Below are 57,671 nucleotides of genomic sequence, written 5' to 3' on the forward strand. Positions count from 1 at the left end.
CCTTCAAAGGCCATAAGCTCTGTGCCTTCAGGGCGGGGAACACTAGCTCCTGAATATGAAATAGAGCTGGGGGCCTTGAGGAAGTAGGAGGGCTGTTGGGGGCGGCGTCCGCGTTGCGCTGCCCGCGATTCAAAGGCGGTATGCACCGCAATAATTTTCCTCGGCTGAGGAAGCTCGGAAAGGGGGGTCATAAAACTCCTTCCGCTGGAGGTCTTGACGTTTGACACAAATCGTATATGATCTGTGTCAAGACCGCAAGTGTCGAAGATCACTTCTAGCAGATCAAAGGCTGTAGGCCACATTATGGTGTGGCCTCTCGTGCACGGTAGCGGAAGAGAGATCTTCTCTGCTTGAGCAATTCACCAGAAAGGACTCAATGTGAGTGTTCCCACCGGGAAATCCATCGCCCCGCCGTCACGGGAAAGCAATATAAGAGAGGATCTGCGAGTTTCTGCGGCCACCACGGTCGGTACGGCGATTGAGTGGTACGACTACTTCCTCTACGCTGCGGCAGCGGGTCTAGTTTTCAAAGAACTTCACTTTGCTCCACTTGGTCAAGCTGCAGCAACGTTAGTGGCTTTTCTTTCTGTTGGATTAAGCTTTATTTTCCGTCCTCTAGGGGCAGTTTTAGCCGGACATTTCGGTGACAAATGGGGACGACGAAAAATATTAATGATTACCCTCATAATGATGGGTTCCGCCACTACTCTTATTGGTTTACTTCCCACCTATAATTCCATTGGAATAGCAGCCCCCATTCTCTTAATCTTTCTCCGCATAGTTCAAGGATTCTCAGCCGGAGGAGAATGGGGTGGGGCGGTACTCATGGCGGTGGAACACGCTCCAGATCATCGACGCGGGGTCATGGGGGCAGCTCCCCAGGTGGGGGTCCCAGCGGGACTTTTGATGTCTTCCGGGGTATTAGCAATCATGAGTTATATCGCTCCGGGAGAGGCCTTCATGCAATGGGGATGGCGAGTTCCGTTTCTCCTCAGCTTTGTCCTGATCATCGTCGGAATTTTCATCCGTCATGGAGTGGATGAATCCCCAGTTTTTGAAGAAATCGCAGCCCGTAAGAGCAACGTCAACATGCCAGTAGTAAAACTCTTCAAACGTCACGGAGTGCTGGTCATTTTGCTAGCCCTCGTCTTTGCCGGTAATGGGGCGGCAGGCTACATGACCACGGGTGGTTTTATCCAAAATTACGCTACCGATCCAACCGGACCAATAGGTTTGCAAAGATCCGACGTTTTGAATGCTGTCACCTTATCTGCCGCGAGTTGGCTAGTCTTTACTCTGCTCGCTGGAATAGTTTCTGATTATATTGGAAGACGAGCCACCTATATTATCGGTTTCATCATTCAAATTCTCGGTATTTTAGCACTTTTCCCCTTAGTAAATACTGCTTCAATTGGATATTTAACTCTCGGATTAGTGCTCTTAAGTATTGGCCTTGGACTCACCTATGGACAGCAATCTGCACTTTATGCTGAGCTATTCCCCGCCTCAGTCCGTTTTTCCGGAGTTTCGGTGACCTATGCAATCGGCGCCATCTTAGGTGGAGCTTTTGCGCCGACCATCGCCACGGCATTATTGCAAAACACCGGCACCACGTCCTCGATCACTGTGTACCTCGTAGCGATGTCCGCCTTAGGACTTTTGGCAATCCTCTTACTCCGCGATCGTAAAGGTATTCCGCTGGGGCCAGAGCACGAAAAACTACAACGGCTCAGCCCGGTGCGGGGCATCGGTACGACGGACTACGCCAAAGTAAAGATGGACTAAAAAATATACGATTTTGCCCCGCTATTTAGGAAATCTCAATCATAAACGCCTGAAAGGATATTCCATGCATATGCACTTCCATCACCACGGTTATGTTTCTGAGGATCCGCGGACCCAACCGCTAGCCGTCGGTATGCCCCGTGACCCTGAGCTGCCCGACACAATGGATGTGTTGATTGTGGGGGCAGGTCCGGCTGGGATGATTACTGCTGCCCAGTTGTCCATGTTCCCGGAGGTCCACACCCGTATTATTGACCGTCGGCCACACCGATTGGAGATTGGACAGGCGGATGGTATTCAAGCGAGAAGCGTGGAAACTTTCCAGGCTTTCGGGTTTGCGAATGAGATCATCGATGAGGCCTTTTGGCTCACCGAAATGTGCTTTTGGAATCCCGATCCACAGAATCCCGAGAATATTGTCCGTACTTCCCGTGCTATTGATGATGAAATCGGGATCAGTGAGTTTCCGCATTTGATTGTCAACCAGGCTCGGGTTCTTGATTATTTTCAACGGTATATGGCTCAGTCACCAACGCGGATGACACCGAATTTCGGCTGGGAGTTTCTTGATTTAGAAGTTACCGAGGAACCTGACTATCCGGTTATTGTGCAGTTGAAGAATGTCGAAACTGGGGAAGAGCGTCAGGTACGGGCGGGGTATGTATTGGGGGCAGACGGGGCGCGCTCAGGTGTCCGACGTGCAATCGGGTGTTCTCTGCACGGAGATCAAGCCAATCAAGCCTGGGGGGTCATGGACGTCCTCGCGAACACTGATTTCCCGGACATTCGTACCAAGTGCGCTATTCATTCCACGAAGGGATCAATTCTTCACATCCCCCGCGAAGGCGGCCACCTCTTCCGAATGTATGTGGATCTAGGTGTGGTGGGCCCGGATGATCAACGCAAAATTCGGAGCACACCGATTGACAAGATTATCGCCAAAGCCAATGAGATCATTCATCCCTATCACATTGACGTAAAGAATGTTGCCTGGTCTTCGGTGTACGAAGTGGGGCACCGGGTTACGAACCGCTTTGACAACCTTCATGACGACACCGCCCAAGACCATACTCCGCGCGTATTTATCGCCGGTGATGCGTGCCATACTCACAGTGCGAAGGCCGGTCAAGGGATGAATGTATCGATGCAAGATGGTTTTAATTTGGGGTGGAAGCTGGGACACGTTATTAGCGGCAAAGCCCCTGCAGAACTTCTCCACACCTACTCGGCTGAGCGTCAAGAGATTGCCCAAAACCTCATTGACTTTGATAAAGAATGGTCGTCGTTGATGGCTTCTAAGCCAGGGGAACATGAGGATCCTGGATTTGTTGCTGAGTGGTACACCCGAACTGCTGAATTTCCAGCAGGCTTTATGACCCAATACCGTCCGTCGATGATCACGGCGAATGAGGACTATCAAAGCCTTGCCAGTGGCTTCCCGATTGGAAAACGCTTCAAGTCCGAAAAGGTGGCGCGCAAGTGTGACACAAACTTCATCCACCTCGGGCATCACGCTACCGCTGACGGTCGTTGGCGAATCTATGTTTTCGCTGACCAACTCCACCCGGCCTCGCCGGAATCTAAGGTTCAGGCCTGGTCAGCGTGGATGAAAGAGAACGAGAATTCTCCGCTGAAGCTTTATACCCCGTCCGAAGGGGACGAGGATGCAACCTTCGACCTCAAAGTTATTTATCAGCAAAAGCACCCGGAGTTCGAGCTTTTCGATGCTCCTGACATCTTCTTCCCTAAGGTTGGACCGTTCGGACTTCAGCACTGGGAAAAGGTTTTCGGCACTACCCCTGATGAGGACATCTTTGATAGTCGCGGGATTTCCCGTGATGGTGCAGTTGTCATTGTTCGCCCTGACCAGTACGTCGCCGCTGTTTTCCCCTTAGATCAACCAGAACTCGTCGCTGAGTTCTTCCAGGGCGTTTTACTCCCGGATGAGTAGTTTCGTCACTGTTGACTCCCGGTTCGAACCTTATCGACCCGGGAGCTAATGCTGTCTACCACGTCGCGGCTAAAGCCATGCCCCACCCGTGTGACTCTTCCTAGCCGCAGCGAGGGAAGACTTCTAGTACAGGCAGCGAAGCAGTGATGTGAGTAGGTTGTGACTCGGGGACAGAAAAACGACTGGAGATAGCTCAGTGAAGCTATGTCCAGTCGTTGTTGTTCTGACTAGTCTTCGATTTCTAGCAACACGGCACCTTTAGTGACGGTGCCGCCGGCCTCGACAGACAAAGACTTAATAGTTCCTGACTTGTGGGCTTTCACCGGGTTTTCCATCTTCATGGCTTCCAAAACCACAACGGTATCCCCCTCGGAAACTGTGTCTCCTTCAGCAACATTCACCTTAATCACGGTGCCTTGCATGGGGGCGGTGACTGCATCGCCAGAAACTGCGGATTTCGCCGCAGAAGCTCGACGTCGCCGTGGCTTCTTCTTCACCCCAGCGCCGGATCCAAATCCGGCCGGCAAAGCAACCTCAACTCGGCGTCCATCAATTTCGACAACCACGCGTTCACTGAGTACTAGAGCATCATCGTCATCCAGGGCATCGTCACTGTGGTAAGGCTGGATGGGGTTATCCCATGCTTCTTCAATCCACTTGGTGTAGACCTGGAAATCATTATCCTCAGCGACAAAAGCTGGATGCTCCACAATATGGCGGTGGAAGGGAATAACCGTGGGGATTCCCTCAACAACAAATTCATCCAGGGCTCGACGCGCTCGTTGCAAAGCCTCTTCGCGGGTTTCTCCCACCACAATCAGTTTGGCAAGCATAGAGTCAAACTGGCCACCGATTACGGAACCTTGCTCCACCCCAGAATCGACGCGTACACCAGGTCCAGCCGGGGTACGGAACGTTGTGACAGTTCCCGGAGCTGGCATAAAACTGGAACCGGCGTCTTCACCGTTGATCCGGAACTCAATAGCATGGCCGCGGGGTGCGGGATCCTCAGTCAGCCGAAGTGTTTTCCCTTCAGCGATGCGGAATTGTTCTCGCACCAGATCAAGCCCGGTGGTGGCCTCAGTCACGGGGTGCTCTACCTGCAACCGCGTGTTCACCTCAAGGAAAGAAATGAGTCCGTCTGAACCCACCAGATATTCCACGGTGCCGGCGCCATAGTATCCGGCTTCGCGACAGATCGCCTTGGCCGATTCATGTAGCCGAGTGCGTTGTTCCTCGCTCAAAAATGGTGCGGGAGCTTCTTCAACGAGTTTTTGGAATCGACGCTGGAGGGAACAGTCACGGGTTCCGGCTACGACCACATTTCCGTGTTGATCAGCTAAGACCTGGCATTCCACGTGGCGAGCCTTGTCAAGATAACGTTCGACGAAGCATTCACCACGACCAAAAGCAGCCTTGGCTTCGCGAGTGGCGGATTCAAATAGATCCTCCACCTCTTCCATGGTGTAGGCCACCTTCATGCCGCGACCGCCGCCACCAAAAGCGGCTTTGATGGCGATAGGAAGTCCGTGTTCTTCCGCGAAAGCTCGCACCTCAGCAGCGTCTTTGACGGGTTCCTTCGTTCCCGGAGCCATGGGGGCATCCGCCTGCATGGCAATGTGACGGGCGGTGACTTTATCCCCTAATTCACGGATGGACTGGGGGGAAGGGCCAATCCAGGTAATCCCAGCGTCAATGACTGCTTGAGCAAAATCTGCATTTTCGGAAAGGAATCCGTAGCCTGGATGGATGGCATCTGCCCCGGATTTCTTCGCTGCATCGATGACCTTGTCAATCACTAAATAGGATTCAGCAGAGGTATGCCCACCTAAGGCAAAAGCCTCATCCGCCATGGTGACAAAGGGCGCTTGGGCATCGGGTTCGGCATAAACTGCAACGCTACTTATTCCAGCGTCTTTAGCAGCCCGAATGACCCGGACCGCAATTTCGCCTCGATTAGCAATGAGTACCTTATGAATTTCCCGGGATTCTGCTGGCACAGGCGCGTCCTCCTTGATGAACCGTTTATTACTCTGCACGATCATAGTGGCAATTGTTTAATGGGCAAAATTACACTAGCTATGCGAATATCAAGAATAGTGCTGTTTAGCGTAATTCTTGCGGAACTTCGCCGGGTTCTTTGCCTCGGGCAATAGGCATTCGAACCATATTTCCCCATTCCGCCCAGGATCCGTCGTAATTACGAACATTCTCAAAGCCCAACAAATATTTCAGAACAAACCAGGTATGTGCGGAACGATCCCCTAAATGGCAATAGACAATCGTCGGGTTTTCTGGATTAAGGTCGCGATAAATCTCTTCCAAAACTGCACGGGAGCGGAACCGGCCGGTGGCGTCGACAGTTTTCCCCCAAGGGTAATTCACCGCGCTGGGGATATGTCCTTGACGCTGGGCACTAAGAGCATGGTCGGAGGTATTATGTTCGGATTCTCCTTGGTACTCCTCAGGATTCCGGACATCAACGAGTGGCACTGAGCCAATAGCTTCGTGGACCTCGGAGACAAAGGCGCGGAGTTGTTCATCATTGCGTTCCACCACGGGGTAATCACTGCGTGGATAATGCGGAACGGCAAATGAGGTATCGCGTTCCTCAGCCATCCAGGCGTCTCGTCCTCCATCAAGAAGACGCACATCCTGGTGGCCAAAAAGTTCCAGAATCCATACCGTGAAAGCTGCCCACCAGTTGGAGTGATCTCCGTACACCACCACGGTGTCATCCCGAGAAATTCCTTTCTCGCTCATGACCCGGGCGAAGGTTTCTGGGTCTACGATGTCGCGGAATAATGCGTTATTTAATTCCCGACGCCAATCTAGGCGAACGGCACCGGGTATGTGTCCGATGTCGTAGAGCAAAGAATCCTGATCAGACTCCACGACTTTTAGCCCTGGGCCACCCAGGCGTGCGGAAAGCCAGGAGGCGGAGACGAGCCGTTCGGGGTGCGCGAATTCACGGAATTGCGGGGCCGGATCAAAGGGGACTGTCATAGTCTGAAGGCCTTTCCTCAGGATTCTTAAGCTGCCACTCTCAGACTAGTGGTTTAGTACAAAATGGTCATGCCCTCAAGCGGGTGTGGTATTGATTACTCCCTTGAAAAACCAGCCCACAGCGTCGGTAACCTATCTTAGAATCGCAGGTAGCGTCCCCAAAATTGGCGGTCGTTGGCTCTCCTTAAACCACCTAGGAAAGGCTAGATTCGTGCACCAGAGCATTGTCGTCTTCGAAGTTGAGGGCGGATCCGATAAATACTTTGATGGCCACCGCAAAGACACCATGCCTATTGTTCGCGCTATTCGCGACGCGGGTTGGAAATCTGAGGTGGTGTACTACCGTCCAGAATGGGCCGAAGATCTCTTTACCTATGTGTCGGAGAACTTCGATGCCTATATTTCCAGGGTCAACCCGGGAAATATCCCCGGTGGTGAAAAGGGATATTTTGATCTGTTGACCAGGCTTTCTGAGGCCGGCCTCGTGGGAATGTCCACCCCGGAAGAAATGATGGCTTACGGTGCCAAGGACGCCCTCGTCAAGTTGAACCAAACAGATCTCGTTCCCACCGACACCGCAGCGTATTATGACGTAGAGTCCTTCCACCAGACTTTCCCCACCTCTCTGTCCTATGGGGAGCGAGTCCTTAAGCAGAACCGTGGATCTACTGGATCAGGAATTTGGCGAGTCCAGTTGGAAGACAAGGACCTTGCAGCTTCTGTTCAACCTGGGACCGCACTGCCGCTAGACACCAAACTCAAGTGCACTGAAGCAGTGGATAACCACACCGAAATCCGCGAGCTCGGTGAGTTCATGGACTTCTGTGATCAGTACATTATTGGTGACAACGGCATGTTGGTGGATATGCGTTTCATGCCGCGGATCGTGGAGGGAGAAATCCGTATTCTGCTGGTTGGTCCGCACCCTGTGTTCGTTGTTCATAAGAAGCCAGCCGCCGGCGGGGATAACTTCTCAGCTACTTTGTTCTCTGGTGCGCAGTACACCTATGACAAGCCGGAATCCTGGCAAGATTTGGTGGATATGTTTGCTGAAGCTAGGCCAGTGATTGCAGAAAAGCTCGGTGGCGATAATATCCCGCTGATCTGGACGGCTGATTTCATGCTCGACACTGCTGAAGATGGTTCTGATACCTATGTCCTCGGCGAAATCAACTGCTCTTGTGTTGGTTTCACCTCTGAGCTTGATATGGGCATCCAGGAATTGGTGGCTAAGGAAGCTATCGGGCGAGTATTAGCCAAGTAAAGCAGCAACAGAATCTGGGTCGGCGTCGGACAACATCTGCCGACACCGATCATATTCCGCGTCTTCACCAATAGCTCGAGCAGCAAGAGCAAGGGCAGCAATAGCGCGTAGTACGCCTTGATTGGGTCGGTGCGAAAATGGCACCGGCCCCCAGCCTTTCCATCCATTCCCGCGTAACCGATCTAAGCCACGGTGATAGCCGGTCCTAGCAAAAGCGTAGGCCTGTAGCTTTTCTTCATCGCTGTGTGCGCTGAGCAACGCATCTTCAGCACGAACCGCCCACACCAGGGGGCTTTCCGGATGGTGTAGGGCGGTGCTGACTTCACGCGGGTCTAGTTCCTGGGCGGGATCTTCCGGCAACTTAATCGGGGGAGGGGCTAGCATGTCTTTGAATTCCATGGAAACCACTGTAGGCGATATCCGACACAGGTAGCCCTAACCGGGACCTGGAGACTGTCTGCATGATAGGAATAATGGGAATTATCAGCCGATGTACTAAGTAGAGGTTTTATATAGGTGGAGGCGCAGGTTCAGGAGAAATACCGCTATGACCTCGACGGACTCCGGGGTATTGCAATAGCCTTCGTGGTAATCTTCCACGTTTTTGTGGGGCGTGTCTCCGGCGGTGTAGATGTCTTCCTTCTCCTATCGGGTTATTTTTTCCTCGGATCACAACTACGCTACGCGGCGCGCCGGGACGCTACCCTCAATCCTTGGTGGCCCGTGTGGCGAATGATACGACGCCTATTCCCGGTGCTCGTCACCGTCGTCATGGTATGCGCCGTACTTGTGGTGTTCTTCTTCTCAGACTTACGTCGGGTGGATTTAGCCCGCCAACTCATCGCGAGCGTGCTTTATTATCAAAACTGGGAACTCGCTATCCAAGAGACCGGCTACCAAGCGGCATCCTGGGGTATCAGCCCCCTTCAACACCTCTGGTCAATGTCTGTCCAAGGGCAGTTCTATCTCCTAGGCATTCTTTTTGCGCTCGGCTGCGGTTGGAGTCTTCGGCTGCAACGCCGCAGGTTACAAAAGAAGCGTGGCAAAGAAGGCGGCCCGGAACGGGCTACATCCTCTATCCGGGCAGTCGCCATCCCGGTGTTAAGCATCGTCACAATCGTGTCTTTCGGCTACGCTGCGTGGCTTCACCCCCACGATCAACAGCTCAATTACTACTCCACCTGGTCAAGGATGTGGGAGCTGAGCCTCGGGGCATTATTGGCGCTGATTGGCCCGAAAATTTCCATCAATCACGTAGTCCGCTCAATCTTTACCATCATCGGCCTCGCCATGGTCATTACCACCGGCTTCTTATTCGATGGCGCGGCCGTCTTCCCCGGTCCAGCTACTCTTTACCCCCTGGGCGGGGCAGTTCTCGTCATCTTGGGTTCTGGTCCTGCATCGATATTCCTCGCTAGCCGAAGTATGCGGTGGCTTGGTGATATTGCCTATACGCTGTATCTATGGCATTGGCCTTTGCTGATCCTCTCGCTGGCACTCTTCCGGGTCGATCTCGCACCCTTGTGGTTAGGGATCAGCGTTATTGCTGTCTCGGTACTATTGGCGGACCTTAGCCATCGTTTCATTGAAAAGCCGCTGCGCCAAAAAGCACCTCGGCCGCGGCGCGGTGAGGGCAGAGTTCGCCAAGCATGGTGGGAGACCCGCACCTTATTACCGGCTCGACGTAGAGCTGCCGGAGGTGTTCTGGTGGGATTAATGATGTCGGCGTGCATAATCGCCCCGCCGCTGTGGATTAACCAGATTAGAAATATCAACGCTAATTATTTGGATCCGCAGGAATACCCTGGCGCACGAGTGTTACGCGGTGCCGAAGCCCCTGATATTCCCCCGGAACCGGATCCCTATCTCTTGCCGGATTCGCTGTCTATGTTCTGGAATGAAAACTGTATGTCTGGCCTTGCTCAGGATCCTACCGAACTTCCGGCTGACGATGATGGGGGTATTCCCAGCGGCCATTGTGTATTTGGTGATCCAGAAGCAAGCCTTACGGTGTATCTGACCGGAGGCTCCCACGCAGATCAATGGGGAGCAGCATTAGACATATTGGGCAAGCAAAATAATTTCCGAGTTATTCCCTTTGTCCGACAATCTTGCCCCTCTTTTGTTCATGACAACGAAGGCGCTTTTTCCGAAGAATGTGCGGAATTTAATAAGACCGTCCGTGACCGCATTATCCAGGACCAACCGGATGTAGTCATCTCAAATTCCACCCGGCCCATGTATGAATTGGGAGAAAAGCGCGACAGCGTTCCCGAGGGCTATGTAGAGTTCTGGGATTTCCTGAAAAGTCAGGACATTCCCTTTGTGGGACTGAGAGATAATCCGTGGTTCTTCTGGCCAGATGGGAAAGATAAATTCCCTTCGATTTGCGCAGTGGAAGAAAAAGACACCTCGGTGTGCGGGATGGCGAGTGCAGATTTCTATGACAAGACTGATCCTGCCCGGTCGAAGCTCCTTGCTCGGGACATGGTGCCGGTGGATACCCGCCCTTGGTTCTGTCCGGATGGTTGGTGCGGTCCAGAGATCGGCAATATTTGGGTTTACCGGGATTCAAACCACATTTCTGATGATTATTCCCGCTCCATGGCACCGTTATTGTGGGAGAAACTTAAACCAGTTATTGATCAGGCCCGGAAAGTTCAGCATAAACGCCACCACGGTTAGGCGTCGGCCGGTTTTCGGTTCCAAAAATGGTGGACGCTCAAACCCATGCTGTAGAGAGCGTGGCGCACGGTAGGCAAAGACAGGCCAATGACGCTGGAGGGGTCACCGGAAATGCCATCAATGAACCACCCGCCTAGGGCTTCAAGAGTAAATGCCCCGGCACATTCGAGTGGCTCTCCGGTTTGCGCGTAGGCGATGATGTCTTCCTCTTTAGCGTCAGCGAAATGGACGTCCGTGCGCGCTACCTCTTCATAGCGCTGATTATTTGGCCCGAGGACACAGTGTCCAGTGAGAAGTTCTCCTGTTTTTCCCGCTTGCGCACGCCACCGAGCAACGGTTGTTGCCGGATCATGAGGCTTACCTAGCAGTTGCCCATCGAGCAAAAGCATGGAGTCACACCCCACCACCACATCCGCGGGGAAATTCTGAGCCACGCTGGTAGCTTTTGCTCTGGCGAGTGTGGCCACCACATCCTCAGGTGCTGCGTGAGCGCCGAGTTCAGATTGGATGCGTTCCTCATCGACATTAGCGGGGGACACAACTGGTTCCACTCCGGCGGATTCTAAAATTGCGCGCCGAGAGGGGGAGGACGAGGCCAAGATAAGTCGTGTCATCACTGAAAAAGGTCGTTATGTGAAGGTTACCGTGCTAAAGGCAGCGGGATTGTAGATGGTGTGCGGGTGCAGCCGGTCAGCGAACCGACCCCACAGGTTGGGGTCCGAGTCACTTCGTTGCCGCTTTTGATTTTCAGCGGCGCGGATTTTTTGTTGAATAACGGCGGTTAGCGCGGCTACCTCAGGTGCGCTGGGATTGCCTTTGATAACTCGAAAAAGTGGAGCTTCATTCATAATCTCGTGTTGTTCCTGACGTCGTAATGTTCTAGAGGGGGATATTGCCATGTTTCTTTAGCGGCGGATACACCACTTTTCGATCGAGTAATTCCAGACCGTCGATCAATTGTTTCCGAGTGTCCGACGGCGGGATCACCGCATCCACAAGTCCGCGTTCCGCCGCAACATAGGGGTTGAGATACCGCTCGCTGTATTCCGCCTCGTACTGTTGCATCATCTCGGCGGTGTCTTTGCCCTGAGTAGAAGCTTTTTCTAGCTTCTGTTGATACAGTTCGCGCACCGCCCCTGAAGCCTCTTGGGCGGCAATTTCAGCAGTAGGCCAGGCAAATACCAGATCCGCGCCCAGGTCCTTTGACCCCATGAGGACATAACCCGGCCCCATAGCGCGTCGGACAATCACCGTAATTTTTCCAACCTGGGCTTCGGCATAGGCGTACGCCAGGGCGGCCCCGTGACGCAAAACAGCACCATGTTCTTCCTCAACGGCCGGTTGGAATCCGGGAATATCAACGAATTCCACGATGCTGATATTGAAAGCATCGCAGGTGCGGATGAATCTGGCGGCTTTGGCAGCAGCGGCCTCATGCAAGCACCCGGCTACCTCGGTGGGCTGATTAGCGATCACACCAACACTTCGACCATCAATTCTGGCTAAAGCAGTAATGATATTCGGAGCGAAGTCTTCCTGCAGCTCAAGGAGATCTCCGTCATCTACTACGTGGCGGAGAACTTCCCGCATGTCATAGGGGGCAGTGCTGGAATCCGGAATGATCGCGTCCAATTCGGGGTTCGCAGATTCGGGTACTTCACCGGATAGCCGGGGTGCGAGCGCACGATTATTGACCGGAAGCCGGGAAATAATATCGTGAATCACGGCGGTAGCGTCGTGATCAGTATCGGCATAGAGATGGGCGGTTCCAGACTCCCTCAGGTGGACCTGGGTGCCACCGAGCCCGACGGGGTCAGTGTCAACTCCGCTGACCGTGCGAACGACGTCGGGATCGGTGAGGTGCATGGCTGAACGATCACCCACCATCACAATCACATCGGCCAAAGCCGGCATGAATGCCTGGGGGCCACAGCATTGCCCATCCACCACGGCAAGATGAGGAACTAATCCTGAAGCTCGCGATAACGCGCTGAGGATTTTTGCTTGCATGGCTAAGGGCACAATTCCTTCGACTAGTCGAGCCCCTGCACCTTCATAGAAGCCGATGAGCGGTACACCAGTTTTGGTGGCGAGTTCAATGACCTTCATGATCTTTTCCCCGTGTACCTCTCCCAGCTGCCCACGAAATATCGTGTCATCCTGGGAAAATACACACACTTTCCGGCCTTGAATCATGCCATAGCCGGTGACAACTCCATCACTGGGAGGCCGGTTTCGGTCTGCATCAAAGTCCGTGGCCCGATGCCGAGCAAGGGCGTCGATCTCTACGAAGGAGCCTTCATCTACTAATGCTTCTACCCGTTCCCGGGCGGTCAATCGACCAGCAGAATGGGTCTGTTCCACCGTCTCTTTGCCAACCGGTGCTTGGGTTTCAGCCAAGCGGGTTGACAGATCAGCGATTTTCCCGGCGGTAGTTTTCAGATCATTCTCAGCGGCAGTCATGGTTCATTAGTCTAAGTGCTAACCTTCTGCAATGAGAACCCGGGCTTATAGTGGGATGTTTCCGTGCTTGCGAGCGGGGCGGGAAACATTCTTGTCGCGATAAAGCCGCAGGTTCCGCACAATCGCCCCACGCGTCTCGCACGGCAAAATCACCGCGTCAATCAAGCCGCGTTCGGCTGCCTTATAGGGATTGAGCATGTAGTCCTCAAACTCACGCTCAAAACTGGCAGCTAGCGCCTCTACATCTAAGCCTTTTTCGGCGGCGTTTTTCAGTTCCTTCCGGTGGATAAAGCCCACGGCACCTTTCGCGCCCATGACCGCAATTTGAGCAGTTGGCCAGGCCAAATTGACATCTGCGCCTAAACCTTTAGACCCCATCACGCAGTAGGCTCCGCCATAGGCCTTACGCATAGTCACCGTAATCTTCGGCACGGTTGCTTCACCATAGGCATAGAGCAGTTTAGCTCCCCGACGGAGAATTCCACCATGCTCTTGGTTAGAGCCGGGGAGGAACCCCGGAACGTCAACCAGCATGACAATCGGGATATTGAAGGCATCACACGTACGGACAAATCGAGCGGCCTTTTCTGAAGAGTCAATATCCAAGCATCCGGCAAAATGTGTTGGTTGATTGGCAACAAACCCAACAGTCTCACCTTCAATCCGACCAAAAGCGATGACCACATTCGGTGCTCGATCAGCCTGGATCTCTAGATATTCTCCCTCATCGACGAGGCATTCAATAACCTCGTGGACGTCATAGGGAATCGTGGGGGAGTCCGGGATGATCCCATCGAGTTTGAGATCATCCGGGGTGAGGTTGTCATCAATCGAACCGTGATCCTGTTCGGCGATAACCGCTGGTGGTCGTTGCCGGTTATTGGACGGAAGGTAGCTCACAAGATCAGCCACCCAGTCCAGAGCTTCGGCGTCGCTTTGGGCAGTGTAATGAGAGTTGCCGGCGTGAAGCATATGAACTGAAGCTCCACCCAGCTCTTCCTGGGTGATTTCTTCTCCGGTGACAGTGGTAATAACGTCCGGACCGGTGACGAACATCTTCGACGTTTTATCAACCATAACTACGAAGTCCGTCAGGGCCGGGGAGTAGGCATTACCGCCAGCGCAGGCGCCCATAATAACGGAAATCTGCGGAACTACGCCGGAATTATTGATGTTGTGCCAGAACGTGCGGGCAATCATGTCCAAGGAGACCGCGCCATCCTGGATGCGGGCGCCGGCACCTTCATATAGACCAATAAGAGGGCGACCAGTAGTGGTAGCCAGCTCCATGATCTTGAGCATTTTTTCGCCATAGACCTCACCGAGAGCTCCACCAAAGACCGTTCCGTCCTGGGAGAAAATGCAGACTTCTCGGCCGTCGATAGTGCCCCACCCGGTAACGATTCCATCAGTGACCGGGCGTCGAGCATTCATACCGAAGTCATGAGTGCGGTGGCGGGCGAGCTGATCAGTTTCCACGAAGGATCCCTCATCAAGCAGGTAGTCGAGCCTTTCACGGGCAGTAAGCCGCCCTGCATCCCGAACCTTGTCATGAGCAGCAGTGCCCATGGGGGCTTGGGCTTCTTCTCGGCGAGCGCGCAGATCAGCAAGTTTTTCTGCAGTGGTGCTCAAGGTAGGGAGCTCTTCGACTTCTACAAAACGTGAGGAAATGGTCATGTTTTGGGAGCCTAGACCACAAGTATATTTGTTTTCCAGACGAAACGACGTGATTTTTTTCACAAAATTTAATTTATGCAGGTTAGGGGCAGGAAACTAAATCAAAATGAGTGCAAGCCTTAGACTATAAATTTATGGATGTCTTTGATACCACCCTGTTAAGGAAAGAACTTCCGGGGTATCGCCGCATTACCGCGGTTCAGGAAAGCACCTCAACTAATGCAGAGCTCTTAGCCGATCAACTTGCCCCACCGTTGTCAGTATTGCTCACTACTTCCCAAACCCAGGGTCGGGGCCGGATGGGCAGACAGTGGATTGCTGTGCCAGGGGCTCTTTTAGCTTGCTCCGTTTTACTCCACCCGAGTGCACGGCAGTGTGAGGCTATCGGCACCTTACCTTTAGCGACGGGCTTAGCGATAGTCGAAGGACTCCGGGATATTGTGCGGCCACAGCTAGGAGAAAACGTGGCCGATCACCTGATGTTGAAGTGGCCCAATGATGTGTTGTGGTCTGGAAAGAAGATTTGCGGAATTTTAGCCGAAGGAATCGGGTTTCCTCAGGCACCTAGGGTAGTGACTGGATTTGGCATTAATATCTCACTTACTGAGGAACAATTACCAGTACCGCACGCTACGTCCTTAGGGTTGCAGGGAATAGAAACTACCGCCCAGGATGTTGCTATAGCTACGTTGCGGCGGCTAGAACATCGACTTCAACAGTGGGGTTCTCCAGACCCTCAAGCACATCAACTACTCATCGAAGACTATCGGAAAGTCTGTGCCACCCTATCAGCTGAAGTCCAGGTTGAAGCACCGCTCGGCAATATCCACGGTGTCGTCACAGATATCGCTGAAGACGGTCGGTTGAGAGTGAAGGAAGCCAGCGGACAGATTCACGAGGTATCCGCCGGCGATGTAACGCACCTTCGCAGTGCTGGACAAACCTATAGCTAAGTCAACAAGCTAAACTAAGCCGACATGGGAGATTTTCGCTTGGGCCCAGGAGAACAGGTGCAGGCAGACCTGACTGCTCCGCTGCGTACCATGGTGTTTCCTGTCCTTGAATTAGTGGCAATGACCGGAATCTTCTGGATCGGTATTGGCTGGTTAGACCGGGGGATCGTTGCTGTGGATATGCAGCAACGCAACCTGGTGGTATTGCTGTGGATGGCATTGGTGGTGTGGCGATTTATTGTGCCGCTTTTGCGGTCCCGGCGCCAAAGATTCATCCTGACTAACCATCGCATCCTTGTCCGTGCTCCTAAACTACGCGCTCCGCTTGATAGTATTGCCCTCCGCGATGTGCGAGGCGCTGCCCGACGTCGTGGCGGAATTTCCCTAGCTGTTGCCGGTTACCGTCGACCAATGTTTTTCCCTCAGATTCCTCGAGCCAAGAAGGTTGCGGCCATGATTGAAACTCATGCCCCCTACTGCCAGCAGATAGCAACGTGGTAGGTCGTTATAGTAAGGGCCGTGACACATTCCAGTTCTGCTGATCAACATCCTGCTCATGCCCCCGGAGTTCCCATCACCACCGTGATAGGTGACGGTCAACTCGCCCGAATGATGCACAGCGCCGCCATTGAGCTTGGTCAATCCATTCGTTTACTGGCCGGAGCCCCACACGCATCTGCTGCCCAAGTAGTGTCAGATTGCCTTATTGGTGATTACACTAACCTTGCTGATTTACGACAAGCTGCTGCGGGGGCCACTGCACTGACCTTTGACCATGAGCATGTTCCCACCGAATGCTTGCACAAGTTGATAGCTGAAGGGGTCAATGTCCAGCCTGGTCCCGAGGCGTTGATTTACGCCCAAGACAAATTGCTGATGCGCCAGAAACTGCGTGAAATTGGTGCCCCGGTCCCACCCTTTGCGGCGATTAATTGTGAGCAAGATATTCGGGATTTTGCTGAAGCAGTGTCAGGGGAGGTGTGTCTCAAGGCGTGCCGAGGTGGTTATGACGGCCACGGTGTGTGGTTCCCCTCCACCCCAGATGAGGCCGCCGCCTTAGTTACGAAGCTGCGAGCTCAAGAAACTCCCTTGATGGCTGAGAAGAAGGTTCCGCTGACCCGAGAACTTTCTACAATGGTGGCACGACGTCCATCTGGCGAGGTGCGGGCCTGGCCTGTGGTGGAATCAGTCCAAAGCGAAGGAATCTGTGCCGAAGCCGTAGCGCCAGCTCCGGGACTCAGCCCCGAACTTAGCCGTCGGGCCCAAGATCTGGCAGTGCGCATAGCCGAAGAACTGGGGGTTACTGGAGTGTTAGCCGTCGAGCTTTTCGAGTACCTCGATGAGGCTAACCAGCCCAGCATTGCTGTGAATGAGCTAGCCATGCGTCCTCACAACACTGGGCACTGGACTCAAGATGGGTGTGTGACAAGCCAGTTTGAGCAGCATTTACGAGCCGTCAATGATCAGCCCTTAGGTGCGACGTCTATGCTTGCCCCAGTCACCGTCATGGCCAACGTACTTGGTGGAGCGAACGACCCCGCGATGCCGATGTCCCAGCGAATGATGGAGGTGTGGCGCAGATTCCCCGAGGCGAAGATTCACCTCTATGGGAAAACTCACCGTCCAGGACGAAAGATTGGGCATGTGAACGTATCTGGTGATGATGTTGCTACTACCCGAGAAAACGCTCGCTTAGCTGCTGATTTTCTGGTCCATGCTGAGTGGGCGGATGGTATGGAAATCTAAAGCGAAAAACCCTAAACACCTACTTACCTCGGTTTTATGTGAAGGAGCAGACATGAACCCTCGCGTTGGATTAATTATGGGATCTGATTCTGATTGGGATACCGTGGTCCCGGCGGCGGAGGTCCTCGCAGACTTTGATATCCCTTTTGAAGTGGGAGTAGTTTCAGCTCACCGGACTCCAAAAAAGATGCTGGACTATGCCCAAACCGCTGAGCAACGCGGTATTAAATGCATCATTGCTTGCGCAGGTGGAGCGGCGCATCTTCCAGGGATGGTGGCCGCAGCCACTCCACTCCCGGTAATTGGGATTCCACGAGCTTTAGCGGACCTTGATGGTTTAGACTCTCTGCTTTCTATTGTGCAGATGCCAGGAGGGGTACCGGTCGCGACGGTATCAATCGGAGGAGCTAAGAACGCAGGCCTTTTGGCTGTTCGAATTCTCGGCGCAGGTGACCCAGAACTATGCAAGAAAATGGCACAGTACCAAGCACAGATGGCAGCTGAGGTGGAAGCTAAAGATGAACGACTACGCAACCGATTGATGAGGGAAGCTTAGTTAAACCGTTGGCTTCGCCAACGCCAGATCGCCACGGTGCTAATCACCAGCACCAGAGCTAGTATTGCTGGCCAGATTCGAGGTTCTGGCTGGCAAACATTGACGACTGCCTGGATGAGAGAAAGAACCGCGAAGGTCCCCACAAAACCTAAAAGTGTATCGGCCTTGAGTTTTGCGCGTCGCTCTGAGGAATGATGCGATGGGTCTGGGGAGTTAACCACGAAGTCATTGTCCTTACTCATGGTAAGTCCCGCTGAGTATTAGGCTTTAACACCGCCGGCGGTCAAACCAGCCACAATTCGGCGTTGGAATACTAGAACCATAATGATCAGTGGGATTGTCACTAAGGAACCAGCCGCCATAATAGCAGCGTAGGGGAACTCAAACTGGCTGGGGCCGGAGAATCGAGCAATAGCTACCGTGACTGGCTCAGTGGCGTTGGTGGACAATTGTCGGGCGAGCATGAACTCATTCCACGTGGCGATGAAAGCTAAAATAGCGGTGGTAAATAGTGCCGGGGCGGCGAGGGGGAGAAGTACTTTACGGAAAGCCTGTCCCCGGCTAGCTCCGTCAACGCGAGCTGCTTCTTCTAATTCCCAGGGCAATTGGCGGAAGAACGATACCAAGGTATAGACGGTAAGCGGCAGGGCGAAAGAAATATTCGGAATAATTAAGGCTTGGTAGGTGCCAATCCAGTTGAGATCTCCGAAGAGCTGAAAAAGAGGAGTAACGAGGGCGATTCCGGGGAACATGGAGGCCGCTAAGATGATTCCGGTCACTACGCCTTTGAAGGTAAAATCAAGGCGAGCAATAGCGTAGGCGGTAAAAACTCCAAGCATGACGGCTAGGGCGGTGGTGACTAGACCGATGATGAGGGAGTTAGTGATGGCGCCTAGAAAATCATTTCCCGTGTTGGTGGCCAGAGCATCGCGGAAATTATTCAGAGTAAGATGCGTAGGCCACGGGGTGGTGTCGAAGGTGTATTGAGATTCTCTCAGAGCAGTAACCACCATCCAATAAAAGGGAGCTAGTCCCCAAAAAAGGATGAGAATGACGCCAAGATAGTTTCCGATTATTGCCGGCACCGAGGGTTTCATGAGACTTTTTCCAATTCTTCCTGTTTTGCCGCTTTATCTTTGCCCCAGAGTTTCCGTTGGGAACCACGTTCAGACCCAGCGACGTCGGCGCCTAGGAAACGAATCATGATAAAAGCAACAAAGAAAATCAGGAGAAAGATGAGGGTAGAAAGGGCTGAAGCGGAGTTGAAATTGTTCTGGCGGAGATCACTGACGACAAGTTGAGAAATCGTCGCCGTGGGAGAATTTGCCGATGGGGAAATCATGATGACAGGGAGGTCATACATTCTTAAGGCGTCGAGAGTTCGGAACAATATGGCCACCATGAGCGCAGGGCGCACCAGAGGCAAAGTAATAGTGACAAAACTTTGCCAGGTTTTAGCGCCGTCTACTCGAGCAGCTTCGTAGACATCCCGAGGAATCATTTGTAAACCAGCGAGGATGAGAAGTGCCATAAAGGGAGTAGTTTTCCAGACATCAGCGATGATAACTGCTCCACGAGCTGCCCACGGGTCAGTAGTCCAGGCTATGGGGTGAGGTAAGAGGGAATTGATAAGGCCTCGATCTGCGAAAAGAAATTGCCACAATTTGGCGGTGACCGCAGTAGGGATAGCCCACGGCACGAGTACCGCTGCTCTGAGTAGGCCGCGGCCCTTGAAATCTCGGTTCATTACCAGGGCCATGGACATGCCGAGTACCGTTTCTAAGGTGACAGTGACCACGGTGAAGAACAAGGTGATGCGAAGAGCAGGCCAAAAATCGGTTGCTAACACCCCTGGCGGGCAGGTCCCTACTTTTCCGGATGGAGTCATGCAGCGTTGGGTGAGCCAATAGAGGTAGTGATCAAGCCCGGCAAATCCCCCGGAGGTAAATAGTCCGGTAGCAGGGTCGAGAGTTTTGTCCGCGTGGAATGACAGAAAAATAGCGCGAAGAACCGGGTATCCAATTACTATTGCCAGCACAATGAGGGTGGGGGCAATGAGAAAGGCAGCGGTTCGAAACTGTCTGGTTTTCCCCATGGCTGAGGACTCCTTCGTGAGGAATACTGGGCAAATTGTCGATGAAACAACCGAAGTGCTGAGGCAAGAAAGCCTGCACCTGAGTGACTCAAAATGCAGGCTATAGATTACCTTATAGCGGAATTATCCGGCCGCGTTGGTAATAGCGGCAGACATATCCTTGGTGGCGTCATCAACGCTACGGCCAGCTGTTAAGGCTGCGTAGGCGTTGTCTTGGATGGCCTTGGAAATGGCGGTGTAGAAGGGGCTTACCGGCCGTGGAACCGCGTTTTCTAAGGAGAGTTTCAGAGCGGGCAGATAGGGATACTTCTTCACTAGCTCAGCGTCATCATAGATGGAGGACAAAACTGGTGGGAAAGAATTATCTGCAAAAGAGCGCTGGTTATCTTCATTGATGATGAACTTAATGAAGTCCCGAGCGGTAGCTTTGTGCTCAGAATTGATGTTGATGCCATTGTTATAGCCACCGAGGGTAGAAACACCAACCCCATCTTTGCCGACTAAAGGTTGCACCTCTACGGGGATTCCAGCTTTAACAGCATTGGTGTACATATACGGCCAGTTGACTGCAAAAGCGGTGTCTCCACCAACAAAAGCCTGGTTGGTTTCTTCTTCGGTAGCCGAAAGCGATCCTTTAGCGATGGTGTTGTCTTTCAGCCCATCCACCATTGCTTGTAGACCATCTTTTGAACCTTGGGATTCCACATTGGGGGAGCCGTCTTCGTTAAGGATGGAACCGCCCCAGCCTTCCATGAAGTCGGCAGTATTTACGGTGAGCCCTTCATATTGCTTTAGCTGAAGCGTTAAGCAATCCTTGGATTTCTTTTCCCCCTGGCGGGAGTCACAGTCTTGTTTGAGCTGAGTCCAATTTTCTGGTTGGTGCTCTACCAGGTCCTTGTTGCGGAATAGGAGCTGGCCGTTGGTATTTTGTGGCAATGCATAGAGTGTGCCGTTGTAGGTGGCAGATTTGACGGTTGCGGGAAGTAAACCGGAGGTATCTACCTGTAAATCTCCGGTAAGTGGGGCAAGCCACTGATGGGCGGCGAAGTCGGCCGTCCACACCACGTCCAACGCCATAACGTCGTATTCGGAATTTCCGGCTTGGAGCGATTGCACCAAGGTATCTCGCTGGTCATCAGCTTCACCGGCTAGCTCATGCAAAGTGACTTTCTCATCGGCATGTTGTGAATTCCAGGACTCCACAATGGGTTTGACCAGGTCAATGTCATTCTTCCCCATGGCAAACGTGATCGGACCGCGACCGTCAGTGTTGTTAACCGTTGGGGTTTGCGTGCTGTCTGATGAAGATGAAGAACAACCGCTCAGGATCAGAGAACCAGCTACGACGCTGGCTGCCAGGACGGCTCCGGTTTTTCGGGTGAGTCGACTCGACATATATGACACCTTTCCGTTAATGATTCCCCAACAAATGTAGTGATTTTTCTAAAAAAACACCCAGAAAGTGGTGCAGGTCACCCCCTTGAGGGGTTAATTCGCGACGCCTAATCTAGGCGTTCTCCGGTATGGATATCGAAGAGGTGGGCGTCCTGCGGGGAAAAGGTCAAATTGATATGGTCGCCTCGTTGGGGCACGTGATCGGCCCCTAAACGTGCCACTAAGGTGGTGTCTGGAGTGTCTACGCTATGGGCATAGACATAACTTTCCGAGCCCAGTTCTTCCACGATATCGACAACCGCTGCAAGGTTCGGATGGCCAGCGGGTGCATTCTGCTCAGAAATAACACGGACATGTTCAGGACGAATCCCGAGCTCAATTTCTCCATGCGTGTGGTCCTGGTAGCGGAAGAGATTCATGGCGGGAGAGCCAATAAAGCTGGCGACGAAAGAATTCATGGGATGGCGATACAGCTCTCGGGGAGGAGCGACTTGCTGTAGCACCCCATCTTTAAGGACCGCGACTCGATCGCCCATGGTCATCGCTTCAACTTGGTCATGGGTGACGTAGACCGTCGTCGTACCTAATCGACGCTGTAGTGCTGCCAGTTCCGTGCGGGTTTGAACCCTTAACTTGGCGTCTAAGTTGGAGAGTGGTTCATCCATGAGGAAAACCCGAGGATTGCGCACGATGGCTCGCCCCATTGCTACGCGCTGACGTTGGCCACCAGAAAGGTCCTTAGGGCGACGATCTAAGTAGTTTTCCAGACCTAGGAGTTTGGCGGCCTCGGTGACTTTCTGCTCAATCTCTGGCTTCGGCACCTTCTTGAGGGAAAGTGAAAAACCCATATTTTTAGCCACGCTCATGTGCGGATACAGGGCGTAGTTCTGAAACACCATAGCGACGTCACGTTCGGCTGGGTCCATATGAGTGACATCTTGACCGCCGATTCGGATGGTGCCGGACTCAACCGGCTCAAGGCCGGCGAGAGAACGTAAGGTGGTGGATTTGCCGCACCCTGAGGGTCCGACGAGAACCAGGAACTCCCCGTCCTCGATGTCAAGATGAAAATCCCGTACAGAGGGGGTGTCTGCACCGGGGTAGCGGATTGTGACGCTGTCGAAGCTAACCGAAGCCATGACTAAAAAGTATCAGACGCTGTTTCGGGGGTGGTCGCTATCACAACGCTTCTTGTTGGATTACCTATCATTCGATAGGGTAAGTAAGTGGTACCAATCACAATTAATAAATTACGGACTGAGTTGGAGAAAGGATAAGCGATGAGTAGCAACGAGACTAATGGGCATTCCGAAACGACTCCCCCAGAAACCGCGCGGTGGAAAGTCATAGGACCTGGGCTTGTAGCTGCTGCCACAGGTGTGGGTGGTGCTGATCTAGTAGCAACTCTGGTCGCAGGCCAAAGATTTGGTTATGCCCTGCTATGGGCATGCATAGTCGGAACGATTATGAAAATTGTGCTGGTAGAAGGAGTAGGTCGTTATACTCTGGCCACGGGAAACACTATCTTCCACGGTTGGCGTTCTCTTGGGGTATGGACCACGTGGTATTTCGCCCCCTATATCGTGATCTGGGGATTCGTCTATGGAGCGGCGGGTACCAGCGGGGTGGCGTTACCCCTTTCTGCGCTTTTCCCCGGAGTGGATCTGAAGATTTGGGCGGTCGTGGCAGGGCTTATTACCTTCGCTCTGGCTTGGTTTGGCCGATACCGCTTTATCGAAAAACTCATGTCCTTCATGGTGCTGGTGATGTTTCTTACTGTCGTGGGAATTGCCACGCTGTCCTTGAAACACCTCCCAGAGATACTGACCGGCCTGGTTCCCACGTTGCCGGAGAATTCCTTTATCTACGTGCTCTCTCTAGCCGGAGGAATTGGTGGAACCATCACTTTGGCAGCCTACGGTTACTGGTTCCGGGAAAAAGGCTGGCATGGTCCCCAGTGGATGAATATTATGCGCTGGGATAACACCGTAGCCTATGTAGTGACGGGTATTTTCGTGATCTCCATGCTCATCATCGGTGGTGATCTTCTTTATAACGCCAACATTGCCGTTCGGAGTCAAGAATCAGGGCTATTAGATCTTGCTACTGTTCTCCAGGAACGCTACGGAACTGTTGTGTGCAAGATCTACCTCATCGGCTTTCTCGCAGCCGCCTTTTCTTCCATCCTGGGGGTCTGGAACGGGGTGTCCCTCATGTTCGCGGATTATATTGGTCATCTCAAACAGCTCCCCCAGGATCATCACGATGTTCACGTCGGAGGCAAATACTTCCGGTTCTACGTCTTGTGGCTAACGTTCCCACCCATGTTGCTCCATTTCCTCGGGAAACCCACCTTTTTGATCTTGAGCTATGGAGTTCTCGGCGCCTTCTTCATGCCATTTTTAGGTTTAACTCTCTTGCTTTTGCTCAACACCAAACACACTCCTCAAAAATGGCGCAACGGATGGTTCGTTAATACTTTGATGATCATTATTTCGGCTTTATTCATCATGACCTGTGTCAACGAGCTCACCAAGGTCTTTGCTGGATAATCTGCATTCCCGGCACAGGAGTTCAGATCAATTGTGTCCGGAAGCAAAAAGCAATAGGAGAAGCGGAACAGGGGTGGGCAACTGATCTGGCAGAAACCGTGTGCCTTGTTGTGGCTGCGTTATGACAACAACCACAGTGAACCTCCCAGAGCTAGAATGCTGAGCACGAGTCCTAAGGCTGCAAAAGCTAACCAATTGACGGTCTCGCCGCGGCGTTTCATCTGATCTGCCCATAACAAGGTTGCTAACGACGCCCACGGGCTAATCACTGGGCCGGCGTTGACGCCCAGGAGCAACGCGAAAAGCGCAGAAGGCGAGTTCGCGGCGGGTTCTAGAGCTAGGTAGGCAGGAATATTGTTGATGAGATTGGCAGCAAGGGCTCCTGCTATTCCAAGTCCCCAGAGTTGCGAATGTCCGTCGAAGGATTGAAGCGGATGAAGAAGCAGATCTAGAAGTCCTAGTTTATGAATGAGGGCGGCCCAGGACGTTAAGGCAAAAATAAAAGCCATTGAGCCCCACGGGACTATATGAAAATTCACGCTGTGAGGGCGACAGACACGGGCAATAAGGCAGCTAGCGGCGGCTGCTATCCCAGCGCTGAGCCACACCGGGATGGGAGTGAGAAGGAAGGGGAGTAGGACCACTATGACGGTGGTGTGAGCGAGCACTTCAGGGGTGAGTGGAAAGCGGGGGACGCGGTGAGATGAATCCTCGTAACGAGCGGTGGCGTGATGGCTGGATGTGGTTATTCCGGCGAGAAGGAGCGGAGTTCCTGCTGCGATGAAGGCCAGATAACTAGCCGGGGCCCAGGAATAGGCCAAGAATTCAGATGTTGAGGAGATCAGACCAGTTTGTACTGCAAGGAGGTTAGTCAGATTAGAGATCGGCAGCAGCATGGATCCTAAATTGGCCAGCCAGATAACAGATAGTGCTGCTGGGAGCACCGGAATTCGGGTATTTCTTGCTAGGAGGATTGCTACCGGTGTGATAAGTACCGCGGTGGTATCCAAGGAAAAGAAGACGGTGGAAAAGAGGCTCAACAGCACTATAACTAGCCAGGTGCTCGCCGGGCGGCGGGGTTGAACACGAGAGAGCAACGCTTCGAAGGTTCCGGCGTCGGAGGAAATATTGACGATAATTGTCATAAAGCTGGCGAAGCTAAGCACCGCGAGGACTCGGGTAAGAAAAGATGTCGCTGCAGTACTATCGAGAAAACCAAGCCAGATGAGGGCTAGTGCGGCGCTAGCGCCCAAACTTAAGGGAAGTTTCACAGTCGGATATCGACCTTCTCCCGCTGGGCGATATCGTTGAGGCGTTCGGTGGACACCAGGCCGGAAACGACCACGATGCTGGCTTGGGCAGCTAGGGGGGCAAAAACCTGGTGCCAAAAATCAGCTGTGCTGTGCCAGCCGGGTGATAGGTAGCGTTTTCCGGCGCAGTAGGTGGGGTGTTGAGCGCCGGGCGGTGGGGCGGTGGTTGCACGGTAGGTGTCTACTAGCTCCTTGAGTGGAGGTACAGGCTGAAGAAATTGGTCGCCATAGAACCGGACCGTGGGCCCAAAGTCTATGGCTTCGGGGGTGGGAAGCTCCTTGCCGATTTCTGTTACTCCTCGACCAAAAGGATCATCGCTAAGCACAACGAGTTCTGCGCCGCTTTCTTTCGCTAAGTCAGCAACGGTGTCAGCCTCGGCTAAACGGCAGAACACGATATCGCCGTTGACTGGGCTGTCTACTGGGCACAGGGTGAAATCTATTCCGGCGGTGACGGCGCCGAGCGCAATAACCACGGCTTGCCATCCCACAGGCAATCGAAGTTCAATGGATGTCTCGCCTGGTTCAGCCTCAAATTCTTCACAGAGCATATTGCCAACCTTTGCCGCCCAGTTGTCTAAAGTCAGGGCGGAAAAGTCAAGCCGAGCTCCGGTATCTTCTTGGTACACCGTTAATCGGGGGGTGGCTGGATCATCGGCTAAGAGGTCTGCGAGCAAATCCATACTCTCAGGGTACGGTAGAAATTATGCCGGTGCCGATTCCCCATCCAGAAGACTTACATCGGTGGGATCAGGTAGCCCACCGTTGCGCTGCGCGCGTAGTCCGAGGGTATTCCACGAGTTTTGGGCTTGGGATTTCCTTACTTCCGCCAGCAGTCGCCCGAGATATTTGTCATCTTTATGCGGTCGTTCGTATCGCTGATGAGATTGTCGATGGTACCGGAACTCAAGCCGGATTATCCCCGACGGATATTCGGGCCGCACTGGATCACTATGAACAATGCGTTCTCCAAGCGCCGAGCCAGCGCTTCCATACTGACCCGATTATGCATGCCTACGCAGATACTGCGGCCCGCTGCCACTTCCCGGAGCACTTAATCCGCTCCTTCTTCAGCTCTATGCGTCAGGATATTTGCGTCGAACCTCAAGGCCATAGTTACAGCCCTGAGGAACTTTCACACTATATCTATGGCTCCGCGGAGGTCATCGGCTTGTTGTGCGTTGCAGTATTTGCAGCTCATGACTCCTCGGCACCGTGGGAAAAGGAGCGACAGGATCGGGTGAATACCGGAGCGCGGGCACTAGGGGCGGCTTTTCAAAAAATCAATTTTCTGCGCGATATCGGGGCTGATTATCAACAGTTACATCGCACCTATCTTCCCGGGATTAGTCCTGATGACTTCCACGAGGATGCTTTAGGCGATCTCTTGGTATCAATTACCAAGGATTTAGACAGCGCAGATTCCGCTATTAAAGATCTTCCTGCTTTTTCTCAACCTGCAGTAGCGTCAATCAGCGCTCTTTTTCGACGACTTCATGAGGAATTGTCTTCTCGAACTATCTCGGAGATTATGCAGAGTCGAGTACGAATTAGTAACGCTGAGAAATTAAAAATAGTTCTAAAAGCCGTTACGTATACCCAGTGGCGGAATTGTCGAAAGGGAAAATAAATAATGCCGAGGTCTCTTCAGCCGGGAACAAAAATTGTGGTGATCGGTGGCGGGGTGGCAGGCCTAGCTAGTGCTGCTTTGCTTGCTGATCATGGTGCGGATGTATGCGTCGTCGATAATGGACGTCGACCGGGAGGGCGAGCTGGGAAACTAGAGTTGGCTGACTACCCGGGTTTTCGTTGGGATACCGGGCCGTCATGGTTCCTGATGCCCGACGCGTTTGAACACTTTTATCAGCTTCTGGGAACCTCGATAGACCAAGAGCTCACCATGACGCACTTGGAGCCTGGGTATCGGCTTTTTCCGGAGAACGATCACCCCGTAGATATCCCGCGTGGTATTGAAGCTGTGGCTCAGTTAGCTGAGTCTTTCGAATCCGGGGCGGGACAGAAAATGCGAGAGTATTTGACCCTCGCTGGTGAAGTTTATGAGATCGCTTGCCAACGTTTTCTTTATACAACGTTCACGACGCCGGCGCCGTTTTTACACCCGATAGTGATCCGCCGGTTGGGATTGTTACTTCAATTACTGGGAAAAAGTCTAGAAAGCTGGGTTAATCAGAATTTCAACGACACCCGGCTTAGACAAATGCTGAAATATCCGGCGGTATTTTTATCCGGTGAGCCACGCTCAATACCAGCGCTCTATCACTTAATGAGTCACACTGATCTAGTTCAAGGAGTTCGTTACCCTCAAGGCGGTTTCGCCGCGGTCATCAATAGTCTTATCCGGCTGTGCCAGCAACGAGGAGTGACATTTCGGCTACGGACCTCAGTTCAAGAAATAACCTGGGAAGCCTCACGGTCAAAAAATCCGCTCCGCAAAGCTCATGCCACCGGAGTTAACGCCGAAGAACGAACACCCGACGGGCCACGGAAGATTCACCTCGACGCCGACTATGTGGTTTCTACCGTCGATCTTCATCACAGTGAGATGGACCTTCTTCCTGCTCATCTCCGGACCTGGAATAACAAGCACTTTCGTCGGGTCAACCCCGGTATATCAGCGGTCTTGGTCATGGCTGGAGTCACCGGTTCGCTCCCTGAGTTAGAACACCACAACCTCTTCTTTAGCCACAATTGGGAGGTTGATTTTGATCAAGTACGACGCCCATTACAGTTCCGCCCCGGTGAGGATCCAGTAGCGCATACTCCCTTTTCCCGATCGGTGTATGTGTCAAAAACGTCGGCCACGGAACACGATGTTGCACCAGCGGGGCATGAGAATCTCTTTATCCTCTTGCCGGTGGTTTCAGACCCTCGGCTAGGGCACGGGAATCTTCATCACCAAGAGGCGTCCGCGTCGGTGTCGTATATCCAAGATCAAGTTATTGAGTTGATTTCCCGACGAGCCAATATCCCAGATCTTCGCTCCCGGATAGTCATCGCCAAAACGTTGGGTCCAGCCGATTTCTTGGAACAGCATCATTCTTTCCATGGTGGTGCTATTGGGCCAGCCCACACCCTCGTGCAATCGGCTTTCTTCCGGGGTGCAGTTCGTAGTTCCGCCGTTGACAACCTCTTTTTTGCAGGAGCTACTACTCGCCCAGGAGTAGGGGTGCCTATGTGTTTGATTTCCGCAGAAAACGTGCTTAAAGCAATGACCGGGGACCGAACTTCCGGCCCCCGGAAAAGCAGGGAACAATGAGGTAGTTATTCCAAACTAATTCACGCAGCGTGGCCCGTTGCCGCCGGCGTCAATCTTGGGAGACTCTGGCAATTCTCCCATATCCGAACCTGGCTGACCCACGACGCTCTTTTCCTCGGCTGCACTTTCTTGCAGATCGCCATGAGGTCCGTGGTAGTCATTATGGGCAACGACGATAATGGTCCCCGGTTCGAGGGAGGAATTTTCTTTTACTTCAAGCCCGCCAAGGGCATTGGCGAGTTCATGGCCGGCGTCTTCGCTGCCAGGGGCCACGAGGATTTGGCTCGTGGAATACACCCCAGGGCGGGAATTTCCGGTTTCTACCACTTTTAGTCCATCGTCTTTAAGAACTTTGGCGATGGCTCCAGCGAGACCCGGAGTAGACCCAGCGTTGAGCACGTGGACCTGGGATGTCTTGACTGCGTCGCTGAATTTCTCGGCAGGTTGAGCCGTGGTGCTAGAGCTTTCCGTGTTGTCGTTGTTCGGATCGTTCTTATCGCCCAACAGGTTCTTCATGAATCGATGGACTTCATCGACGTTGACGGTAACGATGGATTCCCCATAGTCGCCCACACCATCCAGTGAAGTTACTGGGATAGTGTTGAATACCACATTTCCGCCGGCGAGGTCCTGGAGTTGGGTGGCGAAGCTGATGATATCCCAGCCATCATCGAGCACCACAGAGCGCTGCACGGCTTGTCCCATATCGGAGAGCTTGCTGGGGTTAGTGAGCGTGCCGGCGGCTAACACTTTGTTGACGAGCGAAGCCATATACGCTTGTTGGCGGACAATGCGATCGAGATCACCGCGGGGGAGACCGTGACGTTGGCGAACAAAGGCTAACGCCTGAGGGCCGTTGAGAGTTTGCTGTCCGGCTGGGAAGTTAGCGCCGGAGAATTCATCATTGACTGGGGCGTTAAGACAAACATCCACGCCCCCAACAGCGTCGGTGAGTAAGACGAAACCAACGAGGCCAACCTCGGCGTAGTGGTCGACTTCTACTCCGGTTAGGTTAGCCACTGCCTGGATCAGGGCTTTTCGGCCTGCAACTTTAGAGCGTTCTTCAATTTCAGCATCGCTGAGGTGTTGTCCGCCTTGGGCTGCTTCAGCTCTGAGGTGTTCTGCCTCGCTAGCCTTGTGTGCGGCATAAACCCCATTGATCTTCATATTGCCGTTTTCGCCATCTTTAATGTAGGTGTCTCGCGGAATAGAGACGGCGGTGGCGGAGGAACCATCGTTAGGGACCCGAATCACCATCATGGTGTCTGTGTTATCGGCTTCCTCATCACCGGCATGAAGCATGTCAATTTCTTCAGGGGTAAGTTGATTCCCCTGGGCGTCGGTACGGGAATCAGATCCCACCAGCAAGATGTCGGTAGCGCCGTCAGCGGCGTGCCCGCGGGAGCCTTTACCACCACCGAGTGCGAGGTTCCCCGCGTTAGCGACGTCATTTCCCACCCGTCCCACGGCATACCAGCCAACGCCAGAAATCAGTAGCACGCACACCGCTAGGACAGCGAGAACAACTTTCAGAGGTTTGGGGCCCGCCTGGGTTAGTGAGGTAGCAGCCGAGGGCGCTGCCTTGATATTCCTTATGGGACGCTGCGGCTCGTTCACTCTAGGCTATCTTCCTCATAGACAATGGTTGAATCTCCGGATTTCTCCAGAGAAGAATACTACTGGACAGACGCCCGGGTGGCGTAAACCAATATTTTGGGGCTCAACGGTAGGATCCAAAGATTGTGAGTATTACGTCTTCTGTGCTTCCGGTGATTACCGTAACGTATTCACCGGGGCGTTATTTACGCACATTCCTGGATTCATTGCCATCAGCAACGACACACAACATTGTGGTCATCATGGCGGATAATGGTTCGACGGATGGCGCGCCGGAAGCTGCACAATGTGACGACGTTATACTTCTTCCCACTGGGGGGAATATTGGTTATGGTGCGGCGATTAACGCTGCTCTTCGGGAAGTCGATCGTTTGGGTATCGGCAATGACTTCGTTCTTATCGCCAACCCCGACGCTGTTTTTGATCCCAACAGTATTGACCAGCTACTAGAGTGTGCCGCCCGGCACCCACGAGGTGCAGCTTTTGGTCCGCGTATTCGAGAAGCTGATGGCAGCACCTATCCTTCGGCTCGCGCCTTGCCCACTTTGAGTAACGGGATTGGACACGCGATCTTGGGTGGGATCTGGGTGTCGAACCCTTTTAGCCGTGCGTATAAAGATGATCTGAATATGGACCAGGAACGGGAAGCCGGGTGGCTTTCTGGGTCCTGTCTTTTACTGCGGCGGAGTGCGCTGAACGAAATCGGTGGCTTCGATGAGCGTTACTTCATGTATATGGAAGATGTTGATCTGGGAGATCGCCTCCGGCGCGCCGGGTGGACCTCGATATTTTGTCCCACGTCGGTTATTACCCACGCCAAGGGGCATGCTGCTGGGTCACGTCCACGCCTCACCCTGAAGGCACACCATGACAGTGCCTATCGCTATCAGGCGGATCGGCATCCACAGTGGTGGCAGGCTCCCCTTCGGTGGACGCTAAAACTAGGTCTGCAATTGCGTTCCGTGGTGGCGCTGCAATCAGAGTTGCGTCGGCGTAACCAAGATAATCATGAAGACAGATGAGGTGAAAAAGATCATGGCAACGATGGCTGATACCGATGCCGTCATTTTGGTGGGTGGGCGCGGCACCCGGTTGCGTCCGTTAACCGTCAACACCCCAAAACCGATGCTTCCCACGGCGGGTTACCCCTTCTTGCAGCATCTATTGGCTCGGATCAAGGCGGCCGGCATTGAGCATGTAGTGCTTTCTACCTCATATCGAGCTGAAGTTTTTGAGCAGTACTTCGGAGACGGCTCGGATTTTGGTCTCGACATTGAATATGTCGTGGAAGAAGAAGCCCTAGGAACGGGCGGTGGTATTCGCAACGTCTATCCTCGGCTTCGTCATAACACCGTGATGGTATTTAATGGCGACGTTCTGGCGGGAACCGATTTAGCTGCTTTACTGCGTACTCATCACCAGAAAAATGCGGATGTGACCATGCACTTGGTTCATGTTACGGATCCACGAGCTTATGGTTGTGTGCCTACCGATGAGGAGGGGCGCGTCCTGGATTTCTTGGAGAAAACCGAAGATCCTCCCACGGATCAAATTAACGCCGGGTGTTATCTATTCCGTCGGGAATTGATCAAAGAAGCTATTCCGGCTGGACGTGCAGTTAGTGTCGAACGCGAGGTTTTCCCACAGCTTTTAGCTAACGGGCATCGGGTTATTGGACATGCTGATACGTCCTATTGGCGAGATATGGGGCGGCCCGATGACTTTATCCACGGCTCCTCAGATTTAGTCCGTGGCATCGCCTACTCTCCTCTCCTCGCCGGACGAACTGGTGAATCCTTGGTAGATGACACAGCCGGTGTGCGAGAAGGCGTCATCCTATTTGGCGGCACAGTTGTGGGTCGAGGAACAGAAATTGGTGCTGGTTGCCGGATCGACAGCTCGGTGATTTTTGACGGCGTCACTATTGAACCGGGAGCCAAGATCGATAACTCCATCATCGCCTCTGGTGCAAGAATCGGCGCCAACGCGCGTATTAGTCACTGCGTCATCGGCGAAGGCGCCAATATCGGGGCCCGGTGTGAGCTTCAAGGTGGAATGAGAGTGTGGCCAGGAGTGGCAATTCCCGACAACGGAGTCCGGTTTTCTTCCGACGCATAGCGGCGTGGGCATCTGCGCTTAGGCTGAGAAACTACATCGGATGGTCTTTATCTGGTGTGGTGGGGTTGCCTAAAATTCGTCATCATCAGCAAGGTCTGGGCGCTATCTAAGGGCGGTCTAGGATGGTTCTTAGCTAAAGGTTAACCCCTTACTTTAAGGGTGGGTAGTAACAAAGTGGGGATGGCTCACCAGGTGATTGGAAAATTGTGCCTAAAAAATCCTGAACCACAATATCTAGTACCCCCGATAATACCCCCTAGGTGTGAAAATTGTGACTTGTGTGAAATGTGACGTGGGAGAAGGGGAGAATCTTGCTGGAATCACTCGGCGCGGGTTGACGATATGTAGGGTTGGGTGTGTAATCACAACGGTGTAAGGCGAATTCTTGACCGCCCCTCCTTGCGGACGGGGAGCAAGTGCGAAGCCGAAGGATAGTTGTTGAGCAACGGAGAAAGGACAATGGCGTGGATGATGTGACAGACAGCGCCGTTCTCCGTGTAGGCGCTGCCGCGGAACTAAGCCTCGAAGAGCTTTTTGGGGCTGTTGAACAAGAGTGGCAAGACCAGGCTCTCTGTGCCCAAACTGACCCGGAAGCTTTCTTCCCGGAGAAGGGCGGTTCTACCAGGGAGGCCAAAAGAATCTGCAAAGCATGTCCGGTTCGGGATGAATGCCTAGAATTTGCCCTGGAACACGATGAACGTTTCGGAATATGGGGTGGCCTTTCGGATCGTGAGCGTCGCCGACTAAAACACCAGATCAGCTAATACTCAAACCGGGGATCTATATCTCGGGGATCGAGATTGAGGTACACCGCAACGAGGTGACTCAGAACTGTCGACAGTAAATCTCGGCGATCAACTACGTCCTGGGCGCGTTGTTCAATGGGTTTGCGAAAGAGAACGAGCCGAGCCCTTGTGGGAAACCCGTGGGAATCTACTCCAGCGGGAATGATGCGGCCCAACGGGACTGGGCCATCGGCAAAAATTTCCTCAGGAAGGACAGTCATATCGGCACTGAGTCTCATGCGGGGAATGGTGTCTACGGCAATGTCTAAGCCCTGGAGCTGATCAGCAAAGGCTTGCTGAATGGGGGCATAAGCTTCTAAAACGAGGGCGTCAAATTCTTCTCGGGGACTGCGAGAACGCGGAGCGTTTCGGGGGAAAAGCGGGCCACGGAGGCCGCGGCCGTGGCGGTCGCGAGAAGCAGAGGAAGGCATGGTTGTTAGCTTAAACCTGAGCGCGAAACTCGGCTTTAAGGCACGCGGGGGTTGAAAAGCTCAAGTAGAAGTCTAGACTTGAGGATCGTGAGTCAATTTCGCCGCTGTTGTCGCCCTGGGTGTAACCGTCCCGCTGTTGCCACACTGACCTATGCCTATAGTGAATCAACCGCGGTCGTCGGTCCGCTTGCCGAGTCGCCGGATCCACATAGTTGGGATCTGTGTGCTGAACATGCAGAGAAAATCACCGTTCCCTTGGGGTGGGAGATGCTGCGGGTAGATCGCATTGATGATGAGGATGACGATGACTTGACTGCTTTGGCGGAGGCGGTACGGGAAGCCGGACGTGGCCGCCCGCGCAGCGGTCTGGTGAGCGTAGAAGATCACTGGTCTGATCCAGAAACCTCCAGTCATCCGGTGCATCGTCTCAAGCGATTGGCGAAACAAAAAACTACTCGACGTGGCCATCTTCACGTGGTGCCGGATCTAGATGACGGCGATTAGACCGGTACACTAATCGGGTTAAGATTCCCCGCGTGATAAGGAAGTGACCCGGATTATGTACTCTCGCGAAGAGCTAGCTGACGTTATCAAGGCTTATGATGTGCGCGGTGTGGTCGGAGATGTATTCGACGAAAATCTGGTGCGCGATATCGGTTCCGCGCTGGGGTGCCTACTCCGGGAAGAAGGGGAACAGACCCTCGCCATCGGGCATGATATGCGCGAAAGCTCCCCGCGCTTGGTGGAAGCATTGATCGAAGGAGTCCTACCGCAGGGTATAGATGTCGTGGACTTGGGGCTGACTTCAACTGATGAGCTCTATTTCGCGTCCGGTTCTTTGCACTGTGCCGGAGTAATGTTTACTGCCAGCCACAATCCAGCTCGTTACAACGGGATGAAAATGTGCCGAGCAGGGGCTCGCCCAATTGGGAAAGACACTGGGTTAGATGCCATGTGCACCATGCTGGTGGAAGGAATTCCACCCTTTTCTGGCCAACCAGGTCAGCGTCGGGAACTTAATGTGCTGACCGCCTATGCTGATCACGTGAAATCCTTAGTGGATCTTTCATCCATGCGACCTCTCGTAGTAGCAGTTGATGCGGCAAACGGAATGGGGGGATTGACTGTTCCCGCCGTTTTCGAGGGTCTTCCTATTGAACTCAAACCACTATATTTTGAGCTCGACGGCACCTTCCCCAACCATGAAGCTAATCCCCTAGAGCCAGCTAATCTTCGTGATTTGCAGGAATTTGTCCAAGAAACGGGTGCTGATATTGGCTTAGCTTTTGATGGAGACGCTGATCGTTGTTTCGTGGTTGATGAGTTAGGGCAACCGGTTAGTCCATCGGCTATCTGTGCACTTATCGCTGAACGTTATTTAGCGACCCGCCCAGGGGCTACCATTATCCACAACCTTATTACATCTCAATCTGTTCCAGAAACCATCGCCCGCAATGGTGGTGTTGCGCTGAAGACCCGGGTGGGGCATTCCTTTATTAAGGCTGCGATGGCAGAATCAGGGGCAGTTTTCGGTGGGGAACATTCTGCCCACTATTACTTCACCGAGTTCTACAATGCCGATTCCGGAATTTTAGCGGCACTTCACGTTCTTGCTGCGTTAGGTTCTCAATCTAAGCCATTATCCGAATTAATGGCTTCCTACCAGCATTATGAGGCGTCGGGAGAAATTAACTCCACTGTCAACGATCAGCAAGAAAGAGTTGACGCCGTGTTGGACGCCTTTAAGGAGCGGATAGCTTCAGTGGAACGATTGGATGGGGTAAGCGTAAAACTCCAAGGAACCCCAGCTTGGTTCAATATTCGCGCTTCCAACACTGAGCCCTTGCTCCGGCTCAACGTCGAGGCTCGCTCGCGCTCAGAGGTAGAGGACTTGGTATCGGAAATTCTCAGCATTATTCGAGCCTAAACCGCTAACCTAGGAGGGCATGGAACCCCGAGACGATAACCCAGAGTTTTTTGAGCTGGCCTACGAGGGTGCGCAGATTCGCGCCCTCGCCACCGAGATTGCCGGGGGAAAGTGGAAGAAATTCGCGGAGTTTCAGCTCCGAAGTTTGATTGTTCTCTGTTTCGGAGACGTGGCTGAAGCTGCCGCCCACAGCGTGCTCGACCGGTTGGCGCCACTAGAGTTCCCCGTAGTTATTAGCCGACGTCTTCCTCACTACACCGGGGCCTTAGATGTGGTCCTCGTTCTTGGCGAGCAAGACCCCATGGAAAGACTGCACGTTGTTCAGTCAGCGCATGACCGAGGTGCTTTAACCGCGCTCATCGACAGCGGAATGCAGGGGGTAGCTGAGGAAGCGCCTTCGGCTACTTTGCGATTAGGCACCCCACTGGGAAGCGGCGTTGTGGAATCTCCACTTCGTTATGCCGGGGCAATCTATTCCAGTTATCAGCTTTTGCGTGGAGACTACAGTGATCTTGGCGCAGAACTTTATCGAGTAGCAGATGCAGTGGATCAGGAATTAGCCAACCTGGCTCCCTCGGTTAGTTACTCGGAGAATGCTGCCCGGCAATTAAGGAATCTGGCCACCGAATACGCCATCATCCACAGCGGTCAACTCAGCATAGCCCGAATGGTATCTGCCTTATGGGCTGCATGTGGATTACATTGCTGTGCACTAAGCCGGCCGGAACTGTGGAAACGCCTACGCACCCAGCCGCAACCGGACATCTTCCATGACCCATACGTGGATCCAGAAGCTACGGTGTTACCCTCGAAGGTTGTGATGTGGGGAGCCTACCCCACAGAAGCCGAAGCGGAATTAGGCTCCACCCGGGTGGAAAACGCCACCCAGGTGAATACTGGTTCGCTGGAAGAATTATTGATTTTAGTTGTCCGTGGCTTTTCTGCCACGACTTATTCTGTTAGTCCGGAGGACTGTTAAATGCAGCAGCTTGATGGAACGATCCGCAGTTACCCCTGGGGTTCGCGCACCATGCTCGCAGCACTGCAGGGGCGTCCTGTTCCCGCTGATCGCCCCGAAGCTGAACTATGGCTAGGGGCACATCCGATGAGTCCTTCGACAGTGGCAGGAAGGCCACTCACCGAAGTGATAGCCCAGGACCCGGAAGGATGCCTAGGGCGGCGGGTCGCCCAGCGGTTTGATAATAAATTACCGTTTCTGTTAAAACTGTTAGCTGCTGAAGAACCGTTATCCTTACAAGCGCATCCTTCCTTAGCGCAGGCTCAGGATGGTTTTACTCGTGAAAACGAGCAAAATATTGATGTGCGCGACCCTAAGCGCAATTATCGCGACGCTAACCACAAGCCTGAATTAACTGTTGCTCTGAGCCCATTCAAGGCGATGGCTGGTTTTCGCCCCTTAGCTCTCACCCGAGAACTCCTAACAAGTTTGAACTGCCCGGAGCTAGATCGCTATCTCGCGATGGTGGACGCCCCGTCAGAGGATCCTGAAGTTGAAGAAGAGAATCTTCGAGCACTCTTTACCACATGGATTACTATCCCTACGGGGGTACGAGAGACATTAGTGGCTGCCATTATTCGCGCAGCGAAAAACTATCAGCCTCAGAAAAATTGGATTGATGAGGTGATCTCTAACTTATTGCTGCTCCAGGAGCGCTACCCAGGAGATAGCGGAATACTGGGTGCGCTGTTGCTCAATCATCTCACCTTGGAACCCAGAGAAGCCATCCACCTGGCTGCGGGACAGCTCCACGCCTATATTCATGGTCTAGGGGTAGAGATTCAGGCAAATTCAGACAACGTGTTGCGTGGGGGACTGACCAGTAAATACGTGGATGTTCCTGAACTTGTTCGGGTTCTTGATTTCCATTCTTTGGCTGATCCTCGGACAAACCCGGTGCACCTCCCAGATCAGCCGGGAGAAATCTATCACGTTCCTATCCCAGATTTTGTCTTGCACCGGATCGCGCAGGCAGAAGACATCACCATCGATTTTGATGGGCCAGTTATCGGTTTATGCACCGCCGGTATCCTTAACCTCCGCACCCAGGGTGCACCTGCAAGCGATGAATCCGAGCTTCAACTTCATCCTGGGCAAGCAGTGTGGATCCCGGCCGATGATCCAGCAATCACACTCAGTGGTGGGGGAGAATTCTTCATCGCAACCGCCTAAAAGTTATCCGTACAGGCAGTTGCGATCTCCTACTAAGAGGTCGGTGAATCGGTAGTTTGCGTGCCCGAGTCAGGTGAGGAACTCGGTGGCAACGCCGAGGTTGATGCTGGAGTCGAAGTAGGTTGCTGCTCGGTCGTGGGGGGAACAGGCGACGTATTTGGCTGATTCGGAGTCGTCGGTACCGGCGAGGGTGGCGAGGTAGGTGGTTGAATCGGCTCCGGCGTAGGCTTCGGGCTCGGATGAGGCGGTGTAGTCGGCTGAGGCTCAGGCTCCGGAACCTTGGAAGGGGAGGATCCATCGGTTGCCTGCGTCAGGCTACTATCAGGTCGATACACCCTAGTTGGTGTTACTATCCGATGTGTCCGCGGTAACCAGGCGTTCGGAGGAAGATAGGGGTCATCACTCGGAAGCTCTTGATGTAGAGACTGAGTCCGAGCCTTGTTCTCCTGATCTTGGTCCACAGCTTCCGGTGCGCTGGAGTGGAAGGTGCTGGTTCGGCTCGTCGAACTAGCTTCGGCAATAGGATCAGGTTGAGGTTTTTCTGGATTAGTGGTGAGCCACACCATCAACCCCACAAGGAAAGCCAAACTTAGCCCCGAGACAATGAAAATAACAACTCCGTGGTTGCTATTGTCTGAGGGCTGCGTCTGCGTGCTTGTCTGAGAAATAATGCTTCGCCTTTAAAAATGGGAGATGGTGATACTGCCAAGACCCGGAAGAATATCCGGTTTTGAGGGGGTTGGGGAAAGCTGAGGCGATTCTGGTGTAGGAGATTGATTCCCGGCACCAGATTGTTGGTGGCCTTGGCTTCCAGGGATTCCCGGGATATTGCTGGGAATCTGAAGATGATGGAGAACCTCCGGGATCGGCCCCTTATGTCCGCCATTGGGGGTGGTTTGAGTGGCAGAAGGAACGGGAGATCCCGGATTGACTGGTCGGTAAACACTGGTTGGAGCAGCAGCGGCAGGGGCTGGAGAGACCCAAGCATGAGGTGCTAAGAACGGATCCTCGCTATAAACAGTGGTGGGGGGTACTACTTGCGGAGAACTGCCACTATTTGTCTCAGTAGGGACCACAGTTGTTCGAGAAGAGGAATGCTGAGCTGGAGAAGAACACGTATCCGTTGCGTTGAGCGGGACTGATTTCATGACTTCAGAGTTGTTATGGGGAGTGCTCAGTTGCCATACCCCTAAGCCAGCAATCCCCGCGAAGAGAATTCCGCCAGCAACAAAAACCGCCACGCGGCGGTTGGTGGTGGGGCTAGGATTATTGCTCAAAATACGTTCCTGATAATCATGATTGGGTAACAATTCTATAACTTAGCAGTCTTTGTGAAAAAAGGAAACCAAAATATACATGCTTTTTGCTGTGGTGTGGTAGAGAGTTCCGGGCTCAGGGGAGGGAAGGTCTACAGTGGTAGAGGTTGAGCCGATAAATAACTCAAAAGAGCACTCTGCTCACGGCGTGATCTGGTTGAGGAGGAAAACCACCAATGACGAAGTCTTTTGATTTCAAAGTTAAAGACCTGACACTGGCGGAATCTGGGCGGCATCAAATTCGCTTAGCGGAACATGAGATGCCGGGCCTCATGGAGCTGCGCCGAGAATACGCTGAGGAACAACCCCTAAAAGGTGCGCGCATCGCCGGCTCTATCCACATGACGGTACAAACTGCGGTGCTGATTGAAACATTGACCGCCTTAGGGGCCGAGGTTCGATGGGCCTCCTGCAATATTTTTTCCACTCAAGACGAAGCTGCAGCCGCGGTCGTCGTCGGACCGGGAACCCCGGAAGATCCGCAGGGAGTTCCGGTTTTTGCCTGGAAAGGAGAAACCCTAGATGAGTACTGGTGGTGTCTCAACCAGGTGTTTAGCTGGGGAAATGGGATAGAACCTAATATGATCCTGGATGATGGCGGGGATGCCACCATGGCGGTGATTAAAGGGATGGAATATGAAAAGGCTGGGGTGGTGCCTTCTCATGAACCGACAGATTCTGATGAACACATCGCCTTTCTCGGAATGTTGCGGGAGGCCTTGGATCACGATCCGGGTAAATGGACTCGGATTGCTGAGGAAGTCCGGGGTGTGACAGAGGAAACCACCACCGGGGTGCACCGCCTCTACCACTTCGCTGACCAGGGACTTTTGCCATTCCCTGCGATGAATGTCAACGATGCCGTGACGAAATCGAAGTTCGACAATAAATACGGCACCCGTCATAGTCTAATCGATGGTATTAACCGTGCTACCGATATGTTGATGGGCGGGAAAAATGTGCTTATTTGTGGCTATGGTGATGTTGGTAAGGGGTGTGCGGAAGCCATGAAGGGGCAGGGCGCCAGGGTGAAAGTTACCGAGGCTGACCCCATTAACGCTCTCCAGGCCCTGATGGAAGGTTTCCCTGTCGTTACTGTGGATGACGCTATTGGAGAAGCCGATATTGTTATCACTGCCACCGGAAATCTGGGGGTTATTAACTTTGATCAGATGTTGAAGATGAAAGATCATGCGGTGCTGGGCAATATTGGGCACTTCGACAATGAAATTGATATGGCCTCACTACTTCACCGCGATGATGTTGAGCGGGTCAATATCAAACCTCAGGTTGATGAATTCACCTTGCCCAATGGGAGAAGCATAATTGTGCTTTCTGAGGGGCGCCTATTAAACCTCGGTAACGCCACTGGCCACCCCTCCTTTGTGATGAGTAATTCTTTTGCAGACCAGACTATTGCGCAAATTGAGCTCTACTGCAACGGGGACAATTATGACAATGAGGTGTACCGGCTACCGAAGATTCTGGATGAGAAAGTTGCCAGAATCCATGTCCAAGCCTTAGGCGGGACTCTGACGGAGTTGACGAAGGAGCAAGCAGAATATATTGGTGTGGACGTAGCTGGCCCCTATAAGCCAGAGCATTACCGTTATTAAGAACAATTAAGGGCGAGCAGACGGCATGATAATTTGCATCGAAGGTATTGATGGAGCTGGGAAAAATACCCTGGTTCAGGCGCTTGTTCAACAGGTAGACGCTGAGGTTTTAGCTTTTCCTCGATACCAGGACTCAATAGCAGCTCAGCTTGCCGCCCACGCTCTTCATGGGGAGATGGGGGATATGGCTGATTCCCCCTACGCCATGGCCACTCTTTTTGCGCTTGATCGTCACGGTGCTCGGTCCCAGCTCTTGCCTTTCGCTGGGACTCAGGACCGGCTTATTGTGCTGGATCGTTATGTGGCGTCGAATGCGGCCTATAGCGTGGCTCGCACCGGGAATCCTGATCTCGCATCCTGGGTGTACCACCTTGAATTTGAACAATTAGGTTTACCCACCCCTGATTTGCAAATCCTTCTTACTACAGAGCCGGAAGTGGCCGCCCAGCGGGCACAGCAGCGAGAGATAGCGGATCACACCCGGAATCGGGATCGTTATGAACGAGATTATGGTTTGCAAAAGCGGACCTACCAGGCTTATCTGGAGTTAGTGAGGCAGGAATGGGGGAGTCCATGGTTGGCTACGACCGCCGCTAAGGATATCCTGCAAAGGATCCCCCACGGTTTACTCCGTTAAATTCCCGCATATTGAGAGTGAGGTCACAATGGCAGCAAAGATCCTCGTCGTTGACGATGACCCAGCCATCTCCGAAATGCTGACCATCGTTTTAGAATCCGAGGGTTTTGAAGCAATAGCGGTTATGGATGGCGCCCAAGCGGTTCCTGTTTTTGAGCAAGAACAACCTGATTTAATCCTACTTGACCTCATGCTTCCCGGCATGAATGGGATTGATATCTGCCGGATGATTCGGCAGCGCTCCTCCGTGCCCATTGTGATGCTGACCGCGAAAACCGATACCGTCGATGTGGTTCTCGGCTTAGAAACCGGGGCAGATGACTACATTACGAAACCTTTTAAACCGAAAGAGCTGATTGCTCGGGTGCGAGCTCGGTTGCGCAGTCAAGACAGTGCCCCGAGCGAGGTTTTGGAAGTCGGTGACTTAACTATTGATATCGCCGAGCACACCGTGAAACGAGGCGGAGAAGAAATTTCTTTAACCCCGCTAGAGTTTGATCTGCTCTTAGAAATGGCTCGACGCCCCCGTCAGGTTTTCTCCCGTGAAGAACTGCTAGAAAAGGTGTGGGGTTATCGCCATTCCACTGATACGCGGCTGGTCAATGTTCATGTTCAGCGACTCCGCTCGAAAATTGAACAGGACCCAGAAAACCCGCGCATTGTTCTCACCGTCCGGGGTGTGGGTTATAAAACCGGTGACGGTGTGGTGGGCGAACACGGCTAATCGTGAAAGCCATAAAAGCAACCTTGCTCCAGGCTCGAGACCGGGCTCTGGAAAGTTGGCGTACGTCTCTGCAGCTCCAAGTTATCGGCTCTATCTTCATCGTCTCCGCAGTGGTGATGATCCTCATTGGTGTGGGATTAGTTAGCTTAATTGCCCAGAGCCTCATCAATGCCAAGCTAGATATTGCAAATTCGGAAATTGATCGAGCCAGGGTTTCCGTCGAACAACAAATAGATGCCACAACATCGTCCAGTTCTTTGCAAGTGCGCCTCAATTCAGCTCGAGCCACATTGACTGCCCGGAGCGGCTCCGGGTCAGAGGCAGCGGCTGTCTATGAGCCCGTCTTGCTTGTTCCCAATTCTGATAATCCGCCCAGTACGTCGCCAGAAGGGTATAAAATCCCAGATCAACTGGTGCATTTTGTGGAGGAAGGGCAAGTCTCCTACCAATTTTCCACTATTGAGCGTTCAGATGGGTCCACCTACAAGGCACTTATTGTCGGATCACCGACGGCCACGGATATCCCCGGACTGCAGGTATATCTGGTGTTATCCCTCGAACAAGAAGAATCTACCCTGGCTATGATGCGTGGTTTGCTGTCTGCCGCGGGCATGGCTGTGGTGGTGCTTTTAGTGGGCATTACCTGGTTGATGGCTAATCAAGTCACCGCGCCGGTGCGCTCGGCAAGCCGTATTGCTCAGCGTTTGGCCGACGGGCATCTTCGGGAACGCATGGTGGTCAACGGGGAAAATGAAATGGCCCGTCTAGCGTTGAGTTTTAATACCATGGCTGAGTCTTTGTCGGCGAAGATTCAACAGCTTGAGGAATACGGTGACCTGCAACGGCAATTTACCTCGGATGTTTCTCATGAGCTTCGCACCCCATTGACTACGGTGCGCATGGCTGCGGACATGATTGCAAGCCAGGCTGAGGAGATGCCGGCTCATACGCGTCGAGCTTCAGAACTCATGACTCGTGAATTGGATCGTTTTGAAGCTTTACTCGCAGATCTCTTGGAGATTTCGCGCCATGATGCAGGAGTTGCAGATCTTTCTGAGTCGCAGCTTGATCTTCGATCCTGCATCCAAGCGGCGTGGCAACAGGTTTCCCACCTGTCGGACAAACTATCTGTGGAAGTAAATTTCCACCTCCCTGATTCCCCCGTCATGGTCTCCGCTGATTCTCGACGCATCGAACGGATTTTGCGTAATCTGCTAGCCAATGCTCTTGATCATTCCGAGGGAAGACCTATCGACGTGGAAATGAAAGCCAACGATCAAGCAGTAGGCATTATCGTTACAGATCACGGGGTTGGCCTAAAACCGGGGCAAGAGGAACTCGTCTTTAATCGTTTTTGGCGGGCCGATGCCTCTCGCGTCCGGCACTCTGGGGGAACTGGCCTAGGGTTAGCCATCGCCCGAGAAGACGCGCAACTTCACGGCGGAACCTTAGACGCCACCGGCACTTTCGGCGTAGGCTCTACTTTCCGTCTGATAATTCCGCGCACTCCAGGTGGAGAGATCAGCGACACCCCCATTGACCTCACCGCGCCGGAGCCGCCCCACGTCATCGACCAACCTGTTCTTCCAGAACTCGAGCGTGAAGAGGAGCCCTAAGATGAATGTCCGACGCCCATTCTTAGCGCTACTATGCTCCAGCGCGCTGTGCTTAGCCGGCTGCAACTCTTTGCCAGGTAATTCTGAACCTCAAGTACTACGCAAGTTCGAATCCTCTCAGGAAGAACCAAGTGCTATTAGCCCCATTGCCGGGCGAGAACCCGATTTGCTTGTGCGGGATTTCTATGCTGCTTCGGCACGCCCTACCGGGGATTATTTATCTGCGCGGAATTTTATGACCGCGGAGGCATCTCAGCGGTGGAATCCTAGGGAGTCCACGTTGGTGGTTAATCGGATAGATCTCACCACCCAACCGGGGGCTGACAACAGCACTCATTCCTATAAAATTCGCGGCGATGTTATTGGTCGCTTGGAATCAGACGGGACGTATCGGCCAGAGAATTTTCTGTACGAAGCCGATGTCAAGTTGCAGCAGGTTGATGGCGAATGGAGGATTTCTTCTCTTCCCAATGGCTTAGTGCTAGAAAGGTCGGAATTAAGAAACCAATACCAACCGCATGAGCTCTATTATTTTGACACGACGGGGAAGGTTTTAGTTAATGACCGTCGCTGGGTGTATTCCGCTAATGATTCGATGAATACCACCCTGGTGTCTTTGTGGGCGCAAGGTGCTAGTGAAATCCTTAAACCGGCGGTGAATGCTCACTTACCTAAAGACGCGGAATTTATTGGGGCTGAAGACCAAACCTACCGATTTAGCGGTTTAGCTGGCCTAGATCAGGGTGAAAGATTGAAACTAGCAGCGGAACTGGTATGGACGCTTTCTGCGGCTAGAATCCCTGGGCCTTATGGTATTGAGGCTGATGGGCAGCCACTTTTAGATTCCTACGACAAATACAGCACTGATGATTTCGCGGAGTATAATCCGGCAGTTTATGCCGGCTCGGATCCAGCCCTCTATGCGCTCACAGATAAGAATTTATTCCAAGTAACGAATAATGGTTTAGAAGACAAGAATATCGCTGTGGCCCATAGCGGCGATATCCGTTCAGCAGCCATTAGAGCAGATCACAGTGCAGCCATTGTGCGCAGTGATGGGGATAAGAATAGATTATGGGTGGGGAAAATCGACGCCCGTCTTGATCCGTCGTTGAGCGCTAGTTCCCTCACGACGCCCACCTTTGAATATGATTCTTCTGCGGTGTGGGTGGTAGCCGAGGGGCGTCGAGTCACCCGTATTGTCCGGTCCAGCACCACGGGAGAATTAGCCGAAAGTGTGGTTGACACCACCGATCTGAAGAAACTTGACGGGGATATCTCTGTTCTCCGGCTTTCACACGATGGGACCCGGGCAGCTTTTGTGGTGGCTGGAAAACTCTATACCGCGATTGTTCAGCGACCGGCTGCGGCAGAACGGCGTCTCACCCAAGTTATTGAGATCGCTCCACAACTAGGCGACTCTGTTTTGGCGGTGGACTGGCAATATGATGGGTCCTTGGTGGTTGGCACGTCCACTCCCGATAATCCCGTCTGGCGGGTAGAACTTGATGGCTCGGCGGTGACCTCTTTACCCTCAGGTAACCTCACCGCACCGGTGGTGGCTGTTGCTGCTTCACCATCAATGCTTTATGTCACTGATTCTCATTCCACCCGTCAGCTTCCTATTGGTGGTGAAGGAGGATTTTTCTGGCGGGAAGTCCCAGGTCTGCAAGGGGTGCGCTCGGCACTTACCGTCGCCAACTAGGGGGTTTGTGAGAGAATCATAAAAACAAAAAGGGGGGTCTTATGGAGTTATTTGTGCCACGGTGGTGCGCGGGGTGTCGCCAACCGGGGAGTGTGTTGTGTGCCGATTGTCAGGAGCAGCTTCGACGTATTCCGCAACGCATTACTCCGCGGGTAGATCCACACTGTCCGGTGTTTTCGTTAAGCCCGTGGAATGGACCGCATCGAGAAATTGTCCTGGACATGAAGGAACGAGCGAATCGGGCGATTCGTCCTTATGCAGGAGCAGTGATTGGTTCTGCGATTAGTTACCTTCAAGCGCGAGGGGAGTTACCTCATCGGCTGACTCTGGTGCCGGCTCCAACTTTGCCTAAGAATGCGCGACGCCGTGGCGGAGACCATATCACCGATATTTGCCGATTTAGCGGTTTTCCGACGAAAGTCGCTCTGCGCCATTCGGGGGTGCAGGATTCCGTGGGGCTGAGTGCGAGTCAACGACGTACAAACCTGAGCGGGGGTATCCGGGTGTACCCCTGCTTAGCAGAAATTTCCACGGAAGTTGTCCTGGTGGACGACGTGGTCACTACCGGGGCCACCCTGGCTGCGTCAACAGAAGTCCTGGTCAGCGGTGGTGTGCGAGTCAGGGCAGCACTGACCCTAGCCTTTGCCTGATGGCCGGAAAGTAAATATCAGGGGTACAGTTGTGGTGAATCGAGATTCCGTCCGACACGGAGGTAGGAAGCAGATGACTACACCTGCTGAGAACACTGATGCCCTGAGCCCCGAGATCCAGGTGTCCATTACTGGACGCAATGTGGAAGTCCCGGAGCACTTCGCAGATCGGGTCAAATCTAAGTTGGCAAAGATCGCCCGCTTGGATCCCACCTTGACTTTCTTCCACGTCGAACTTCAGCATGAGCCCAACCCGCGCCGGGAGGCTCAGTCTGATCGCATCCAGATCACAGCGACTGGAAAGGGCCATTTGGCTCGTGCAGAGGCAAAGGAAGATAGCTTCTATGCGGCACTGGAAACAGCGCTCGCCAAGATGGAGCGGTCTTTGCGGAAAGTGAAGGCGCGTCGGTCTATTGCCCGTTCCGGTCACCGTGCCCCAATGGGGACGGGACAAGCAGCTGCTGAATTAGTCAACGAAGCTAAAGAAGCCCGGGATAACGTTGGGAAATATGATGTTGACCCCTACGAGGGGTCCGTTGAAGACGCAACCCCAGGTCAGGTAGTGCGGACCAAGGAACACCCTGCCACCCCCATGAGTGTGGATGACGCTCTTTCTGAAATGGAATTGGTAGGCCATGATTTCTTCCTCTTTGTGGATGAAGAAACCGGTCGTCCGTCAGTGGTGTACCGTCGCCACGCCTATGACTACGGATTAATTGCGCTGGCTGAAGAAGGCTAAGCAGAGCGCGAAAACTGGGCCGTCATCACAGAAGTTGTGGTGGCGGCCCGGTGCTTTGTCACAATTGTGGAGGTTGGGTGCGTACAATGTGCCACGACCTACTTGAACTCAGACAGAAGTGTTAAGGACCGACATACGTGTTTGGACTATCGAAGCTGCTCAGAGCCGGTGAAGGCCGAGTACTTAAGCGACTACGCAAAATTGCTGATGATGTCATCGCCTTAGAAGATGACTACGCCAAGCTCAGCGATGAGGAGCTTAAAGCCAAAACTCAGGAATTCCGGGACCGCATTCAAGCCGGAGAAACCGTCGATGACCTGCTTTTAGAAGCTTTTGCTACTGCCCGCGAGGCCTCCTGGCGGGTGTTGGGTCAAAAGCACTATCCGGTTCAGGTCATGGGTGGTGTTGCGCTTCACTTCGGCAACGTCGCCGAAATGCGCACGGGTGAAGGAAAAACCCTCACCTGTGTTCTTCCTGCCTATCTCAATGCTTTAGAAGGTCAGGGCGTGCACGTCGTCACGGTCAATGACTACTTAGCTAAGCGTGACGCCGAGTGGATGGGACGTGTTCACCGCTTTTTAGGCTTAGATGTGGGTGTGATCCTGTCTGAGATGCGCCCAGAGGAGCGTCGTGCTTCCTATGCGGCAGACATCACCTACGGCACCAATAATGAGTTCGGCTTCGATTATCTGCGCGATAATATGGCTCGCAGTTTGGAAGATTTGGTTCAGCGCGGTCACCACTATGCCATTGTGGATGAGGTGGACTCGATCCTCATCGATGAGGCACGAACTCCACTTATTATCTCCGGGCCAGTGGATGGATCCTCGCAGTTCTACACTGTTTTCGCCCAGTTGGCGCCGAGGATGCAAGAAGGCATTCACTACGAAGTTGATCATCGTAAACGAACTGTCGGCATCCTGGAAGATGGCGTAGGTTTCGTGGAAGATCAACTAGGCATTGACAACTTGTATGCTCCAGAGCATTCCCAGTTGGTGAGTTACTTAAATAACGCCATCAAAGCCAAGGAATTATTCACCCGTGACAAGGACTACATTGTCCGCGGTGGAGAGGTGCTTATTGTGGATGCGTTCACTGGGCGTGTCCTGTCTGGTCGTCGCTATAACGAGGGAATGCACCAGGCCATAGAGGCCAAAGAGGGCGTCGAGATTAAAAATGAGAACCAGACTCTCGCCACGATTACGCTGCAGAATTATTTCCGGCTCTATGAAAAACTGGCCGGGATGACGGGTACTGCGGAGACTGAGGCTGCGGAGTTGCACCAGATTTATAAGCTCGACGTTGTTTCTGTGCCGACGAACCGCCCGAACGCTCGTGAGGATTTAGCCGATCGGGTATACAAGACTCAGGAAGCGAAGTTCGCAGCCGTGGCGGACGACATCGCGGAACGTTCAGCTAAGGGGCAGCCCATTTTGGTGGGTACTACTTCGGTAGAGCGCTCCGAGTATCTCTCACAGCTCCTGCAGCGCCGGGGGATCAAGCACAACGTGCTTAATGCTAAGCAGCATGACAAAGAAGCTGAGATCGTGGCTCAGGCGGGACTACCCGGTAATGTCACCGTCGCTACCAATATGGCGGGTCGCGGTACCGATATTGTTTTGGGTGGTAATCCCGATATTTTATTGGATATTAAGTTGCGGGAACGTGGGCTTGATCCAGTAGAAGATGAGGAAGCCTATCAGGCTGCGTGGGATGAGGAACTCCCCAAGGTTAAAGAACGCTCCCGGACTCTAGCGGAGAAGGTGTGTGAAGCCGGCGGCTTGTATGTTCTGGGTACTGAGCGCCATGAATCTCGACGCATTGACAACCAGTTGCGGGGACGTTCCGGTCGTCAGGGAGACCCCGGTGCGACGCGGTTCTATTTGTCCATGCGGGATGATTTGATGGTTCGTTTCGTGGGGCAGTCCATGGAAAATATGATGAATCGTCTTAATGTGCCAGATGATGTCCCCATCGAGGCAAAAATGGTGACTAACTCCATCAAGGGCGCGCAAGCCCAGGTGGAAAACCAGAATTTTGAGATGCGTAAGAATGTTCTCAAATATGACGAGGTGCTCAATGAGCAGCGCAAAGTTATTTATCGGGAGCGTCGCCAGATCCTTGAGTCGGAAGATATTGGGGACAATATTCAAGACATGATTGATGAAACTATTTCCGCCTACGTGCACGGCGCAACCGCCGATGGTTACGTCGAGGACTGGGATCTGGATTCGCTGTGGAATGCGCTCAATACCCTCTACGGGCCGAGTCTCACCGCTCAGGAACTTATCGATGGGGATGAGTATGGTTCTCCCGGTGAGCTCAGCGCGGCGGATCTGCGCAAGGCTTTATTAGATGATGCTCACCGCCAATATGAGGAACTGGAAACTCACGTCACTGAACTTGGCGGAGATAATCAAATGCGCTCCATTGAACGCCGCATCATTTTGCCCATCATCGACGCAAAATGGCGGGAGCACCTGTATGAGATGGACTATCTCAAAGAAGGTATTGGTTTGCGCGCCATGGCGCAGCGCGATCCGCTGGTGGAGTACCAAAAAGAAGGCGGAGACATGTTTAATGGCATGAAAGAAGGCATCAAGGAAGAAACCGTTCGCCAGCTTTTCTCACTACGCCATCAATTTGCCGCTCCTTCGGCCCCGGAAGCTCCCGAGGCCCAAGCCTAGCGGTGCGGGGATAATAGCCGAAAAGAGTGGATCTGCCAGCAGCGAGGTTCCTGGACCGCAGGAATGTGGTTGGCGTCGCGTCCCTGGTTCTGCGGTTCGATGAGAACAGGTAGACCAGATGGTGGGCCAAAAAGTGCGAGAAATGCCCAGCCTTGGGCCCGTGATGAGCAACAGCCATAGATCTCAAAATCTGGTCCATCGACCGCTTCTCTGACATGGAGGCTATCCACCCTGACCGGGCCCGCATTGTCGGAGCGCTCTGCCATCCGACGCCGCAATAGCCGGGTCGCAACCGAACTTAGTCCTGCTTTCTCAAGATGAGAGGGGGGACGGATTCGGAAAATAACATCCAGCACAATTCTGATTCTGCGCCGAGCTTCCGTGATGATCTCCCTCGACACCGGCGTGACGACGGGGGCGGCTGGGGATGATAGGACCGGGTGTGGAGGCGTCGAACCTTCTGAGGCTTTTAGGTAACTAAACCCGGGTATGGGCAAAAGCATAGTGAAACTCCCTGCTGCTTGCAGGGCAGATGAGGGTGGGGCTGGGTATTATTGTGTCACATTGACAAGAAGAAAGGTATGCAGTGCGAGGACTGATCGTCGACTACGTCGGTGTCTTAGATGGAACCGATGAAGAACAGCGCCGCTGGCGGGCGCTTTTTGCCGAAGCCAAAAGAAATGGTGTTGGTACCGCGATTTTATCTAATGACCCGGGCGGTCCTGCAGCTGAACCCATTCGTGAGTGGGAGTACCGCGGGGTAGTCGATGCGGTGTTATTAAGCGGAGAAATCGGAGCTGAAAAACCAGAAACCGCAGCTTTCCAGGCAGCGGCTGATGCTTTGGATTTGCCCTTAGATGATTGTGTGTTGGTTGATGACTCTATTTTGAATGTCCGGGCTGCTGTGGAGGCAGGTTTGGTGGGAGTCTTTTATCAGCAATTTGATCGCTCCGTAGTGGAGATCACTAATATCTTTGATATTAAGGGAGAATTCTAATAATGCGGGTCTATCTGCCGGCGACCTTCACTATGCTCAGCGGTTTGAAGGAAACTGGAGAAATGTATGCGCGTTCAGGTTATGGTTTTGCCTTAACCCAGGCACTCCGTGATTTTTATGACCACGGTGATGATGAAGAAATCGCGCACGCTGCGTTCCAGGACGCGGCAGAGGCCTCCATTCGTCTGCTAGCTATCGGCGATGAAAATACCTTCCCGCATCGTCGTGTGGTGGTGTCTGTGGATCTGCCTGATGAGCAGGTTGATCCTGATCCAGAGTTAGGGGACTCCGTGGTGAAATTGCGGCCGGCTCGCATTAGCGTCGATCAACTTGCGGCTATTCATATCGATATTGAGGAATCAGAGGCTGCAACGGCCAAGGCCATTGAAGTGATTGATGAATCTGATCTGGGCGTTGAGGATGCTGAACTAATTGTGGGGGATGCGCTGGATAATTTTATGGCCTTTTATGACCCCACAGAATTACCCTTCCTCATTGAATTGATGTAAAAAATTGGCACTCATCCCGGGTGGGAGAGAGTCAGTTTCTTATTTGTGCGGATCGCCATCATTGAGTTCCGCGAGTTTGGTGAAGCCTTTTGTAGCATCGCTGAACTTTTGTTTGGTGTTGACTTCATCGAAGGGACGAATTGTGCCGTCTTTTCTTCATTGAACATTTCTTTACCGTAAATGATGATCAGGAGCAGGGTTCCAGCCGCAAATCCCCACGCCGTGCCTTGAATAGCAAGAACACCGGCGGGGATTCCAGCCATGCCTAGGTCCTTTTGATTGGGGCTTCCATGATGCCAACCCGGATGCTAACGAAACCTTGGATGATGAGAGTCAGCGCTAGCCCTACGGCCAGGATGGGTTCTACGAAGGTGACAACGGGAAGGAGAAGGAGACCACAGTCTGTGCCCCAGAGGAATGAGCCGGCACCGCAGAAAACTGACTGCATGGCCCTTTTACCTTGTTTGTAGCGTTTCACAACCACCACGTGCATGGCTGCCCAGAACGGACCGCACATGGCACCATCTGTCCCGATGATGCTCTTGAGGGCATTTCTGCCATCAAAAAGCAAGTGGGCACGGTTGGGGGTACACAACCTCTTCATCTCTTCGCACGTGGTTAGCTTCATGAATAACCGCTTTGGCTTGAAACACATGACTAAAGCCCACAATATAGGTCGCCAATACCGTAGGAATGGTGGTAATGAACATGATGAGTGGCGGGAAACCTAAACCAAAAATGGTGTATTCATTCTATAGAGTGAGGAGATCTGGTTGGGAAAAGCCTCACCCAATTTCGGGCCATTGGGCTTCACCGACAAGTGGCGCAATGAAAACCGCAGCAAAAATGGAAGGAATAATGCCGAGGAAGGCGACGAATCTCCACCCCACAGCGCGTTGCCTTAAGGTGGCGAAGAACTTGGAGTACATCAGGAAAAGGCGATAAGTATCGCGATAGTGATGGTGATGGGGAAGGAATGGAAACGTCCATCATCTTTAAAGACGGAGATGATGGCAGCTAAACCAGCCCCAGGAACAATTCCTGCTCTTAATCCTGAGGGGACACAACTCTGACCGCTTCGCTGGCTAATCCAGTTAGACCAAGGGTGATACTAGATACGCCGAGAATCAGCTGGAAACTACACTCGCTCGGGTCCCTCGGGGAAATCCTGCACATAGACAATGCGGAGTGGGATGGCTGGGGTGATCCACCCGGAAACCACCGGATCTCCCCAACAGGTGGTGCGTGAGGTAAAGCAATCCGTTGAGCATGACAACGGCAAGCGCTACGTTAAAGGGCATTCCCAACGCTTTGGTCATGAGCGGGATGGCGCCTAAGTCCACCACACACATGAATAGGCCCTAGGCGAAATCCGGCAGCTCTAGCAGCTCGTGCATAAAGGGCAGCCGAATTTCGAAGGGTCCCATCTTCCAATGGGGGGAGGGTTTTCCTATGCCATCTTCAATTTGTTTAGACACAAACGGCTTTTTCCACAGTGAAGAGGCTTAATCAAAGTCGATAATTTGACGTAGCGCCAGACCATTAGCGAGGTTGTCCATTGCCTGGTTGATATCTTCGAGGCGAATATGTGAGGAAACCAATCCTTCAGCATTCAGCCTGCCAGCACGCCAAAGTTTTTCGTACTTCGGGATATCAACGGCCGGGACAGCGGAGCCAAGGTAGCTGCCGTGGAGTCGGCGTGCCTCAGCGGTGATTGCCAGGGGGTCAATTTGCAGTATGGAGTTGGGTGCTGGGAGGCCAACGGTTACTGTCATGCCCCCTGGTTTGGTGATTTTAAACGCGGTTTCTAGGGCTTTGGGGTGGCCTGCGGCCTCCACCACGGCGCTAAAACGTTGACCGTTCTTTTCTATCTCCATGGGGGTCGCTACATCAGAACAACCAAGTTCTAGGGCTTTTTGGCACTTGGATTCTTGCATGTCAATGCCAACAATGTTTTTCACGCCCAAGGCTGCTGCGGTGATTACAGCTGCCATGCCCACACCTCCCAGTCCAACTACAGCAATGGAGTCGGTAGGTTTCGGTTTGATCTCATTGAGAACCGCACCACCACCGGTAAGAATGGCACAGCCAAAGATCGCGGCAATATCCCAGGGGACGTCATCTCCAATGGGAACAATGGAGCGAGTGGAAACTACGGCGTGGTCGGCGAAACCAGACACACCCAAGTGATGATGGACTATTTCACCATGGCGGGAAAGCCTGCGACCGCCCCCAAGAAGAGTTCCCTCATTATTGGTTGCTGAACCAACCTCACAGGGGATAATCCCGTTGGTGTCACAACCAGCACAATTTCCGCAGCGCGGGAGGAAAGTCATCACCACATGCTGATCAACCTGAAAATCTTCGACGCCTGGCCCGCATTCCACAATTGTGCCGGCGGATTCATGGCCTAAGAGCATGGGCAGTGGCCGGGGACGATTGTTGTTGACCACGGAAAGGTCAGAATGGCATAGACCAGCGGCAGAGATTTTCACCAATACTTCGCCCGGCCCGGGTGGCGCCAATTCCACCTCACTGATGGAAATAGGTCGTGATTCCGCATAGGGTTGAGCGAGCCCAGAATGCTCTAGCACGGCTCCTCGGATAACTCTAGGAGGTTGCATTTTCTTTGCCTTTCTCAGACAGAGGGGTTCCGGTTGTCGGTAGTTCAGTCGCTGTCGTCGTATCCACTTCGGTCATCACTTCACGGATGAATTCGGATTCCGGAATATTAGAGTTTTTGGCGATTGCGCGTAATTCAGCTTTTTCTTCCAGCGTGAGATGCTCTTTATCTTCAAAACGCTTGATCAGCAGTTCGCGGGCGCGTCGACGTAATTCAGTCTCGGACTCCAAGTTTGCGCGATTCTTCCACCATGCCCAGGCCATAATGGACATGATCAGAATGCCGATATACCCCAAGGCTGGATAAACATAGCCGATGAGATTACTGAACCCAACGAAGCTTATGACAAAGCCGATGAGGACCACAATGACATAAATCTTATAAAAGTCCTGGCGGCGGTTTTTCGATAGCCGTTTAGCCAAGGCGTAAAACATTCCGATGGCGGTATTAAAAATCATTCCATAGATAGCGAAGGCCATAACCGTCCCCAAATAAGGATGGATATGTGTCAGCATCGCGAGCATGGGCAACTCAGTTTCCATGACTGTATCCACAGACAGATACATGGAACCGACAAGTAACCCTAAGAGGAAAAGGAAGATAAACCCGCCAACAACTCCACCAATTCCTACTTCACGGGAATCCATGAAATTGCCACCAATAACAATGGCCATTGAAACCACGACGATCACTTGGAGACCGACGCTATTGATAGTAGAAACCCACCAATTAGGGAGAGTGGTAGGAATCTCTAAGGCCTTTTCATGCAACGTGCTGAAATCCGGCTGAGCATGGAAGATGGTCCACAGGGCCCCTAAGCTAATGAGAACGATAATAAAGGGGGTGAAAGCGCCAATAACCAGCGTCACTTTGTGAACGTCGAGAAGACCAGTGAGAAGAACCAGAATCAGAAGGATTGTTGCGCCAATCCATTCACTCCCTCCCCATTGCTGTTTGAAATTCGCGCCGGCTCCGGCAAACATGGCCAAACCAATACAGAACAAGGTCACCATGGTGCCAATGTCCATGATCTTTGAGGTCACCGGGCCAGAAATGGCTTCAAAAACACTGGTGTGTTCTTTCGCCCGGTGATAGCTGCCTAATTGGAGAATGGTGATACCCGAAATCATTATTGCAATGGAGGTGAGGACGGCGCCTAAAACTCCCCAGTTACCAAAGGCAACAAAGTACTGTAGGGCTTCACGTCCGGAAGCGAAACTGGCACCAACCAAGATGCCAATAAAGGCCATGGCTATTTCAAGAGATCTTTTAAGCATGATTCTCCTTAACTGTCCTCGCTTTTTGGCCGCTGTGCTTCCGAATAAACTCTGCAACTTCTGTGGTCATTTCCTCACCCCGGGGGATTACCCCTGCCGAGGTGAAAAGCCCATGGTGATAGCCGGCGAGGTGACGGTAGGTAACATCGCAACCGTGCTGAGCTAAGGCAAGAGCGTATTGTCCACCTTCATCGGCAAGAGGATCATTATCTACGGTGACAACGTAAGCAGGGGGGAGGTTCTCCGGCAGTTCAGCCCGAAGTGGACTCAAATCCGCTGCAGAACGGTCTTGGCCTTCGGGAACATAGGTCTCAATAAACCACCGCATGGTGTGGGCGGTCAGCGGGAACCCCCCAGTGATGCGTTGATAGGACGCTGATCTTTCAATACCTTCTGTGGTGATATCAGTGATGGGATACAAGAGCACTTGGCTGTTGATATCAGCTACTGAATCATCCTGACTGAATTCATTGGCGAGAATGGCTGTCAGTTGTCCACCTGCGGAATCACCAATTAAGCACACTGATTCCACAGTGAGTTGATGGCTTTCCTGAGCATCGCTTAACCACCGTAGGGCCTCACGGCAGTCTTCAATGGCTGCGGGGTAGAGGTGCTCAGGGGCTAGACGATAATCCACTGCAACGGCGGGTAAGCCAGTGAGCAGGGAAAGACGTCGGACGAGAGAGTGATGGGTTTCAAGATTCCCCATCAACCAACCACCACCGTGGAAAAAGAGGATGGCTGGGGTAGCTTCCTCACGATGTTGAGCAGGGCGGGGTTCATAAACTCTGACCTGAAAATCTGCTACCGCATAATCAGTGAACTCTGGATCCTGATCCTGGAGACCATTCTTTGAAGAAGAGGAGATATAATTCTTCCTTACCTCGGGAATAGGGAAACTCTCAAAAGACTGAGAACCGGCATCTCTAAAGGGCTTGAGAGCTCTCCAGGCATCCTGTGCAATACGGCGTTCCATTTTAGCCAACCCCGTAATCGCTGAGATTGAGAGTCTTGGTCAGAGCATGATACTCAGCAACATTCCCGGACCAGTTGTTGATAACAACTCCCTCGGAGTTCTTATACCAGGAGGAGCAGTCTGCGGAGAATGCGGACTTTTCCAGGTCGCCTTGGATTTTCTCATTGAAATCACACAGCACCTTTTCCGAAACATCAAGGGGTTGCTCCGGGTGCTGCTGCAGGTATTGAACAGCCTGGCTGATGTAGTTGTCCTGGGCTTCCAACATGGCCACGACAGAGTGGTGGTTCAGGTTGGTGTTCGGGCCATAAAGAAGGAACATATTGGGGAACCCATCCACAGTCATACCCAAATAGGCCTCCGGGGTATTGCCCCAACGCTCTTTAAGGTCAACCCCACCACGACCCAGGATGCATAGGTCACCCTGGAAAGCCTGGCTGTAGAAACCGGTACCGAAGATAATGACATCAAATTCATACTCTTCGCCGTCAACGGTACGAATACCGTTCTTAGTGAAGGAATCAATTCCTTCTGTCACCAACGTGACATTATCCCGGTTGAAAGTCGGGTAGAAATCATCAGAACGCAAAATGCGCTTACAACCAAAAGCGAAGGTAGGGGTAAGCTTCCCCCGCAATTCAGGATCTTTGACCTGGTTGTGGAGGTGTTCCAAGGCTTGCTGGATACCTTCTTCAGCTGCCGCTGTTCCTTTACGGGTACGGTCAAAGCCTGCCTCGCGCATCTCATGGATTTCATCACGGATCTTTTGATAAGACCCCGGATGCTCCTTGAATTCTTTGCTCTCTTCCTCAGAGAAAATGATCTGGTTCCGGGGAAGAATATAGTTGGCCGAACGCTGGAATACGGCGAGCTTTGCAGCTTCCTTGGCAACCTCGGGAACAAACTGCACGGCTGATGCCGCATTGCCAATAGCGGCCACCTTCTTGCCCTTAAGGTCCACATTATGGCGCCACTGCGCAGAGTGGAACATAACACCCTGGAAGTCGTGGAGACCGGGGAAATCGGGGATCTTCGGCTGCGAAAGCTGACCCCATCCGCCCACGAAGGTGCGACCATAGATCTTTTCGCCACTGTTGGTGGTGAACTCCCAGAGATGAGAGTCTTCTTTCCACTCGGCAGAAACAACTTTGGTGTTGAGCTGAATATGCTCATGGAGATTGAACTCATCAGCCAACGCGATGAGGTAACCAAGCATTTCATCCCGACCGGCAAACATCCGAGATACTCCCAAGTTCAGGAAGTAGCTGTAGCAGTAGATGAGAGCCTGGGTATCACAAGCAGCACCAGGATAGTTATTATCGCGCCACACGCCGCCAATTTGCTCGGCCCCTTCCAGAATGAGGAAGTTTTCCACTCCATCGCGGGTAAGCTGGGCGCCCTGGCCTAAGCCACCGTAACCGGCACCGATAATGACTGCATCATAAACATGATTCTGGGACATGAAATTCCATCCTTAAGGAAGATAGTGGAGATGAATGATTAGTTGGAGAAGGTCTTTGTGATACCGTCACGGAGCACATTGAGGCCATCACGCAGCAGGTCTTCTTCAATGACCAGCGGAGGTAGAAGGCGAATGACATTGCCGTCCATACCGCAGGTCAATGCAATGACTCCCTGGGAGCGACAGTGGGCCGCGATAGCTGCAGTTCGCTCAGGATCGGGAGCGCCAGAGGCGGTGGAGAACTCGAGGGCAATCATGGCGCCCCGGCCGCGGATTTCAGCCACCATGTCTGCTTCGAGCAGGGGTTCTAATTCTTCGCGAATGATTCCTTCGATGGCAGTTGCACGCTCCAA

56 protein-coding genes (2 of these 56 cut by a window edge) are annotated in these 57,671 nt (G+C 52.9%); 29 read left to right on the forward strand and 27 right to left on the reverse strand.

Annotated elements, in window-relative coordinates; all coding sequences use genetic code 11:
- Positions 1-191 carry the 5' end (the start) of a fumarylacetoacetate hydrolase family protein gene (locus tag GP475_RS03015; protein WP_187975183.1) on the reverse strand. It extends 1,273 nt beyond the left edge of the window, so only the first 191 of its 1,464 coding nucleotides appear in the window; it begins with the start codon at positions 189-191; its stop codon lies beyond the left edge, outside the window.
- Positions 192-402: 211 nt separating this feature from the next.
- Here GP475_RS03015 and GP475_RS03020 point away from each other — a divergent pair, with 211 nt between their 5' ends.
- The gene (locus GP475_RS03020) at positions 403-1,785 is read left to right on the forward strand and encodes an MFS transporter (protein ID WP_223144686.1); all 1,383 of its coding nucleotides are present in this window, start codon (positions 403-405) and stop codon (positions 1,783-1,785) included.
- Between the two features lie 70 nt (positions 1,786-1,855).
- Complete coding sequence (locus GP475_RS03025; protein WP_187975760.1) at positions 1,856-3,736, forward strand: FAD-binding monooxygenase; 1,881 nt, start codon at positions 1,856-1,858, stop codon at positions 3,734-3,736.
- Positions 3,737-3,963: 227 nt separating this feature from the next.
- Here the strand turns inward: GP475_RS03025 and GP475_RS03030 are convergent, their stop codons facing one another.
- Together GP475_RS03030 and GP475_RS03035 are read right to left on the reverse strand one after the other, a co-directional pair.
- Positions 3,964-5,736: an acetyl/propionyl/methylcrotonyl-CoA carboxylase subunit alpha gene (locus tag GP475_RS03030; protein ID WP_187975185.1), complete on the reverse strand. Its 1,773-nt coding sequence runs from the start codon at positions 5,734-5,736 to the stop codon at positions 3,964-3,966.
- A gap of 106 nt (positions 5,737-5,842) precedes the next feature.
- Positions 5,843-6,742 carry a sulfurtransferase gene (locus GP475_RS03035; RefSeq protein ID WP_187975186.1) on the reverse strand — a complete coding sequence of 300 codons (900 nt, stop codon included), beginning with the start codon at positions 6,740-6,742 and terminating at the stop codon, positions 5,843-5,845.
- A gap of 211 nt (positions 6,743-6,953) precedes the next feature.
- Here GP475_RS03035 and GP475_RS03040 point away from each other — a divergent pair, with 211 nt between their 5' ends.
- On the forward strand, positions 6,954-8,006 hold the full coding sequence (locus GP475_RS03040) for a Cj0069 family protein (RefSeq protein ID WP_187975187.1): 1,053 nt from the start codon (positions 6,954-6,956) through the stop codon (positions 8,004-8,006).
- Here GP475_RS03040 and GP475_RS03045 read toward each other — a convergent pair.
- A complete protein-coding gene (locus GP475_RS03045) occupies positions 7,995-8,405 on the reverse strand; it encodes a DUF3151 domain-containing protein (RefSeq protein ID WP_187975188.1) in 411 nt (136 codons plus the stop codon). The two genes, GP475_RS03040 and GP475_RS03045, sit on opposite strands and share 12 nt — an antisense overlap.
- A gap of 117 nt (positions 8,406-8,522) precedes the next feature.
- Here GP475_RS03045 and GP475_RS03050 point away from each other — a divergent pair, with 117 nt between their 5' ends.
- Positions 8,523-10,691 (forward strand): acyltransferase family protein, encoded by a 2,169-nt coding sequence (locus GP475_RS03050; RefSeq protein ID WP_187975189.1) that lies wholly within the window; start codon positions 8,523-8,525, stop codon positions 10,689-10,691.
- On the opposite strand, the gene GP475_RS03055 is transcribed toward GP475_RS03050, so the two are convergent.
- The 4 genes from GP475_RS03055 to GP475_RS03070 are packed head-to-tail and all read right to left on the reverse strand — an operon-like array spanning position 10,688 to position 14,831.
- The gene (locus GP475_RS03055; protein WP_187975190.1) at positions 10,688-11,305 is read right to left on the reverse strand and encodes a Maf family protein; all 618 of its coding nucleotides are present in this window, start codon (positions 11,303-11,305) and stop codon (positions 10,688-10,690) included. The two genes, GP475_RS03050 and GP475_RS03055, sit on opposite strands and share 4 nt — an antisense overlap.
- 15 nt (positions 11,306-11,320) lie before the next feature.
- Positions 11,321-11,539, reverse strand: coding sequence for an acyl-CoA carboxylase subunit epsilon (locus GP475_RS03060; protein ID WP_187975191.1), 219 nt, complete (start codon positions 11,537-11,539; stop codon positions 11,321-11,323).
- A 31-nt stretch (positions 11,540-11,570) separates the two neighbouring features.
- Positions 11,571-13,154, reverse strand: a complete 1,584-nt coding sequence (locus GP475_RS03065; protein ID WP_187975192.1) for an acyl-CoA carboxylase subunit beta — start codon at positions 13,152-13,154, stop codon at positions 11,571-11,573.
- A 45-nt stretch (positions 13,155-13,199) separates the two neighbouring features.
- Positions 13,200-14,831 (reverse strand): acyl-CoA carboxylase subunit beta, encoded by a 1,632-nt coding sequence (locus tag GP475_RS03070; RefSeq protein ID WP_187975193.1) that lies wholly within the window; start codon positions 14,829-14,831, stop codon positions 13,200-13,202.
- 134 nt (positions 14,832-14,965) lie between these two features.
- On the opposite strand from GP475_RS03070, the gene GP475_RS03075 reads away from it, so the two are divergent.
- The 4 genes from GP475_RS03075 to purE are packed head-to-tail and all read left to right on the forward strand — an operon-like array spanning position 14,966 to position 18,086.
- Complete coding sequence (locus tag GP475_RS03075) at positions 14,966-15,784, forward strand: biotin--[acetyl-CoA-carboxylase] ligase (protein ID WP_187975194.1); 819 nt, start codon at positions 14,966-14,968, stop codon at positions 15,782-15,784.
- Positions 15,785-15,808: 24 nt separating this feature from the next.
- Complete coding sequence (locus GP475_RS03080) at positions 15,809-16,285, forward strand: hypothetical protein (RefSeq protein ID WP_187975195.1); 477 nt, start codon at positions 15,809-15,811, stop codon at positions 16,283-16,285.
- Between the two features lie 18 nt (positions 16,286-16,303).
- Positions 16,304-17,530, forward strand: coding sequence for a 5-(carboxyamino)imidazole ribonucleotide synthase (locus GP475_RS03085; protein ID WP_187975196.1), 1,227 nt, complete (start codon positions 16,304-16,306; stop codon positions 17,528-17,530).
- A gap of 52 nt (positions 17,531-17,582) precedes the next feature.
- Positions 17,583-18,086 (forward strand): 5-(carboxyamino)imidazole ribonucleotide mutase, encoded by a 504-nt coding sequence (gene purE, locus GP475_RS03090; protein WP_187975197.1) that lies wholly within the window; start codon positions 17,583-17,585, stop codon positions 18,084-18,086.
- Here the strand turns inward: purE and GP475_RS03095 are convergent.
- The 5 genes from GP475_RS03095 to GP475_RS03115 all read right to left on the reverse strand — a co-directional run bounded on the left by GP475_RS03095 (position 18,083) and on the right by GP475_RS03115 (position 22,715).
- Positions 18,083-18,328 carry a hypothetical protein gene (locus GP475_RS03095; RefSeq protein ID WP_187975198.1) on the reverse strand — a complete coding sequence of 82 codons (246 nt, stop codon included), beginning with the start codon at positions 18,326-18,328 and terminating at the stop codon, positions 18,083-18,085. The two genes, purE and GP475_RS03095, sit on opposite strands and share 4 nt — an antisense overlap.
- A gap of 18 nt (positions 18,329-18,346) precedes the next feature.
- Complete coding sequence (locus tag GP475_RS03100) at positions 18,347-19,183, reverse strand: carbohydrate ABC transporter permease (RefSeq protein WP_187975199.1); 837 nt, start codon at positions 19,181-19,183, stop codon at positions 18,347-18,349.
- The gene (locus GP475_RS03105; RefSeq protein WP_187975200.1) at positions 19,180-20,181 is read right to left on the reverse strand and encodes a carbohydrate ABC transporter permease; all 1,002 of its coding nucleotides are present in this window, start codon (positions 20,179-20,181) and stop codon (positions 19,180-19,182) included. The genes GP475_RS03100 and GP475_RS03105 overlap by 4 nt, the downstream gene beginning before the upstream one ends.
- A 123-nt stretch (positions 20,182-20,304) precedes the next feature.
- Positions 20,305-21,576 carry an ABC transporter substrate-binding protein gene (locus GP475_RS03110; protein WP_187975201.1) on the reverse strand — a complete coding sequence of 424 codons (1,272 nt, stop codon included), beginning with the start codon at positions 21,574-21,576 and terminating at the stop codon, positions 20,305-20,307.
- A gap of 107 nt (positions 21,577-21,683) precedes the next feature.
- The gene (locus tag GP475_RS03115; RefSeq protein WP_187975202.1) at positions 21,684-22,715 is read right to left on the reverse strand and encodes an ABC transporter ATP-binding protein; all 1,032 of its coding nucleotides are present in this window, start codon (positions 22,713-22,715) and stop codon (positions 21,684-21,686) included.
- A gap of 141 nt (positions 22,716-22,856) precedes the next feature.
- Here GP475_RS03115 and GP475_RS03120 point away from each other — a divergent pair, with 141 nt between their 5' ends.
- Entirely contained in the window at positions 22,857-24,128 is a 1,272-nt protein-coding gene (locus GP475_RS03120; RefSeq protein WP_187975203.1) for an Nramp family divalent metal transporter, read from the forward strand.
- Positions 24,129-24,247: 119 nt separating this feature from the next.
- Here the strand turns inward: GP475_RS03120 and GP475_RS03125 are convergent, their stop codons facing one another.
- Together GP475_RS03125 and GP475_RS03130 are read right to left on the reverse strand one after the other, a co-directional pair.
- Entirely contained in the window at positions 24,248-25,399 is a 1,152-nt protein-coding gene (locus GP475_RS03125) for an ArsB/NhaD family transporter (protein WP_187975204.1), read from the reverse strand.
- A complete protein-coding gene (locus GP475_RS03130) occupies positions 25,396-26,121 on the reverse strand; it encodes a TIGR03089 family protein (protein ID WP_187975205.1) in 726 nt (241 codons plus the stop codon). The genes GP475_RS03125 and GP475_RS03130 overlap by 4 nt, the downstream gene beginning before the upstream one ends.
- Positions 26,122-26,144: 23 nt before the next feature.
- Between GP475_RS03130 and GP475_RS03135 the strand changes: the two genes are divergently transcribed.
- Complete coding sequence (locus GP475_RS03135) at positions 26,145-27,068, forward strand: phytoene/squalene synthase family protein (RefSeq protein ID WP_187975206.1); 924 nt, start codon at positions 26,145-26,147, stop codon at positions 27,066-27,068.
- 3 nt (positions 27,069-27,071) lie between these two features.
- The gene (crtI, locus tag GP475_RS03140) at positions 27,072-28,715 is read left to right on the forward strand and encodes a phytoene desaturase family protein (protein WP_187975207.1); all 1,644 of its coding nucleotides are present in this window, start codon (positions 27,072-27,074) and stop codon (positions 28,713-28,715) included.
- Between the two features lie 15 nt (positions 28,716-28,730).
- Here crtI and GP475_RS03145 read toward each other — a convergent pair whose 3' ends face one another.
- A complete protein-coding gene (locus GP475_RS03145; RefSeq protein ID WP_187975208.1) occupies positions 28,731-30,332 on the reverse strand; it encodes an LCP family protein in 1,602 nt (533 codons plus the stop codon).
- A 125-nt stretch (positions 30,333-30,457) separates the two neighbouring features.
- Here GP475_RS03145 and GP475_RS03150 point away from each other — a divergent pair, with 125 nt between their 5' ends.
- From GP475_RS03150 to GP475_RS03160, 3 genes are all read left to right on the forward strand, one after another.
- On the forward strand, positions 30,458-31,354 hold the full coding sequence (locus GP475_RS03150; RefSeq protein WP_187975209.1) for a glycosyltransferase family 2 protein: 897 nt from the start codon (positions 30,458-30,460) through the stop codon (positions 31,352-31,354).
- Positions 31,355-31,367: 13 nt separating this feature from the next.
- Complete coding sequence (locus GP475_RS03155; RefSeq protein WP_187975761.1) at positions 31,368-32,450, forward strand: mannose-1-phosphate guanylyltransferase; 1,083 nt, start codon at positions 31,368-31,370, stop codon at positions 32,448-32,450.
- Positions 32,451-32,923: 473 nt separating this feature from the next.
- Positions 32,924-33,214 carry a WhiB family transcriptional regulator gene (locus GP475_RS03160; RefSeq protein WP_394367424.1) on the forward strand — a complete coding sequence of 97 codons (291 nt, stop codon included), beginning with the start codon at positions 32,924-32,926 and terminating at the stop codon, positions 33,212-33,214.
- On the opposite strand, the gene GP475_RS03165 is transcribed toward GP475_RS03160, so the two are convergent.
- Positions 33,211-33,666, reverse strand: coding sequence for a metallopeptidase family protein (locus tag GP475_RS03165; RefSeq protein ID WP_187975211.1), 456 nt, complete (start codon positions 33,664-33,666; stop codon positions 33,211-33,213). The genes GP475_RS03160 and GP475_RS03165 overlap by 4 nt on opposite strands.
- Before the next feature lie 87 nt (positions 33,667-33,753).
- Here GP475_RS03165 and GP475_RS03170 point away from each other — a divergent pair, with 87 nt between their 5' ends.
- From GP475_RS03170 to manA, 4 genes are read left to right on the forward strand one after another with little or no spacing between them, the layout of a single operon-like run.
- Entirely contained in the window at positions 33,754-34,170 is a 417-nt protein-coding gene (locus GP475_RS03170; protein ID WP_187975212.1) for a DUF3499 domain-containing protein, read from the forward strand.
- Between the two features lie 55 nt (positions 34,171-34,225).
- Positions 34,226-35,593, forward strand: a complete 1,368-nt coding sequence (locus GP475_RS03175; protein ID WP_187975213.1) for a phosphomannomutase/phosphoglucomutase — start codon at positions 34,226-34,228, stop codon at positions 35,591-35,593.
- Positions 35,594-35,612: 19 nt separating this feature from the next.
- Positions 35,613-36,572 (forward strand): hypothetical protein, encoded by a 960-nt coding sequence (locus GP475_RS03180; RefSeq protein WP_187975214.1) that lies wholly within the window; start codon positions 35,613-35,615, stop codon positions 36,570-36,572.
- Complete coding sequence (gene manA / locus GP475_RS03185; protein ID WP_187975215.1) at positions 36,573-37,784, forward strand: mannose-6-phosphate isomerase, class I; 1,212 nt, start codon at positions 36,573-36,575, stop codon at positions 37,782-37,784.
- A 680-nt stretch (positions 37,785-38,464) separates the two neighbouring features.
- Here the strand turns inward: manA and GP475_RS03190 are convergent.
- Positions 38,465-39,061, reverse strand: coding sequence for a hypothetical protein (locus GP475_RS03190; RefSeq protein ID WP_187975216.1), 597 nt, complete (start codon positions 39,059-39,061; stop codon positions 38,465-38,467).
- Positions 39,062-39,276: 215 nt separating this feature from the next.
- Between GP475_RS03190 and ahcY the strand changes: the two genes are divergently transcribed.
- From ahcY to secA, 8 genes are all read left to right on the forward strand, one after another.
- Positions 39,277-40,716 (forward strand): adenosylhomocysteinase, encoded by a 1,440-nt coding sequence (ahcY, locus tag GP475_RS03195; protein ID WP_187975217.1) that lies wholly within the window; start codon positions 39,277-39,279, stop codon positions 40,714-40,716.
- A 25-nt stretch (positions 40,717-40,741) separates the two neighbouring features.
- On the forward strand, positions 40,742-41,353 hold the full coding sequence (locus tag GP475_RS03200; RefSeq protein WP_187975218.1) for a dTMP kinase: 612 nt from the start codon (positions 40,742-40,744) through the stop codon (positions 41,351-41,353).
- 28 nt (positions 41,354-41,381) lie between these two features.
- On the forward strand, positions 41,382-42,077 hold the full coding sequence (gene mtrA, locus GP475_RS03205; RefSeq protein WP_187975219.1) for an MtrAB system response regulator MtrA: 696 nt from the start codon (positions 41,382-41,384) through the stop codon (positions 42,075-42,077).
- Positions 42,078-42,088: 11 nt separating this feature from the next.
- On the forward strand, positions 42,089-43,693 hold the full coding sequence (gene mtrB, locus GP475_RS03210) for an MtrAB system histidine kinase MtrB (protein WP_394367425.1): 1,605 nt from the start codon (positions 42,089-42,091) through the stop codon (positions 43,691-43,693).
- 1 nt (position 43,694) lies between these two features.
- Positions 43,695-45,398, forward strand: a complete 1,704-nt coding sequence (lpqB, locus tag GP475_RS03215; protein ID WP_187975220.1) for an MtrAB system accessory lipoprotein LpqB — start codon at positions 43,695-43,697, stop codon at positions 45,396-45,398.
- Positions 45,399-45,439: 41 nt separating this feature from the next.
- Complete coding sequence (locus GP475_RS03220; RefSeq protein WP_187975221.1) at positions 45,440-46,048, forward strand: ComF family protein; 609 nt, start codon at positions 45,440-45,442, stop codon at positions 46,046-46,048.
- 73 nt (positions 46,049-46,121) lie between these two features.
- The gene (hpf, locus tag GP475_RS03225; RefSeq protein WP_187975222.1) at positions 46,122-46,787 is read left to right on the forward strand and encodes a ribosome hibernation-promoting factor, HPF/YfiA family; all 666 of its coding nucleotides are present in this window, start codon (positions 46,122-46,124) and stop codon (positions 46,785-46,787) included.
- A 137-nt stretch (positions 46,788-46,924) separates the two neighbouring features.
- Positions 46,925-49,474, forward strand: a complete 2,550-nt coding sequence (gene secA / locus GP475_RS03230; protein WP_187975223.1) for a preprotein translocase subunit SecA — start codon at positions 46,925-46,927, stop codon at positions 49,472-49,474.
- Here secA and GP475_RS03235 read toward each other — a convergent pair.
- Positions 49,471-49,977, reverse strand: a complete 507-nt coding sequence (locus GP475_RS03235; RefSeq protein ID WP_187975224.1) for a hypothetical protein — start codon at positions 49,975-49,977, stop codon at positions 49,471-49,473. The genes secA and GP475_RS03235 overlap by 4 nt on opposite strands.
- Positions 49,978-50,060: 83 nt before the next feature.
- Between GP475_RS03235 and GP475_RS03240 the strand changes: the two genes are divergently transcribed.
- Together GP475_RS03240 and GP475_RS03245 are read left to right on the forward strand one after the other, a co-directional pair.
- Positions 50,061-50,471 (forward strand): HAD-IA family hydrolase, encoded by a 411-nt coding sequence (locus tag GP475_RS03240; RefSeq protein WP_187975225.1) that lies wholly within the window; start codon positions 50,061-50,063, stop codon positions 50,469-50,471.
- A gap of 2 nt (positions 50,472-50,473) precedes the next feature.
- Complete coding sequence (locus GP475_RS03245) at positions 50,474-50,980, forward strand: DUF6912 family protein (protein ID WP_187975226.1); 507 nt, start codon at positions 50,474-50,476, stop codon at positions 50,978-50,980.
- 11 nt (positions 50,981-50,991) lie between these two features.
- Here the strand turns inward: GP475_RS03245 and GP475_RS12450 are convergent, their stop codons facing one another.
- The 3 genes from GP475_RS12450 to GP475_RS12460 all read right to left on the reverse strand — a co-directional run bounded on the left by GP475_RS12450 (position 50,992) and on the right by GP475_RS12460 (position 51,909).
- A complete protein-coding gene (locus GP475_RS12450; protein WP_262485225.1) occupies positions 50,992-51,243 on the reverse strand; it encodes a hypothetical protein in 252 nt (83 codons plus the stop codon).
- Positions 51,244-51,245: 2 nt separating this feature from the next.
- Positions 51,246-51,608, reverse strand: a complete 363-nt coding sequence (locus GP475_RS12455; protein ID WP_224399863.1) for a hypothetical protein — start codon at positions 51,606-51,608, stop codon at positions 51,246-51,248.
- Between the two features lie 157 nt (positions 51,609-51,765).
- The gene (locus GP475_RS12460; protein WP_224399864.1) at positions 51,766-51,909 is read right to left on the reverse strand and encodes a hypothetical protein; all 144 of its coding nucleotides are present in this window, start codon (positions 51,907-51,909) and stop codon (positions 51,766-51,768) included.
- 264 nt (positions 51,910-52,173) lie between these two features.
- Between GP475_RS12460 and GP475_RS12465 the strand changes: the two genes are divergently transcribed.
- A complete protein-coding gene (locus GP475_RS12465; protein ID WP_262485226.1) occupies positions 52,174-52,317 on the forward strand; it encodes a hypothetical protein in 144 nt (47 codons plus the stop codon).
- Positions 52,318-52,485: 168 nt separating this feature from the next.
- On the opposite strand, the gene GP475_RS03255 is transcribed toward GP475_RS12465, so the two are convergent.
- The 5 genes in view from GP475_RS03255 to gabT are tightly spaced (at most 38 nt apart) and all read right to left on the reverse strand, a layout consistent with a single transcriptional unit that may run on beyond the window.
- Positions 52,486-53,604, reverse strand: coding sequence for an alcohol dehydrogenase catalytic domain-containing protein (locus tag GP475_RS03255; protein WP_187975227.1), 1,119 nt, complete (start codon positions 53,602-53,604; stop codon positions 52,486-52,488).
- A complete protein-coding gene (locus GP475_RS03260) occupies positions 53,591-54,880 on the reverse strand; it encodes a YkvI family membrane protein (protein WP_187975228.1) in 1,290 nt (429 codons plus the stop codon). Before GP475_RS03260 ends, GP475_RS03255 begins: the two co-directional genes overlap by 14 nt.
- Positions 54,873-55,856, reverse strand: a complete 984-nt coding sequence (locus GP475_RS03265; RefSeq protein ID WP_187975229.1) for an alpha/beta hydrolase — start codon at positions 55,854-55,856, stop codon at positions 54,873-54,875. The genes GP475_RS03260 and GP475_RS03265 overlap by 8 nt, the downstream gene beginning before the upstream one ends.
- Before the next feature lies 1 nt (position 55,857).
- Complete coding sequence (locus GP475_RS03270; RefSeq protein ID WP_187975230.1) at positions 55,858-57,318, reverse strand: flavin-containing monooxygenase; 1,461 nt, start codon at positions 57,316-57,318, stop codon at positions 55,858-55,860.
- Positions 57,319-57,356: 38 nt separating this feature from the next.
- Positions 57,357-57,671, reverse strand: partial view of a 4-aminobutyrate--2-oxoglutarate transaminase gene (gene gabT / locus GP475_RS03275; protein ID WP_187975231.1) — the final stretch only. It continues 1,020 nt past the right edge of the window; only the last 315 of its 1,335 coding nucleotides appear in the window; its start codon lies beyond the right edge, outside the window — the gene reads right to left on this strand; the stop codon is at positions 57,357-57,359.

The organism is Corynebacterium poyangense (assembly GCF_014522205.1).
Lineage (GTDB): Bacteria > Actinomycetota > Actinomycetes > Mycobacteriales > Mycobacteriaceae > Corynebacterium > Corynebacterium poyangense.

Coding starts and splice junctions, on each gene's coding strand:
- GP475_RS03025 (WP_187975760.1), top strand. CDS start 1,856: ATGCACTTCCATCACCACGGTTATGTTTCTGAGGATCCGCGGACCCAA.
- GP475_RS03035 (WP_187975186.1), bottom strand. CDS start 6,742: ATGACAGTCCCCTTTGATCCGGCCCCGCAATTCCGTGAATTCGCGCAC.
- GP475_RS03045 (WP_187975188.1), bottom strand. CDS start 8,405: ATGGAATTCAAAGACATGCTAGCCCCTCCCCCGATTAAGTTGCCGGAA.
- GP475_RS03055 (WP_187975190.1), bottom strand. CDS start 11,305: ATGACACGACTTATCTTGGCCTCGTCCTCCCCCTCTCGGCGCGCAATT.
- GP475_RS03060 (WP_187975191.1), bottom strand. CDS start 11,539: ATGAATGAAGCTCCACTTTTTCGAGTTATCAAAGGCAATCCCAGCGCA.
- GP475_RS03065 (WP_187975192.1), bottom strand. CDS start 13,154: ATGACTGCCGCTGAGAATGATCTGAAAACTACCGCCGGGAAAATCGCT.
- GP475_RS03070 (WP_187975193.1), bottom strand. CDS start 14,831: ATGACCATTTCCTCACGTTTTGTAGAAGTCGAAGAGCTCCCTACCTTG.
- GP475_RS03075 (WP_187975194.1), top strand. CDS start 14,966: ATGGATGTCTTTGATACCACCCTGTTAAGGAAAGAACTTCCGGGGTAT.
- GP475_RS03080 (WP_187975195.1), top strand. CDS start 15,809: ATGGGAGATTTTCGCTTGGGCCCAGGAGAACAGGTGCAGGCAGACCTG.
- purE (WP_187975197.1), top strand. CDS start 17,583: ATGAACCCTCGCGTTGGATTAATTATGGGATCTGATTCTGATTGGGAT.
- GP475_RS03095 (WP_187975198.1), bottom strand. CDS start 18,328: ATGAGTAAGGACAATGACTTCGTGGTTAACTCCCCAGACCCATCGCAT.
- GP475_RS03100 (WP_187975199.1), bottom strand. CDS start 19,183: ATGAAACCCTCGGTGCCGGCAATAATCGGAAACTATCTTGGCGTCATT.
- GP475_RS03105 (WP_187975200.1), bottom strand. CDS start 20,181: ATGGGGAAAACCAGACAGTTTCGAACCGCTGCCTTTCTCATTGCCCCC.
- GP475_RS03110 (WP_187975201.1), bottom strand. CDS start 21,576: ATGTCGAGTCGACTCACCCGAAAAACCGGAGCCGTCCTGGCAGCCAGC.
- GP475_RS03115 (WP_187975202.1), bottom strand. CDS start 22,715: ATGGCTTCGGTTAGCTTCGACAGCGTCACAATCCGCTACCCCGGTGCA.
- GP475_RS03120 (WP_187975203.1), top strand. CDS start 22,857: ATGAGTAGCAACGAGACTAATGGGCATTCCGAAACGACTCCCCCAGAA.
- GP475_RS03130 (WP_187975205.1), bottom strand. CDS start 26,121: ATGGATTTGCTCGCAGACCTCTTAGCCGATGATCCAGCCACCCCCCGA.
- GP475_RS03135 (WP_187975206.1), top strand. CDS start 26,145: ATGCCGGTGCCGATTCCCCATCCAGAAGACTTACATCGGTGGGATCAG.
- crtI (WP_187975207.1), top strand. CDS start 27,072: ATGCCGAGGTCTCTTCAGCCGGGAACAAAAATTGTGGTGATCGGTGGC.
- GP475_RS03155 (WP_187975761.1), top strand. CDS start 31,368: ATGGCAACGATGGCTGATACCGATGCCGTCATTTTGGTGGGTGGGCGC.
- GP475_RS03165 (WP_187975211.1), bottom strand. CDS start 33,666: ATGCCTTCCTCTGCTTCTCGCGACCGCCACGGCCGCGGCCTCCGTGGC.
- GP475_RS03175 (WP_187975213.1), top strand. CDS start 34,226: ATGTACTCTCGCGAAGAGCTAGCTGACGTTATCAAGGCTTATGATGTG.
- GP475_RS03180 (WP_187975214.1), top strand. CDS start 35,613: ATGGAACCCCGAGACGATAACCCAGAGTTTTTTGAGCTGGCCTACGAG.
- manA (WP_187975215.1), top strand. CDS start 36,573: ATGCAGCAGCTTGATGGAACGATCCGCAGTTACCCCTGGGGTTCGCGC.
- ahcY (WP_187975217.1), top strand. CDS start 39,277: ATGACGAAGTCTTTTGATTTCAAAGTTAAAGACCTGACACTGGCGGAA.
- GP475_RS03200 (WP_187975218.1), top strand. CDS start 40,742: ATGATAATTTGCATCGAAGGTATTGATGGAGCTGGGAAAAATACCCTG.
- mtrA (WP_187975219.1), top strand. CDS start 41,382: ATGGCAGCAAAGATCCTCGTCGTTGACGATGACCCAGCCATCTCCGAA.
- lpqB (WP_187975220.1), top strand. CDS start 43,695: ATGAATGTCCGACGCCCATTCTTAGCGCTACTATGCTCCAGCGCGCTG.
- GP475_RS03220 (WP_187975221.1), top strand. CDS start 45,440: ATGGAGTTATTTGTGCCACGGTGGTGCGCGGGGTGTCGCCAACCGGGG.
- hpf (WP_187975222.1), top strand. CDS start 46,122: ATGACTACACCTGCTGAGAACACTGATGCCCTGAGCCCCGAGATCCAG.
- GP475_RS03235 (WP_187975224.1), bottom strand. CDS start 49,977: ATGCTTTTGCCCATACCCGGGTTTAGTTACCTAAAAGCCTCAGAAGGT.
- GP475_RS03245 (WP_187975226.1), top strand. CDS start 50,474: ATGCGGGTCTATCTGCCGGCGACCTTCACTATGCTCAGCGGTTTGAAG.
- GP475_RS12450 (WP_262485225.1), bottom strand. CDS start 51,243: ATGGCTGGAATCCCCGCCGGTGTTCTTGCTATTCAAGGCACGGCGTGG.
- GP475_RS12455 (WP_224399863.1), bottom strand. CDS start 51,608: ATGAAGCTAACCACGTGCGAAGAGATGAAGAGGTTGTGTACCCCCAAC.
- GP475_RS12460 (WP_224399864.1), bottom strand. CDS start 51,909: ATGTACTCCAAGTTCTTCGCCACCTTAAGGCAACGCGCTGTGGGGTGG.
- GP475_RS12465 (WP_262485226.1), top strand. CDS start 52,174: ATGGCTGGGGTGATCCACCCGGAAACCACCGGATCTCCCCAACAGGTG.
- GP475_RS03255 (WP_187975227.1), bottom strand. CDS start 53,604: ATGCAACCTCCTAGAGTTATCCGAGGAGCCGTGCTAGAGCATTCTGGG.
- GP475_RS03260 (WP_187975228.1), bottom strand. CDS start 54,880: ATGCTTAAAAGATCTCTTGAAATAGCCATGGCCTTTATTGGCATCTTG.
- GP475_RS03265 (WP_187975229.1), bottom strand. CDS start 55,856: ATGGAACGCCGTATTGCACAGGATGCCTGGAGAGCTCTCAAGCCCTTT.
- GP475_RS03270 (WP_187975230.1), bottom strand. CDS start 57,318: ATGTCCCAGAATCATGTTTATGATGCAGTCATTATCGGTGCCGGTTAC.